Genomic DNA, 57,671 nt, shown 5'->3' on the forward strand with positions numbered 1-57,671 from the left:
GGTCGACATAGCTGAACAGCGATCCGCTCGCCTCGTCCGTTCCACGCATCTTCACCACCCCGCCTAACTGCTCGGGGTGAATCATGTTCCGCGCCGCAGGTCGAGCACTGACTATTTCAGCGACCTGTTAGTTCCAGCACATGCTGCTCAACCCCCGGGCCAGGCGCCGCGGGCTGGGCGGTCAGGCGCGGAGCATTCAGCTGCGGCGCCAGCATCTCATTCAGCTCTGCCGGCGGCAGTGGCGTATGGCCCCCCCCGGTCGCCAGTGCCGTCGCTGGTGGCGCAAAGCCTGTCAGCCTGGGGCCCAGCAACATTAAAGTGCCGCCAATAAGGGTAAACAGGGCGAAAGAGACGAGGGTCAGGATCAGTTTTTTCATCGGGGCCACGTTGGGGATCGACACAGCAGATGCCGCGCGATTAAGCCTTTCAAAAGGCAAGAGAATGATCGTTTCCGCGCTATATGCCCAAAGTATGAACAATCCCCCTAAATCATGCGTATCGTCTCTTTGCCGACCGCCAGCATATAGCCGCGCCTTGCCACTGTTTTCACCAGCAGCTCACTGACCAGCTGATTGCCAAGCGTGTCGCGCAGCCGCTTTATCCGGGTTGCGCCGGCGGCCTCTTCGCAATCGGCCTCGGGACGCCCGGATATCACCGCCTCGATCTGCGCCCCGGTCAGCATTTCATCATCCATCCGGGCCTCGGCCAGCACGGAAAGCGTTTCAAGCGCCGCATCGGTCAGGGTAAATTCGAGGTCATTGATGTAAACGGCCCGCGCCTCGCGCGAGATCATCAGCGACGACACCTGGATCCCCGAGCGCTGGATCGCCCCGATCCGGCGGTTCAGCACGATGATCATCACCAGAAACACCAAAGCCGCCACCAGCAGGGCCGAGGAAAACACCAGTAAGACGAATATCACCATCCGATAGCTGCTCAGCACCTCGGAAAATGTCGTGCCAGAGCCTGCCAGGATCTCCAGCAGTTTGATCTCAGCACCCGAGCGCAGATCGTCATTCTCGACGAAGATCCGCTCGACCCGCGCGTTAAAGGCATTGGCATCGGGCAGGTTCAGGAACAAAAGCAGCGCCGCCGCGAACAGGATCAGCACGATCGCCGCGATGCCATAGGCCACAACCCGGTTGCCCTGCCTCAGACTGTCAGTAACGAAGGAACCAGGCCCCGGCATTTGCTTTCCTTTCATTCAGGCCTTCCGGTCCGAAAGTTGTCAGAACATTAAGAAGCGTCCAGCCATCGGCGGCCAGGCGCGGCCTCAGCTCGGCCCCGGCCGCGCCGGGGGAGCAATTTGCCTCTGAGACCCGTGCCACACCGTAATGCAGCTGCAAAGGATCATCCTTTTTTGCCTTGTAATCGGCATAGCACTCGGCGGCGGCGGGCCCTGCCAGGGCCAGCGCCACTAAGGCGGCAAGCGTGGTCTTGATCATCTCCGACTCCATCGACGGATAACTGCCCGTCCTATTTTCCCGTCCCGTTTTCGGGGTTCTGTTTATACCAGCAATCTGCGGAAAACCGCCTGGATATACAATAACCGGAAAGGTTTCAGCACTTTGTTATCTGCTATCAACGCAAATCCAGGCCAATGTTATGCCATGGCCTGGCCCTGCTATTGTGTGACTCTGTGACCATCGTTCTGATCCGGACTGCGCGGCAGCAGGCCCGACGCCAGGCGGCTGATCCAGGCATTATCCAATCGGCACCTGCCGCGCGCGCTTTGCAAACAAAAAGACCCGCCCAGGAGGCATTCATGCAGTCAGACCGGACCACAGGCTCAAAGACCACAGGCGCGCCCCACCGCGATGCGGCTGGCGCGGATTTCGACTTTGGCAGCCAGCGTCCGGCTCGCCGCACAGGCAAACCTGGTATCATCGCGGCGCTGGTCGCTTTTGCCTTTGCGATTTCAATGTTCATGCCGCTGCCCTCAAAGGCCGAGTCGCCGCGCCGCAACGGTCATGGCGAGGTGATTGAGCTGCCGCCCGAGCCGAAATCCGGCGGATTTATCAAAAGAGATGATCGGGGCGGCGGAGCCTGGGGAAACAAAGGATGGGATCAGCCAAACTGGAGCCGTGACAAGGTCCGGGTTCCCTCGGTCTGCGCCGTGCAAATCGAAGGGCGCGATGGTGGGTTTCGCTGGTATTCCGCCAGCTGCATGCGCAATTACGGCATTCGCGGCAATCTGCCCCATAATTGCGCCCTTCAGGCCAGCATCTTTGGCCAGCGCGATCAGCTTTTCCCGGCCGACTGTCTGCGCCGGGCAGGATATGACCTGCGTAATTACTAGGTCGGGTTGGCGAAGAAGACCCTCTGCGCGTTCGGCTGTGGTTCGGGATTGGCCCTTTATGAAAGGCGATCCTGGCGCACGGCCTGATGACCAACGACGAATGGGCATCCTGTGAGGGGTTCATTCTGGCTGTCCGGCATCTGAACGGGCGTAAGCCTGCGGACCATCGACTGGTTCCGGATGGTATTTTCCGGGGTGCACGGGTCGGTGCGCCCTGGGTGGACCTGCCAGAAGTGAGCTTTTCCCCGATCCGCAGGCCGTGACGGAAGCCACGATCTGACGTTCGCAGGTATTCAGGGACGAAGAGATCAGAACATGAGGACACGCCGGGCCCATGGCAGGTTTCAAGCCCCCCCCGCGTGACGCTGAAGGCTTTGAAAGGCGGGCGCAGGGTTTCAGAGCTTGCCGTGCAATTCGTCAGGCCGCGCGTTAATCCGCGTAGCCTGGCCTTGCAAACAGCATCTGTAATCTCGTTCCGGGCGCTCTGCCGGCTGATCCAGCCTCAGTGACGGATCACCGTTTGTCGACCGCCAGGCTTCCATCTTTGATCACGACTTCAACGCGGGTAAGCGCGGCAAGATCCGTCAGCGGATCGCCATCTACCAGAATCAAATCGGCAATTTGACCAGGCTCGATCGTGCCAAGGTCGTCGCGCCCAAGCAAATTACGCGCAACATTACGGGTTGCAGACAAAAGGATGGTCTTATTGTCCAGGCCCAGGCCGCTCATCACCCCGGTGACCGTGGGAACAACCTCAGGTGCAGGCAGGCCTGGCATGTCCGAGGCGAAAAGAGGGGTGGCCCCGGCAGCATACATCAGTTCGATATTGTGCTTTTGGGTCTCATATTCTTCAATGTCAGCGCTGTTCGCATGTCCTTCTGCGATGTAACGCTGATAAAAACCAAGGGTCGCGGGCAGTGGCAGGCCGCGTTTTCCCGCTTCTGTCAAAAGCGTTCCGTCGGTGTCACGGAACAGGCTGGGGGCGTGAATAAAGCCGTCGATCCCTGCCTCAAGCATGAATGGCACGTCCCGCGCATCCAGGTTGTGTGAGACAATGCGCTTGCCCAGCCGGTGCGCCTCGTCGATCATCGCTGAAAACGCGTCTTTTTGCAGCGTTTCCTGATTGCTTACTGCGTCAAACACCAGAACATCCGCACCGTCACTGACCAGCTTTTGTACCGACGCACGTGCCTGATCCGGGGTGTCGATGGGAAGAGAGATCCGCTCATTGCACCACGCTTTGGCAGCATCGGTATCCCCGCTGCAGGCGTAATGATTTCCCGAATGCATCAGAATTGGGCCTGAGATGAAAAGACGTGGCCCGGAAATCTCTCCGGATGCGACCTGGTCGCGCAAATTAAAAATATGCGGTGCGTAATCGATGGGCGAAAAGAGTGAGGTAATACCCTGTTCCAGATGGCTTTGCAGCCGGCCGGGCATTACGTCCCGGATATAGGCCTCTGCGGTTTCGTCGCTGGTGGCCGGATTTACGGGTGGAGAAGAATAGAAATCAAAGAAAAGATGGAAATGGGCATTGATCAGACCGGGCATCACCGTTTTGCCGCCCGCGTCAATAACAAGCGTCGCCGTTTCAGAGGTGTCGCCGATCTCAACGCCCTTAATGCGGCCATCCTCGATGATGATATTGGCGTTCTTAACGGGATCACTGCCCGTGCCATCGAAAAGAGTAGCATTGGTGACAATAATATCTGCCGCCTGCACGGGGGCGCTTAGCATTACAGCCAGCGCGGAAACCGCCATTGCGAGGCCGGGACGGATTTTCATAATCATCTACCTTTTCAGCACCATATCAACACCGCGCCAGGCTGACATATCTGCCGCAGGCAGGCAAGCTGTCAGGGCCGATCCCACAGCAATGTGACCCTGAATTGCGCGGATAAGTTGATGATAATTAAGGATGTTCTCCTGTCAGTGCTGAACCCCTGCCAATGCAGTCTGAAGCGGGAAATATGCCCAGCTGTTTTGGTATAGGGCATCTGTCGGGCAGGGCCTCAGATTTGCATCTATCCCCCCGGCTCAGCCCAGATATTTGCGCAGGCTGGCTTCGGTCCCTTCGGCCCACAAAAGGCGCAGCCAGCGATCAAAGGCATTTGCAAAGGGGGCCGCGCGGGCGAGATCGCCATAGATTTCCGGCTGCGCGAGCCACTTCTCCGGCGCTGTGCGGGCCTCTTTGGCCAAAACGGTCAGACGGTCCCAATTGGGATCGTTCGGCGCAATCAGGGCACCGCTGTCGGTGGTTCCGGCGCAGTAACGGCACCACAGCGCGGAAACCAGCGCCAGGCCTTCGGTCGGGCCACCCGCCGCCAGTGCATCCCGGACCGATGGCACGATGAACTTCGGCTGCCGGTTCGAGCCGTCAAAGCACAGCCGTCTTTCGGTATCGGCCACTTCAGGATTGGAAAAGCGCTGCCGGATCAGCTGATAATAGGCGCCGATATCGGTATCTGGCACCGGGGGCACATAGGGGATGATCTCTTCGGCCTCGACCCGGTCCAGGAAGGCCGAGATCAGCGGGTTTGCCATCGCCTCATGCGCATATTCGATATCCATCAGCCCGCCCGGATAGGCGATAACCGCGTGCCCCCCGTTCAGGATGCGGATCTTCATCATCTCATAGGCATGGACCTGGTCGCTGAAGGTGACGCCGACCTTCTCAAGCGGCGGGCGAGCGGCTGGGAAATTGTCCTCGATCACCCATTGGCGGAAGGGCTCGCAGGTGACGGGAACCGGGTCATCGGCCAGCCCGAAGGCTGCGGCCATGCTGCGCTCGCGCGGGCCGGTGGCCGGGGTGATGCGGTCGACCATCGCGTTGGGGAAGGCCACATTCGCATCGATCCAGGCGGCAAGATCCGGGTCTGAAAGCCGGGCCAGCCCGGTCACCGTTGCGCGGGTGACGGCCCCATTGCCGGGCAGGTTGTCACAGCTCATGACGGTGAAAGGGGGCGTGCCTGCGGCGCGGCGCAGCTTCAGCGCGGCGATAATGGCACCGAAGGCGGTTTCGGGCCGGGCCGGATTGGCGGCATCGGCCCTGATCGCGGCGGCATTCGCGTCAAAGCGCCCGGTGGCGGCGTCGATGAAATAGCCGCCCTCGGTCACCGTCAAAGAGACGATGCGGATCTCAGGGCGGGCCATCGCGGCGATCAGCGCCGCATTGCCGGGCTCGACCGGAAGGAAGTCGATCATTGCGCCGATGCGACGGGCGGTTTTGCCTGCCGGGTCCAGCTCTATCACGGTTGAAAGGCAGTCCTGCGCCAGCAGCGCGTCGCGCATCAGCGCATCGGGGGCGCGCACTCCGGCCCCAAGGATCGCCCAGTCATGCCCAAGGCCCATGTTGAACAGGTCGTCCAGATAGACCGCCATATGGGCGCGGTGGAAATTGCCAAGGCCGATATGGACGATGCCCGGCGTCAGCCGGTTGCGGTCGTAAAGGGGAAGCGAAAAGGTCATGTCAGGCCATCCGGTTGCCGCCGTCCGCGCGAAAGCGCCGGGCGGTGATGTCATCTGCTGCGTTTGAGGTCAGGCCGCCGCTGTTGCGGCAAAGCCCGGTCTGATACTGGCGGGATCGCCTGCATCCGTTGCGGATGCAGGCGGGCGGATCACAGGGCCAGCCCGTTCTGGTCAAAGCGATAAAGCTTGTCAGCGGGCGCCCCCATGCGGATCGTCTGCCCGTGATGCAGGCCACGCTCGCCGGGCACGCGGACGGTCAGCTCGCCCAGGTCTGAGCTGACCTTGAGGAAGGTGTCCGACCCCAGATGCTCGGCCAGGCCGATCGTGCCGCTCCAGGGGCCCTCGGCTGAGACCTCGATATGTTCGGGGCGGATGCCGAGCGTATGGCAGCCGTGCTTTTGCGCCTCGGGGCCGGTGATGAAATTCATCTTCGGGCTGCCGATAAAGCCCGCCACGAAAAGGTTGCGCGGCTTTGTATAGAGCTCCAGCGGTGCGCCGACCTGCTCGATCCGCCCGGCATTCAGGACCACGATCTTATCGGCCATGGTCATCGCCTCGACCTGGTCATGGGTGACATAGATCATCGTGGTTTTCAGCGACTGGTGCAGCTCGCTGATCTCCTGGCGCATGGTGACGCGCAGCGCCGCATCCAGGTTTGACAGCGGCTCGTCGAACAGGAACGCCGCAGGCTCGCGCACGATGGCGCGGCCGATGGCCACCCGCTGGCGCTGGCCGCCCGACAACTGGCCGGGGCGGCGGTCAAGATAGCTGCCAAGGTTCAGGATGCGGGCGGCATTCTCGACCTTGCGATCCTGCTCTGCCTGCGGGACTTTCGCCATTTTCAGCGGGAAAGCGATGTTTTTGCGCACCGTCATATGCGGGTAAAGCGCGTAGCTCTGAAAGACCATCGCCAGCCCGCGCTGCGCGGGTGGCGCATGGGTTGCATCGGTGCCGTCGATGATGATCTGGCCCGAAGAGATGTCTTCCAGCCCGGCGATCAGCCGCAGCAGGGTGGATTTCCCGCAGCCCGAGGGGCCGACAAAGACCACGAACTCACCATCATTGATCTGCAGATCAAGCGGCGGGATGACATTGACCTCGCCAAAGCTTTTGGTCACGGACGAAAGTGTAATCTGTCCCATCATTTACCTCACTTCACCGCGCCAAAGGTCAGGCCGCGGACGAGTTGCTTCTGGCTGAACCAGCCAAGGATCAGGATCGGCGCAATCGCCATGGTCGAGGCGGCCGAGAGTTTTGCGTAGAAAAGCCCCTGGGGCGCCGAGAAACTGGCGATAAAGGCCGAAAGCGGCGCGGCTTTGGTGGTGGTCAGGGTGATGGTCCAGAAGGCCTCATTCCAGGCCAGGATCACGTTCAGCAGCAGCGTCGAGGCGATGCCGGGCACGGCCATCGGCGTCAGCACATAGATGATCTCATTCCACAGGCTGGCGCCGTCCATCCGCGCGGCCTCAAGGATCTCGCCGGGGATTTCGCGGAAATAGGTGTAAAGCATCCAGATGATGATCGGCAGATTCATCAGCATCAGCGCCAGCACAAGGCCGATGCGGGTGTCAAACAGCCCCAGTTTCTGGAACACCAGATAAAGCGGCACCATCACCGCCACGGCGGGCATCATCTTGGTCGACAGCATCCACATCAGCAGGTCTTTGGTGCGCTTTCCGGGCACAAAGGCCATCGACCAGGCCGCCGGGATCGCAATCGCCAGCCCCAGCAGCGTCGAGCCAAGCGCGATCACCACCGAGTTCCAGAAAAACCGCGGATAGTCAGAGCGCGCCCAGACATCCTGGTAATTGGCCAGCGTCCATTCGGCCGAGAAAAGCTGCGGCGGCGTGGCGACGGCAGAGGCCTCGGTCTTGAAGCTGGTCAGGACCATCCAGAATACGGGAAAGAAGATCACCAGCGCGACCGACCAGGCGGCAAGCGTGGTCCAGAATTTGCGGCTGGGTGAGACGGCACGGGCCATGACTGTTCCTCCGGCTCAGTTGTCGAGATGGCGGCCCATGCCGCGCATCAGGAAAAAGGCGATGATATTGGCCAGAACCACGGCGATGATGCCGCCAGCCGCTGCGCGACCGATGTCTTTGGCAACGATGGCCTGTTTGAAGATCATATAGGGCAGCGTGGTCGAGGCTGATCCCGGCCCGCCCTGGGTGGTGGTGTAGATCTCGCCAAAGATGCCCAGCAGGAAGATGGTCTGGATCAGGATCACGACGGTAATCGCCCGCGTCAGATGCGGCAGCACGATATAGCGAAAGCGGGCGAAGGCGGGGGCTCCGTCCATCTCGGCGGCCTCAAGCTGTTCGGAGGACAGCGATTGCATGGCGGTCAGCAGGATCAGGGTGGCAAAGGGCAGCCACTCCCATGAGACGATGCCAATCACGGAAAGCAGCGGGTAATGTTCCAAAAACAGGATCGGATCATAGCCAAGCGCCTTTGAGGCGGCGGCGAAAAGCCCGTTTTGCGGATGCATGAACAGGTTTTCCCAGATCGAGGCCGCAACCGGGGGCATCACGAAGAAGGGCGCGATCACCAGGATGCGCAGCACGCCCTGGCCCTTGACCGGCTGGTCGATCAAGAGCGCGATCAGGGTGCCCAGCACGACGGTGATGATCAGAACCCCGCCCACCAGCGCCAGGGTGTTGAACATCGCCAGCCAGAAATCGGGGGCGCGGAAGAACCAGGTGTAATTGTTGATCCCAACCCAGCCAGTGCGATCCGGTGACAGCAATCGGTAAAAGCGGAACGAGAAGTAAAGCGTCATCGCCAGCGGCACGATCATCCAGACCAGCAGCAAGAGGACCGAGGGCGCAACCATCAGCCGGGAGGCCAATCGGGTCGATTGCGTGGACATGGGCAAATCTCCGGGATCGGGGCGCGTCAGGCCGGGGAACATAAAAGACGGCTATCGTTAAGGCGGTGACGGCGGGTGCGGATCTGGCAGCATCAGGCCCGGATGGGCGTGCGGTTGGGGGGCGTCGGGCGGGCGGATAAGGCGCCCGCCCGGTGCTTTCTGGCCTGCACGATCTTTGCGCGTCCCGGCTGTGCGGGGCGAGAGAGAGATGGCCAGAGAGAGGAGGCCAGCCATCCCCGGTGCAGGGTCAGAAAAGGCGGCCCGGGTCTGGCCCGAAAGCAAGGGCCCGGGCTGCCGGCTTTGTTACTGAATGTAGCCCGAGGCTTCCATTTCATCGGTAACCAGCGACTGGGCCGCGCTGAGGGCCTGATCAGCGGTCCTGGTGCCTGCCAGCGCGGCCGAGAACAGCTCTCCGACCGAGGTGCCAAGGCCCTGGAACTCGGGGATCGCCACGAATTGCACGCCGACATAGGGCACGGGCTTTACGCTGGGATTGGTGGGGTCCGCGGCATTGATCGAATCGAGCGTCATCTTCGCAAAGGGCAGCTTTGCGTATTCGGCATTCTCATAAAGCGAGGTGCGGGTGCCGGGCGGCACATTGGCCCACCCCTCACGCGAGGCCACCAGCGCCAGATAGTCCTTGTTCGTCGCCCAGTTGATGAAGGTCTTGGCCGCGTCCTGCTTCTGGCTGGACGACGGGATTGCCAGCGTCCAGGCCCAAAGCCAGTTGCCACGCTTGCCAAGGCCATTGTCGGGTGCCAGCGCAAAGCCCACATCCGCCGCCACCGTGGAATCCGCCCCGGTTACAAAGCTGGCGGCGACGGTGGCATCAATCCACATGCCGCATTTGCCTTGCTGGAACAGGGTCAGGTTTTCGTTGAACCCATTGTTCGAGGCCCCGGGCGGGCCGTAGTTGTTCATCAGATGCAGGTAGGAATCCAGCGTCGCCTTCCATTCCGGCTGATCGAATTGCGGCACCCAGGCCTCATCAAACCAGCGTGCGCCGTAGGAATTGGCCATCGCGCTGAGGAAGGCGATATTCTCGCCCCAGCCCGCCTTGCCGCGCAGACAGATGCCATAGATCCCGGCGCTTTTGTCGGTCATGGCGGCAGCGGCGGTCTCGATCTCGGCCCAGGTGGGGGCGTCGGGCATGGTCAGCCCGGCCTTCTCCATCAGATCCTTGCGATACATCACCATCGAGCTTTCGCCGTAGAAGGGCGAGGCCATCAGATTGCCATCAACCGTCAGGCCGCCGCGAATGGCGGGCAAGAGGTCATCGGCGTCATATTCGGCCGGCAGATCGTTCAGGCTGACCAGCCAGCCCTGCTTGCCCCAGATCGGAACCTCATAGGTGCCGATGGTCATCACGTCGAACTGGCCGCCATTGGTGGCGATGTCGGTGGTGACATTCTGGCGCAGGACGTTCTCTTCCAGCGTCACCCACTCGACTTTGATATCGGGGTGTTTGGCATAAAAATCATCCATCAGACCCTGCATGCGGATCATGTCGCCATTGTTGACGGTGGCGACCGTGATGGTGGTGTCGGCCATGGCCGCGCCAGTCAGCGCAAGCGCAGCCGTTGCGCCAAACAGCGCACGAAGCGTGATTTTCATGGATCTCCTCCCAGAGAAACATCAGAGAAATGAGTGAGCATTTAATCGCACTATGGTCAAATACTCACGCAATCATATGATCCGTCAAGCCCTATCCTTTGCCGCAGGTGCAAAGACCCTGGGGGCCTCAGCTTTGCGAAAGGACGGCGGTGGCGGTGGTCTCGTCGGTGATCAGGATGTTGATAATGCGGGATTTAAGCGCAGCGCGGATCGCGTTCACCTTGGTTGCACCTGCGGCAACTCCCACCGCGGGCCGCGCCAGCCCCGGGGCCACAGGCACGCCGCCGGTGCGCCGGTTGGTGCCGACATCGAGGTAGGATCCGCTCGAATCATAGACCCAGCCGGCCACCTCGCCCGCCGCGCCTGCCGCCCACATCTCTTCCAGCTCACTGCGGGTGAAAAAGCCATCGGTCAGCAGGGGCGCATCCTCGGACATCTGCCCGACGCCGACAAAGACCACATCGGCATTGCGCGCCAGATCAACCACCCGGCGCACCGGGGGCAGAGCGTGGAAGGCGGCGTTCTCTTCGGGCGTCGGGCTGATCACCGGCACCGGCATCGGGTAATGCGGCGCGCGCACCTTATCGGCGATGCGCATGACCACGTCGAAAAAGCTGGCCGATCCGTCAGGGGAGATATTGCCGATCAGCGAGACGATGCGATGCTGCATCGCGGCCATCGGGGTCAGGGCATCAACCATGCCGCGCATCGCCCGCCCGGTGCCCAGAGCGATGACCAGCGGCTCGCTCTGGCGCAGGAAACGCTCCAGCTCGGCGGCGGCGGCGCTGGCGACGGTTGCAACCGGATCGCCGCCCTGGCCCAGCGAGGGCATCACCCGGCAGCGGATCAGGCCAAAGCGGTTGCGCAATTCGCTTTCAAGGTCCAGGCAGCTTTGCAGCCGGTGGTTAAGGCGCACATGGATCAGCCCCTCGGCCATGGCGCGGGTCACCAGGCGCTGCGCCCGCTGACGCGAAATGCCCAGCTCGGTTGCGATCTGGTCCTGGGTCATGCCGCCGACATAATACAGCCAGCCCGCGCGGGCGGCATCATCCTGTGGGGTGGTTTCAGGCTCGGCTCGGCTCATCTGGGCGTCCTCAGGGCGGGGGCCAGCGTATAAAAGCTGTTGAAATCGGCAAAACGAAGGTGGGGCCTGGCGTCATCCGGCTCGGGCGGGGTGTCTGTTCCCATATGACTGCCGCCGGTAAAGCGCCAGACCGTCATGCCTGCCGCCAGCCCGGCGCGAATGCCAGGCAGGCTGTCCTCGATCACAAGACAGGCGGCAGGGTTGGCCCCCATTCGGGCCGCCGCATGCAGGAACAGATCGGGCGCGGGTTTGCCATGGGCCACCTCATGGGCGGTAAAGGTGACGGGGCCAAGTCGCTTCCACAGGTCCACCAGACGCAGCGACATCTCGACCCGGCGCGGGCTGGACGAGGTTGCGACGCAGACCGGCACATCCAGCGCGTCCAGCATATCCCGGACGCCAGGCATGATCTGCAGCCCGCGTTTAAAGGCGTCCAGCAGGCGGTTGCGGTAGTCCTCTTCGAAACCATCGGGCAGGGTAACCCCGAAATCGCGGCGGATCTCGGCGATTACGGTCGGATAGCTGCGCCCCAGGAAATGCCGCGCCACGTAGGCAAGGTCAATCTGAACCCCATGCTCTGCCAGCTCCTGGACCAGCATCCGGGCGCTGATGATCTCGCTGTCGATCAGAACGCCGTCACAGTCGAGAATAACCAGCTCTGGCACCCGCCCGGGTATCAGGCCTGACGAGGCGGCGTCCTGCGCCTGCGGTTCCATTCGCGCCTCCCGGGCTGTGATCAGAGGGGTCGCGCCAGGGCGGGGGTCTCCTGGCGTGATGCTTTGCGCAAAGCATAGCCTGCGCCGATCAGAGCCGCCAATGCAAACCCCGCCGGAGCTTTCGCGCCAGGGAAGTCCCGCCTGCAATGGTTTTGTGGCAGGCATTCGCTGCGAAAACCGCGCTGGGCCCAGGAGCCTGGGCTGGTTCCTCAGCCCTGCAGATGCGCGAAAAACGCGGGGTTCGCGCAGAGTGCTGCGATACCCCCGCGTGCGGGCCGATTTAGAACAACCAGCTTCTGCCTGCCCGCCGTCTGCCTGCCCGTCATCTGGCTGTCTGTCCGTCATCTGGCTGAACAAGGCCCGCTGCGTGACAAGGGCAGCCATCAGGCTGCCGCAAGAAAAGCACCGCCGATATTTCGCCTATGATGCAGGTGAATACGATCAGGACCGAAATCATCCGCCGCCAGGATGTTGTTCGGAGGGCTGCCTGATTGAGCCCGATGCAGGGATTGCCCGCAACCCTGATCATGCCGAAGGTATTTCAAGCCCGCTTCAGGGCCCGTTTGCGGCAGGATCTGCAGCAGAGGATATTGGAAACCAAGGGTTCCGTGCTTTTCAACATGCTATACAGGGAAAAGGTGAGAGGCTGGACAACGACCCAAACGGATCTCGTTACGGCTGCTTCCTTCCGGACCTGACCGGGTTGGCGAGGCGCTCGCCCGCGCCAACCTCTCGGCTGTCGATATAGCCGCGCTTGCGCTTTGGTGCAAGAGGGGCTCTGCCCAAGGGACGGGGACGGGGGCGGGGCCGTCAGGGCGGGGGGATCAGATCACACAGGCAAGCCGGCCATGCGGGCGCCGCTCAGCAGGTCATCGGCGGTATGATGCGCCCAGCGGCCGCTGGGGGGCAGCACATCCCTGACCTGAACCACGGTGCATCCGGCGCGATAGCCCGCCTCGGCCCCGGGCTCGCTGTCCTCGAACACAAGGCAGCGTTGCGGGGGCAGGCCCAGGCTTTCGGCCGCCATCAGATAGGGCTGCGGATCGGGCTTTGGCTTTGTGACTTCATCGACGGTGATCAGGCTGGCAAAGGCCGGCAGGATCCCGGTCAGTTCCAGCTTGCGCAGCGCCCCTTTGCGCCCGGACGAGGTCACCAGCACCGCAGGCACCTGCAGGCTGTCCAGCAGCTGCCGGGCCCCGGGTTTCAGATCCAGCCCGGCCTCCAGATCCTCGTAAAAGACCCGGTGCAGATCGCTTTGCAGCCTGGCAGCATCCAGATGCGGCAGGGTCTCTTGCAGCCAGCGGGTGACGGATGGCTCATCCTTGCCGATCATGCTGTGCAGGAAATCGGCATCCACCGGATGGCCGTGGTCTGCAAACACCCGCAGGTTAGAGCGCAGCGCCAGCGCCTCTGTATCCACCAGCGTGCCATCCAGGTCGAAAAATACCGCGTCAAACATTGACTGCCCTTTCTGATGGCCGTTTCGATCGCCCTTATGGGGGCATTTGCCGGGCCATTGGTCCGCCCCGACCCTGCACCATCAAAGATGCAGGCGAAAGCGCGAAAAGCCCGACTGGATCAGCCCCAGGGCCTCGGGCCGCAGGGCGCTGGCCGAAGCGGTGCGCAGTTCTGCGCCGCTGCCGCTGTCGAAAAGGACAGAGGTTCCGGGCATCGGCTCAAAGCGCCAGCCAGGGCTGAGGTCGGGGGTGATCTCTCTGGTTTTGCGGATGTAATCGGCGATGATATCGGTGCAAAGCCTGCCCTCATCCAGCACCACTCGGCCCGCCGGGCGTCTGGGGTCATCGGTGACATGGTTGTTGGTGACCAGCACCACCGGATCGTCTGATGCGATGCGACGCCCATCGATGCGCAGATCGCGGATCCGCCCGCCCATAACCGAGGCGCCGCGCATGCCGCGCACTGTGGGCTCGCAGGACAGGTCGATGCGGTAAGAGGCCCCGACGGCGGTTTCAAAGCTGAAGGCCGGGATGCTGGGGTTGATCAGCATCTGGTCCTGCAGGCCGGGCGTGATGCGGTTGAAAAGCGCGCTGGCCATGTCGAGACGCGCCGCCAGCCCCGCCCCGGTTGTCAAAAGCGCGGTCAGCGTATTGGGGAACGGATAGAGGCCAAAGACATGACGCAGGGAAATCGGGCCTGCTGCTATATCGCTGTAATTCAGCGGCCCGCCCCGCCCGCCAGAGCGATAGGCAGAGACCAGCGACACGATGGGCACGCCAAAAAGCGGCCCCTTGCTGATGCGGTTTCTGGTGTGCCAGGTGGTGGCGCGCCCGATCAGGCGCAGCGCCTGGCTGTCGGCGATATTGGCAAACCAGGTCGAAAGCGGCTCTGTCGCGGTGCCAAGGTGCTGGCGCATCCGAAACAGGGCGGCGGCATGATCCTGGGCCAGGGCGGTGGTCAAAGGCGCGGCTGCCTCGCGGATTGCACGGGCGGGCATTCCGGCGACAGCCTCGGGGCCGTTGATCAGATGCACCTTGCTTCTGGCGACCTGCCAGCCCTGATCGGCGGGGCGCAGCCACAGGTCGATCACCCCCAGATGCGAGCCCTCATTCCCCGGCTGCACAACCGGGATCCCGGCGATATGGCCCGATTTTTCATCCACGCGCGGATCTGCGTGGATTTGTTGGTCGGGAAAGGCAAGGTGGCTATGCCCGGCGATCACCGCATCGACGCCCGGCAAGGCGGCAATCGCGGCGGCCCGCGCGTCATTTATGTCAGCGTCATCCAGCCAGTGGGGTCTTTGCTGCGCGATCCCGGTATGGGCCAGACAGACCACCAGATCGGCGCCGCGCCGCCGCAGCTCTGGCACCCAGATGCGGGCGGTTTCCTCCATCCCGCGGATGTTGAGCCGGTCGTCGATATGGCGGGCATTCCATTGCATCGTCTCGGGCGGGGTCAGGCCCAAAAGGCCGATTGTCACCTGACGCTGGCTGCCATCGGGCAAGGCGATCATGCGCGGGATCAGCGCCACAGGGCTGACCAGGTGCTGGTCATGCAAAGGAGACAGCCCCTGCACCGTCACCACATTGGTGGCCAGCACCGGGAAGTTCGCGGCCCCCGTCGCCTCGGCCAGCCGGGAAAGGCCATAGTCAAACTCATGATTGCCAAGCGCCACCGCATCATAGCCCAGGGTGTTGAAGGCCTGGATCGCCGGATGGATCCGCCTGCCGCGCCGCGAGGCCGCGGGCTCTGTCAGCGCACCGCCCTGCAGAAAATCCCCATTGTCGAGCAAAAGCGAGGCGGGCGCCCCCTCTTGCGCCAGCCGGATCAGGCAGGCGATCCGGGCAAGACCGCTGCCGGGCAGTTTGCGGTTCGCGTAATAATCATAGGACAAAAGCTGCCCATGCAGATCGCTGGTTGCTATAAGCCGCAAAAGGCCAGACCCCTCTGGCCGTCCGTCGTCCTGAAAGAGCGTATCGCTCTGACGCCGGATGTCGGTTCCTGCCGTCACCCTGGCGCCAACCGGATCAAAAGAGGCGGTGCTGTCATTCTTCTTCTGCAGAGTAATAAAATATCATTATCAACCTAAGGTTGTCATGGGTGCAGGGTTCCTGCAAGCATTTACGTGCAGGAACCGTGCTTTATCGGGTGACCGGGGCTTTTCGCAGCCAGGGCGACATGCGAAACCTGTCTGAACAAAGCCGTCCGGCGGGCCCCGCCAAGGCGGTTGCGGCAGCACAGGGCGAAACAGGTCAGGTCCAGGGACCGGCAGCAGCGGAGCAGATCATGCAACAGGCCGATATGGTGACATTTGGCGGCACCGGGCGCGACCGGGGCCATGCCCTTCGCGCAGACCCTGCGGCGCTGGCCGCGCTTTGGGCCGAGGGGCTGATCCTGCCGCTCTGGCGTGGGCTTGTGCTGGCCGATGATCAGTCGCTGGGCTTTGTCAGCGCAGACGCGCGTATTCTGGCGGGGGCAGATGCGGGCGGGGCGGGTCGCGTGTTTCTGGGCCTCTGGCAGGGCAGGGGGGTCTTTGCGACCGACATTTCGGCCTGGCAACCCGAAGAGGGCGTCCCCGGCGAGACGGTATTCGACGCCGGGCGGCAGCCGCATCCGCATGCCCCGGCCGGACGCCAGTTCATCGAGCTACGCCAGATCATGGCAGCGCTTGACCCCGATGAGGCCGAGATGGCGGCCACCGCCCGCGCCTTGCTGGAATGGCATCGCGGCCACCGCTTTTGCGCCAGCTGCGGCCAGCTGTCAGAGCCAGGTGGCGGCGGCTGGCATCGCAAATGCACCTCATGCCAGCGCATGCATTTCCCGCGCACCGATCCGGTGGTGATCATGCTGGTCACCCGTGGCAATGATCTTTTGCTGGGCCGCAGCCCCGGCTGGCCCGAGGGCATGTATTCCACCCTTGCGGGTTTTATCGAGCCGGGCGAGACCGTCGAGGCCGCCGTCCGCCGCGAGGTGCATGAAGAAACCGGGGTCATCTGCGGCCCGGTGCGCTATCTGGCCAGCCAGCCCTGGCCCTTCCCGGCCTCGCTGATGCTGGGCTGCCATACCGAGGCCGAAAGCGAGACGATCACCCTGGATCCGGTCGAGCTGGAAGATGCGCTCTGGGTAAGCCGTGAAGACATGGTCCGGGTGGTCAATGGTACGCATGAGAAGGTGCGCCCGCCCCGGGCAGGCTCGATCGCGCGCTACCTGATCGAGAACTGGCTTGCGGATCGCGGGTATTGATTAGAATGCAGGGGGAATTGCCCTGCGGCTGCCGCCTCTCTGCCCCAAAACCGCACCAAAGCCCTGGCAGTATAACCGGGGCAAGGGGCCAGTAGCGCCAGGCGGGCGCAGGGCGGGTATTGTTGGCCGGGGCTTGGTCGGGGCATTGTCTGTCCGTGCTTTTTGGCATTACCTGTCAAAGGGATCTGTCTTTCGGGGCAGTTTCGGGCGCAGGCATTTGCCAGCAGGCTGCAACTGGGCCGCAGCAGGGGGGCCGCCGCTGAGACGACCGATGGACAGAGTATTGACGGGCAGGGTGTATATATGAATTTTCGCGCGAAGAAGGATATCGAGGCACCGCTTGATTTCGTCTGGCAGCAGCTGACCGATTTCCCGCAATATGAGCGGATGGCCGTGCGGCGCGGTGCCGAGGTTGAGCGCGTCGATCACCTGCGCACGCCTGGTGCAGGCATGGGCTGGCGCATCCGCTTTGCCTATAAGAACAAGCCCCGCAAGGTTTTGCTGCGTGTCGTTGAAATGAGTGTCAATCAGGCGCTGGATTTCGATCTCGACAGCCCCTCGGTTGCAGGCGGGATCCGGGTGGAACTGCTGGAACTGTCGCCCCGGCTGACACGGATTTCGCTTGCTGCTGAGATACGGCCAAAGACCCTGGCGGCCAGGCTGCTGATCCAGTCGCTGCGGCTGGTTAAAGGGCGCACGCAGCGGCGGCTGGATGGGCAGATGAACAAACTGGCCCAGCTGATCGAACAGCGCCTGCGCAACGGCGCGGGCTGAGCCTGCTATGGGCCTGCGAGGGGCGCGGGGCTGTCACGCCTTTTCATGGCGGTTTTTCATGGCCGCCCGGCTATCGGCCTGCCCGGCTGGGGCCGCCCGGCTATGGGTCTGCGAGGGGCGCGGGCGTTCAGGCCGGAATGCCGCCGTCTGAATCGTCGCCCGCCTCTTCCAGTAGGCGGCGGTAATCCGGGATTTCGATCAGGCGCTTGCCGTGCAGGCGGATCACCCCGTCACGCTTCAGCGCTGAGATCTGGCGGCTGACGGTTTCCAGCGTCAGCCCCAGGTAATCGGCCATCTCTTCGCGGGTCAGCGGCAGCTCGACCGAGGCTTTTCCGGCCGTCTCGCGCAGGTTGAGCGAGGCATCGCGCCGCGCGACAATCGCCAGCAGCGAGGCGATCTTTTCCCGCGCCGTTTTACGCCCCAAAAGCAGCATCCATTCACGGGCTGCGTCCAGCTCGTCCAGGGTCATTTCCAGCAGACGCTGCGCGACATGCGGCGTTTTGATCAGCATCTCTTCAAAGGGTTTGCGGCGGAAACAGCACATCACCAGATCGGTGGTCGCGGTCACGTCATAGGTGGCAATCGCCCGCCCCGGTCGGCCCACGAAATCCGAGGGCAGCAATAGCCCGACCATCTGGCGGCGCCCGTCTTCCAGCGTCTGGGTCAGGGTGGCGATCCCCGAGATCACCGAAGCCACGAAATCCATCCGGTCGCCCGACCAGATCACCGTCTGGCCGGCCTCAAAGCGGCGATAATATTTCAGCTTTTCCAGCGTCTCCAGCTCTTCGCTGTCGCAACGCGCACAAACCGCCCGGTGGCGGATCGGACAACCGCCGCATTCCATATGCGGCACCAGTCTGTCCTGCAGCATCGCGTCCACAGCGGTCTCCTCTTTGCTGGCTTCTGCCCCAGGGACGGGCCGTTGGATCTGGCGTGCAGCCCATTGATCTGCGTCAAGGCAGGCCCGGTGCTGTCTGGCTAAGGGTAGTTGTATGAATACAAATGCGCAACTCGAACGGCTGGGGCTATTTGACGCCAAAGTGCCCCGCTATACCTCTTACCCGACGGCCCCCCATTTCAATGAGGGCGTCGGGGCGGGCCAGTTCACCTCCTGGCTGGGGCAGATCCCCGAGGGGGCGCAGATATCCCTTTACCTGCACGTGCCTTTCTGCCGCAGGTTGTGCTGGTTCTGTGCCTGCCGCACGCAGGGCACCCAATCGGAAGATCCGGTGATCGCCTACGCACAGACCCTGCGCGATGAGATCGCTCTGCTTAAGCGGTATCTGCCGAAAAACATTACACTTTCCAGGCTGCATTGGGGCGGCGGCACGCCCACGCTTTTGCCCCCGGATGAGATCCTGCGCCTGACGGATGCGATCTTCCAGGTAACACCCATGGCCGAGGGGGCCGAGTTCTCGGTCGAGATCGACCCCAATGAGGCCGATGACGCCCGCCTTGATGCCCTGGCGCGGGCGGGGATGAACCGGGCCTCGATCGGGGTCCAGGACTTCGATCCTGAGATCCAGAAAGCCATCGGCCGCGACCAGAGTTATGAGCTGACGCGCCGCATATCCGAGGGTCTGCGCGAGCGCGGTATCACCAGTCTGAACGCCGATATCCTTTATGGGCTGCCCTTTCAGGACCAAAGCCGAATCGCTGATTCGGTGCAAAAGCTGCTTTCGCTCTCGCCGGATCGGGTGGCGCTTTACGGCTACGCGCATGTGCCCTGGATGAGCCGTCGCCAGCAGCTGATCCCATCCGACAGCCTGCCGACGCCGCAAGAGCGGCTGGCGCTTTATGAGACGGCGCGGGCGCTTTTCGCCGCCGATGGCTATGATCAGATCGGCATCGACCATTTCGCCCTGCCCTCAGATGGGCTGTCAAAAGCCTGGAGGGCGGGGCAGCTGCGGCGCAATTTCCAGGGCTATACCGATGACCGCGCGGTGGCGCTGGTTGGGCTGGGGGCTTCGTCGATCTCGCGCTTTCCCCAGGGCTATGCGCAAAACGCGCCCGCCACCGCCGCCTATACAAAGGCGATTCGTGAGGGGCGGTTCTCAGTCGCCAAAGGCCATGCTTTCGCGGGCGAAGACCTGTTGCGCGCCCGGATCATCGAGGCGCTGATGTGCGATTTCCGCGTCTCTGCCGCAGAGTTGCAGCAAAGTTTTGGCAACACGCCCGCGCAAATCGCCAGCCTGTTCCAGGCGGCCCGCGCCCGCTTTGGCGAAATGGCAGAGCTGCGCAATGGCGACCTGGTCATCCCGCCGATGGGCCGCCCGCTGACCCGGATGATTGCGCGGTTCTTTGATGAATATGACAGCGCCAAAGCGCAGCATTCGGCGGCGGTCTAAGGCACCATACCTTCCACCAGCGCGACCTGGGCGGGCAGACAGACCCGCTTCAGGTCGTATTTTTCCAACACCTGGGCACGGGCGCGGGCGCGGATCGCGTCAAAGCGCTCTGGCTCGGCCAGGCATTCGGCCAGCTGTCGCGCCCAGGCGTTTTGGTCAAAGAAATCAACCAGCAGCCCGGTCTCGCCATGGCGGATCATCTCTTCGACGGGCGCTGTGCGCGAGCCGATCACCAGCGCCCCCGCCGCCATCGCCTCGACCATCGACCAGGACAGCACGAAAGGATAGGTCAGATAGGCATGCGCCCGGCTGACCTGCATCAGGCTGAGATAGTCGTGATAGGGCAGCTTGCCGGTGAAATGCACCCGGCTGAGGTCAAGCTGGTCGCGCACCTCGTTGAGGATGCGGTCTTTCCAGCCCTTTTCGCCCTTTGGGGCCGCGCCATAGCTGACCTCATTGCCGCCAACCAGCACCACCTGGGCCTCTGGCCGCTCGCGCATCAGCTGCGGCAGCATCCGCATGAAAACATGATAGCCGCGATAGGGCTCCAGGTTGCGGTTCACGAATGTCAGAACCTCATCCCCCGCCTTTAGCACCTGGCCCGAGGGCAGCGTGAACTGCGCCGTCGGGTCGGGGCGGACGGCATCGGTATCAACGCCGTCAAAGATCACATCGACCATGCCGCGCAGCACGGGCGGCAGCGTCGAGGCCTGCCACTGCGTCGGCGCAAGCCCGCGATCTGCGTGCAGCAGCGCCTGCCCCAGATGGGCGGCGCGGCCCTGCGCGATCATCACCTGGTCGATGCTGGGGGGCGAGAATTCGGGGTCGAACCCCACATCCTGGCCGAGGCCGCGATAGTAGAATTCGGAATAGACCAGCAGCTTTGCCTCGGGCCAGACCTCTTTCAGAAAGAGTGTCTCGCCCCAGCCGGAATGGCCGATGATCAGATCGGGGCTGAAGCCCTCGCGGTCGCGGATGGTCAGGGCCGCGCGGGCGGCAACCACGCCGCGATCTGAATTGACGGTGTAATTGCGGCCCAGCCGGGTCACCGCCGGGTCGACGATGGCGGGCTGGAACTTATAGCGCCAGGTTTTCAGCGCGGTCTGGCGTTGGTTCACCTGATCGGTCAGCACCCGGCAGTCATGGCCGCGCCGCATCAGCTCGGGTGCGAGATGGGGGAACTGGCCGGGGAAATTCTGATGAACAAACAGGATTTTCAAACCGTCATGCCCCTTTCACGCCAAAGGCCGCCTGCATCAGGGCGCGGGTGTAGTCGGTTTCGGGCGCTTCAAAGATCTGACGGGTCTCACCCGCCTCGATTACATCGCCCGCCCGCATCACCAGCACCTTATGCGACATGGCGCGGATGACGCGCAGGTCATGGCTGATGAAGATATAGGCCAGCCCCCATTTGCGCTGCAGATTGCGCAAAAGTTCAACGATCTGCACCTGGACCGTCATGTCCAGCGCCGAGGTCGGCTCGTCCAGCACCACCAGTTTCGGGCGCAGGATCATCGCGCGGGCAATGGCGATGCGCTGCCGCTGGCCGCCGGAAAACTCATGCGGGTAGCGGGTCATCATCGCCGGATCCAGCCCGACCTCTTGCATGATATCGGCCACCATCTCATCGCGGTTGCGACCAGGCTCCAGCCCGTGGACGCCCAGGCCCTCGGCGATGATCTGCGCGGCGGTCATCCGGGGCGACAGGCTGCCGAACGGGTCCTGGAAGACGATCTGCATATCGCGGCGCAGATCGCGCAGGGCCGCGCCTTTCAGCCCCGAGATATCGCGCCCCATGAAGCTGACCGCCCCTTCAGAGCCGATCAGCCGCATCAGCGCCAGCGCCAGCGTCGTCTTGCCAGAGCCGCTTTCGCCGACAATGCCCAGGGTCTCGCCGGCGCGCACGCTGATCGTTGCGCTGTTGACCGCCTTCACATGGCCGACCACGCGTTTGAAAAACCCTTTGGTGATCGGAAACCAGACCTTCAGCTGGTCGGCCGCTACTACCTGGGGCGCGGCCTGTGGCACCGGATCGGGGCTGCCCACCGCCTCGGCGGCCAGCAGCTTTTTCGTATAGGGGTGCTGGGGGTTGGCGAAAACCTCTCGTGCGGGGCCCTGTTCAACGATCACCCCGTTTTGCATGACGCAGACCCGGTCGGCGATACGGCGCACGATGTTCAGATCATGGGTGATGAACAGCAGGCTGAGGCCCTCGGATCGTTTCAGATCGGCCAGCAGCTCAAGGATCTGGGCCTGGATCGTCACATCCAGCGCGGTTGTCGGCTCATCCGCGATCAGCAGTTCCGGCCCATTGGCCAGCGCCATGGCGATCATCACCCGTTGGCGCTGCCCGCCCGACAGCTGATGCGGCCAGGCGTCCAGCCGGCTTTCGGGGTCGCGGATGCCGACCTTTGTCAGCAGTTCAACCACCCGCGCCCGCGCTTTGGCGCCGCGCAGGCCCTGATGCAACTCAAGGCTTTCGGTGATCTGCCGCCCGATGGTGTGCAGCGGGTTCAGAGAGGTCATCGGCTCCTGGAAGATGAAGCTGATATCATCGCCGCGCATCCGGCGCAGATCGGCCTCGGGCAGTTTGGCGATGTCGCGGCCCTGCCAGGAGATGGTGCCAGAGACGGTGGCGTTATCGGCCAAAAGCCGCACCGTCGACAGCGCCGTGACCGATTTCCCCGATCCGCTTTCGCCGACCAGCGCCACCGTCTCGCCGCGGGCGACAGAGAAAGAGACACCCTTCACCGCCTCGATCAGCCGCCCGTCCTGGGCAAAGCTGACGCGCAGATCCTTTACCTCAAGCTGGTTCATCTGAAGGTCTTTCTGGGGTCGAATGCGTCGCGGATGCCCTCAAAGATGAAGATCAAAAGCGTAAGCATGATGGCAAAGGTGAAAAAGGCGACAAAGGCCAGGTGGGGGGCATGCAGATTGCCCTGGGCCTGGCGCGACAGTTGCCCCAGCGAGGGCGCGGACAGCGGCAGGCCAAAGCCCAGATAGTCCAGCATCGCCAGCGAGCCGATCGCGCCCGTCACCATGAAGGGCAGCATGGTCAGCGTGGCGACCATCGCATTCGGGAGCATATGGCGGAACATGATCTGGATATCGGGCACGCCGAGGGCTTTGGCCGCGCGGATATATTCGAAATTCCGCGCCCGCAGAAACTCGGCCCGGACCACGCCGACCAGCGCCGTCCAGCCAAACAGTACCAAAAGCGCCACCATCAGCCAGAAACTCTTGGCCCAGATCGCGGTCAGGATGATGATCACATAGATCGAGGGGATCGAGCCCCACAGCTCGATCACCCTTTGGAACACCAGATCCGTCTTGCCGCCGAAATAGCCCTGGATCGCGCCTGCCGCGATGCCGAAAACCGCGTTCAGCGCGGTGACGATCAGCGCGAAAGTGACCGAAAGGCGAAAGCCGTAGATCACCCGCGCCAGCACATCGCGTGAGGCCTCATCCGTGCCCAGCCAGTTCTGGGCTGAGGGGGCACCGGGCGCGCGCCCGCCGGTATTGACGATGGTGTTATAGCTGTAGGGGATCGGCGGCCAGAGGATCCAGCCCGGCTCGATCTCTTCGCCAAGGGCGGTGCCATCGGCCTTGATCTCGGCGATCAGGGTCTCGGCCTCATAGAAGCATTCCTCATTGCCGCCCGACAGGATCAGACATTCCACATCGGGCAGGGTGTAATTGGCCTCGGTCCGCAGATCGCCGCCGAAGGCCCGCTCGGGGTAGAATTTCAGGAAGGGCGTGTAATAGCTGCCCTGATAGCGCACCAGGATCGGGCGGTCATTGGCGATCAGCTCTGCCCCCAGCGACAGGATATACAGCACCGAAAAGAGGATCAGCGACCACCAGGCCCGCTTATTCGCCTTGAAATTGCGCCAGCGGCGCTGGTTCAGCGCGGAAAGTGCCATCAGCCCGCCCTCTTTTCAAAATCAATGCGCGGATCGACCAGCACATACATGATATCCGACAGGATCCCGACCACGAGGCCGATCAGCCCGAACGCAAACAGCGTGCCGAACATCACCGCATAATCGCGCTCAAGCGCGGCGCGATAGCCCAGAAGCCCCAGTCCATCGAGGGTGAAGATCATCTCGATGATCAGCGAAGAGCCGAAGAATACCCCCAGAAACAGCGCCGGAAAGCCCGCGATCACGATCAGCATCGCATTGCGGAACACATGGCCGTAAAGCACCCGGCTTTCCGACAGACCCTTGGCGCGGGCCGTCATCACATATTGCTTGCGGATCTCATCCAGGAAGCTGTTTTTCGTCAAAAGCGTCAGCGTGGCAAAGCTGGCGATCAGCTGCGCGGTGACGGGCAGGGTGATGTGCCAGAGGTAGTCTTTCACCTTGCCGAACCAGGACAGGCTGTCGAAATTGTCAGAGGTCAGGCCGCGCAGCGGGAACCACTGCCAATAGCTGCCGCCCGCAAACAGCACCATCAATAGGATCGCAAAGAGAAAGCCTGGAATCGAATAAGCCGCGATGATGATGCCAGAGGTCCAGGTGTCAAACGCCGTGCCATCCTTCATCGCCTTGCGGATGCCCAGCGGGATCGAGATCAGATAGGCGATCAGCGTTGACCACAGGCCCAGGGTGATCGAGACCGGCATCTTCTCGATGATCAGATCCACGACCGAGATCTTGCGGAAATAGCTTTCGCCGAAATCGAGGCGGGCATAGTTCCACATCATGGTGCCGAAACGCTCCCAGAAGGGGATCATTTCCTTGTGGCATTCGGCGTTGCGGATGTCGGGCTTGCCGGTGAACCCGTCGGCGCAGATGATGCGGGCAAAGCCGAATTGCGCCTCCAGCTGGGCGCGGTATTCGGGCGAAAGGCCACGTGCGCCGGTATAATTGCCGTCGCCCTGGCCGCCTGCGGGGCCGCCCGTTCCGGCATCAGCGCCGCCGCCGGTGATCGCGGCGACGGAATCGCCCGATCCCTGCAGCCGCGCCTCGATCTGCTCCAGCGGGCCGCCTGGCACCACATTGGTCAGCGCGAAGTTGATCAGCATGATGCCGAACAGCGTCGGGATCACCAGAAAAAGCCGTCGAAGAATATAGGCGCCCAAAGTGGTCTGCCTCTGTCGTGAAGAGTGTTTCGGTCGTCAGGTTTGTGCGGTCGTGAAGGGCGGGGTTACTGGCGCAGCGCGCCGCTGGCTTTCAGCGCCGCCTCTTTTTCCGGGTTGACCCACCACCAGCTCAGCTCGCCGGTGGCATAGGGCGGCAGCTCGGCGGGGTGCTCATACATGTCGTAATAGGCGGCCCAGGTTCCGGGCTTGTGCCACATCGGGATGCGGAATTTCTTTGCCCGCAGCACCCGGTCCATCGCGTGAACCGAGGTGGTGATCTCGTCATGGGAATCTGCCGCCATGATCACCTCGATCAGCCGATCCACCGCCGGATCCTTCAGCCCGGCCAGATTGCGCACCGAGACATCCGCCTCGGTCGAGCCAAGCCATTGTTTCAGTTCGGATCCCGGGAAGTAGCCGAACATGAAGAAGGTGCTGGTCACGTCGAAATCATATTCCGGGTTGCGGGTGCGCACCTCATATTGCGCGGAATCGATGATATTGAGGCTGGCATCAATCCCGGCTGCCCGCAGGTTCTCGACCAAAGGCGCGATCACCTTGTCGAGGCCGGGGCCATCATCGAGGATTTCCAGCTTCAGCACCTCGCCTTTGGCATTGCGGCGAATGCCATCTGCGCCAGGCTCCCATCCGGCGGCGTCCAGCAGGTCTGAGGCCCGGCGCAGCGCGGCGCGGTCCATCTGCCGTTCGGCACGCGAGACGGGCTGGCTATAGGGGGCGTCGGTCAGGATCGCGGCGTCCAGCAGGCCCTCATCGACCAGGGGCTGCAGGATCGCCAGCTCTTCCGCCGAGGGCGCACCCTCGGCCGCCAGCCAGGAGTTTTCCCAGAAGGAGTTGATCCGGCTGTAGCTGTCATAAAACAGCGTGCTGTTGCTCCATTCGTAATTGAACAGGATCGAGACCGCCTCGCGCACGCGGGGATCCTGCCATTTCTCACGCCGCAGGTTGAAGACCCATGACTGGCCGTTCGAGACGCCCTCTTTCGGCAATTCTTCCAGTTTGACCGCGCCGCTGGTCACGGCGGCGAAATTGTAGCCTTCGGCCCATTGGCGGGCGATATTCTCCTGGCGGAAGGTATAGGCGCCGCCCTTGAACCCCTCAAATGCGGCGTTGGATTCGCCGAAATATTCGTAGCGGATCACATCGTAATTGTTCATGCCCTTGCCGAAAGGCAGATCCTGGGCCCAGTAATCGGGGTTGCGCCGATAGGCGACCCAGGTCGGGCTGGTCAGCGGCTGCGGCACATAGGCCCCGGTGCCCAGGAAAGGCGTCAGCGAGCTTTCCTCAAGATCCATGCCCTTCGCCTCGTAATCGGCTTTTGACAGCACGGGCAGGCCGCCCACCATCGCGGGCAGATCGCGGGTCGGCACGCCCTCGCGGAAGGTGAACTTCACCCGCAGCGGATCCAGCACCTCGACCTTCTCGACCTGAGCCTCAAGCTGGGGGCGGAATTCGGCCAGACCCTTGGTCAGGAAGATATTGTAGGAGAAAGCCACATCCTCGGCCGTCATCGGCGAGCCGTCGGAAAAGCGCACATCATCACGAAGATTGAAAATCACCCAGGCGCGGTCTTCGGGATATTCCAGCGTGGTGCACATAAAGCAGTAAGAGGTACCGATCTCATCGGCAGTGCCGGTCAGGATGGTTTCCAGCATGATCGAGGCCCCCTGGGCCGCGCGTCCCTTGACCGAGAAGGGGTTCATCGAATCGTAGCCATCCAGCACCGCCTGCAGGCTGATCTGGCCCCCCTTGGGCGCATCGGGGTTCACATAGGGCAGATGGGTCATGTCTGCGGCATGTTTCAGCGGGTCGGCGTTGAATGTGGCGATCCCATGCGAGACGATGACGGCTTCTGAGACGGCTTCTGCGCCACCTTCCGCGGCCCCGGTGGTTTCAGCCCGCAGCGGGGCGGCGGCCAGCAGGCACAGTGCAAAGCCGCCCGTCAAAAGCGCGCCCGCCGTCAGCGCATTGCGCATGGGCCGGGTGGCGCACTCTGGCTGCAGGGCGATCTGCCGCACCTCTGACCGGGGCATCTCTGCAACCCTGATCCGGTTCATTGCACCATCGCGCTTTGCCGCAGCCACCATTCGATCCCCCGGTTTTTGTCCCTAGTGGGTTTTGATGCTAAAGCCATGCGCGCCGGGGGGAAAGGCGCGAATGCGTGACCTTTGCGCGATGAACGCAAAAAGGCCGCGCAAAACGGGCGCGGCCTGATCAATATTTTCGCTTTTGCCTGGGGTCTCAGCCCCTTGCGCCGCCATCGCGCGCGATCAGCAATCCAGGGATGTGAGGGAGTGCCCTCTTCCCGTGCTGCCTGCATCCGCTGGCGGCGCGATCGCCGGATCCGCGATTACTGGATCGTTGCGAGATAGGCGATCAGGTTGATACGCTCATCTTGCTTGGGCAGGCCAGCGAAGGACATTTTGGTATTCGCGGCAAAGCTTTTCGGAGCCCGCAGGAAGTGGTCCAGGTTTTCCACCGTCCAGGGCGTCCCCGCATGTTCAGCCATGGTGGTGGAATAGCCAAATCCGCCAACGCTGGCGATCGGGCGCTCAACCACGCCGTTCAGGTGGGGGCCCGTGCCGTCAACGCCGTCCAGCTTGTGGCAGGCTTTGCACTTGTTGAATACTTTCTCACCCTTGGCCGGATCTGCCGCAGCCATCAGGGCAACGTAATCGACGGCCTCTTCAGGCTCGTCGCTGGCAGCTGCCGCGCCGGTGTCGATTGTATAGGCCTGCGCCACCTCTTCGCCATGGCCGCCGCCATGCGGAGTGGTGTCATAAAGCGCAGACGCAGCCCAGCCGCCCAGCATCAGCACCAGAAGTGCCCCGCATACAGCCCCGGTCGCCTTGGTCATCGTCATTGTGTCGAACATGTCGAACGCATCCCTTGGTCGTCTCATCGGCTATTACCCGCTTCCCTGCCTGTCTTGCAAGGTGTAGGAGCGCGACCAATCGCCTCTGAGGCGCGAAACCCGCGATTTTTCAGGAGTTCATGCCATGTCCGCCACGCCCAAAGGCCCGGTTTCCGGTCTGATCGCCTTCCAGGGAGAGCCTGGCGCCTATTCGCATCAGGCCTGCGCCCAATCGCGCCCCGGCATGGATGTGCTGCCCTGCGGCACTTTCGAAGAGGTGGTCGAATCTGTCCGTGACGGGCGGGCAGAGCTGGGAATGCTGGCGGTTGAGAACTCTACCTATGGGCGTGTGGCCGATGTGCACAGCCTGCTGCCCAATTCCGGCCTGCATATCATCGACGAGACTTTCGTGCGGGTGCATGTGAACCTTCTGGGGGCCAGGGGCGCGAAGGTGGAAGACGTGCGCGAGGCGCATGGCCATGTGGTAATCCTGCCGCAATGCGCGGGATTTCTGAAAAAGCACAATATCCGGGGCGTGATCAGCTCGGACAACGCCAAAGCCGCCCGTGAGGCCGCCGAGGCCAATGACCCCGCCCACGCCGCCCTTGCCAGTGAGCTGGCGGCGGGGATCTACGGGCTGGACGTGCTGGCCCGCCACATTGAGGATCACGCGAACAACACCACCCGCTTTCTGGTGATGAGCCGCGAGCCTGACCATTCGCGCCGTTCTGAGAAAATGGTCACGACCTTCACCTTCCAGGTCAGGAACATCCCGGCGGCGCTTTACAAAGCGCTTGGCGGTTTTGCCACCAATGGCGTGAACATGACCAAGCTGGAAAGCTATATGGTCGGCGGCCATTTCACCGCGACCGCCTTCTACGCCGATGTCGAGGGCCATCCCGAAGACCCGGCCCTGGCCCGCGCCCTGGAAGAGCTGGGCTATTTCACCACCGAGCTGAATATCCTGGGCGTCTATCCGGCCGCAGGCGAGCGGCGGTAAATGCGCTAAATACAACGCGGGCGGCCCTGCGCCGCCCGCCTGATTTGTTCTTGCCCGCGCTTAATGCGCCATGAAAACAGGCACTTCGGCCCCTTCCAGCATATTGCGGGTCGCGCCGCCCAGAAGCGCCTCACGAAAGCGCGAATGGCCGTAGGCCCCCATCACCATCATATCGGCACCGATGTCCTGGCATTGCCGCGCCAGCACCTCAGAGACGCGGGGCAGGGTTTTCGCCAGCACCGAGACCTCGGCCCGCACGCCGTGGCGCACCAGCAGCTGGCACAGATTGCCACCGGGGTCAGAGCGTTCGGTGCCATAGGCCGAAGGATCGACCACGGTGATCACCACCTGCTCGGCGCGTTTCAGGAAGGGCAGGGCGCGGCGGGCGGCGACCATCGCCTCGCGGCTTTGGTTCCAGGCCAGCACGATCCGTTTCGGGGCCGGGTTGACCGCGCCTTTTTCCGGCAGCACCAGCACCGGGGCCATGCCCTCAAAGAGGGCGGCCTCAAGCACGGCCTCGGCCTCGGTGCCGCGCCCCTCACCATAGGGCTGGGGCAGGACCACCAGGTCGCTGTAGCGGGCGCGGCCACCGACCAGCTCGCTTAGCGCACCCAGCTGGCAGACTGCCGAATCAAGCGACCAGCGCAGATCCTGGCCCTGTTTTGCCAGGGCGGCCCGCAGCGCCTTTTCATGGCCTGCGGCCTCTTCGCCGGCGCGCTCCATGGCGATTTGCATGATCACCGCGCCGGTGCCGACATAGGCATAGCCCAGCTGCGAGCGGTCAATCCCAAGCGCCAGCGTCTCAAGATGGGCGTCCATTTCCTGGGCGATGGCGGCGCTGGCATCGACGGCGCGGGCAAGCCCGGCCTCGGAACTGGCAATGGTAAGCAATGATTTATAGGCCATTTTCCGTCTCCTGCATGATGTCCGGGATGGGCGTCTTATGGGTCTTGCTGCAACCCAGGGTAACGGTGCCTGTCGCGGCTGGCTTTGACAAAGGTCAAATCAGCGGGGCGTGGCTGCGACAGATCAGCCGGGGGACTTGTTGACGCAGATCAAGGCGCTGTGATCGTGACTATAGGACAAGGCGTTGAAACCGGGAGTCCGTCCAGAGGCACGAATCGCCTCTGGCGCGGTCCCGGACTATAAGACGAGGGAACGCCTTATGTGGGATTACGTCAAACTGATCGCGCTTGGCGCGATTGCGGTCCTGGCCGCAATCGCCGCCAATTTTGCGCGTGATCTGGCCTATCAGGTCAATGCGATCACTGTCATGCTGGCCGCTGCCATCACCTTTATCGTGGTGCTGCGCGGTGCGGGTGAGCCGAAAATCATCAATAAAAACGAGTATCTGGATGGCGTGGTCCGCGCCGGCGTGATCGCCACCGCCTTTTGGGGCGTGGTGGGCTTTCTGGTCGGCGTGGTTATCGCCAGCCAGCTGGCCTGGCCCTGGCTGAATTTTGAATTTCTTCAGGGGATCGGCAATTTCGGGCGTCTGCGCCCGCTGCATACCTCTGCCGTGATCTTTGCCTTTGGCGGCAATGCGCTGATCTGCACCGCGTTCTACGTCGTGCAGCGCACCTGCGCCACGCGGCTGTGGGGCGGCAATCTGGCCTGGTTCGTCTTCTGGGGCTGGAACCTGATGATCATCCTGGCGGCAACCTCTTATGTTCTCGGTGGCAGCCAGGGCAAAGAATACGCGGAACCCGCCTGGCATATCGACATCTGGATCACCATCGTCTGGGTCGCCTTCCTGGCGGTTTACGCAGGCACGGTGATGAACCGCAAAGAACCGCATATCTATGTGGCGAACTGGTTTTACCTGTCGTTCATCATCACCATCGCCATGCTGCATCTGATCAACAATATGGCGGTGCCGATCTCGATCTTCGGCTCGCATTCGGTGCAGGTCACCGGCGGCGTGCAGGATGCGATGATCCAGTGGTGGTATGGCCATAACGCGGTGGGCTTCTTCCTGACCGCAGGCTTCCTGGGTATGATGTATTACTTCGTGCCGAAACAGGCCGAGCGTCCGGTCTATAGCTACAAGCTCTCGATCATCCACTTCTGGGCGCTGATCTTCCTTTATATCTGGGCCGGTCCGCACCACCTGCATTACACCGCGCTGCCGGAATGGGCCTCGACCCTTGGCATGGTCTTCTCGATCATCCTGTGGATGCCCAGCTGGGGCGGCATGATCAACGGGTTGATGACGCTGTCGGGTGCCTGGGACAAGCTGCGCACCGACCCGGTGCTGCGGATGATGGTTGTCGCCATCGGCTTTTACGGCATGGCCACCTTTGAAGGCCCGATGATGTCGATCAAGGCCGTCAACTCGCTGTCGCATTACACCGACTGGACCATCGGTCACGTTCATTCCGGCGCGCTTGGCTGGAACGGCATGATCACTTTCGGCGCGCTTTACTATCTGACGCCGAAGCTGTGGAACCGTGCGGGCCTTTACAGCCTGAGCCTTGTCTCCTGGCACTTCTGGCTGGCGACGATCGGGATCGTCCTTTACGCCTCGGCGCTTTGGGTCTCGGGGATCATGGAGGGCCTGATGTGGCGCGAAGTCGACGCCAATGGCTTCCTCGTCAACGCATTCGCCGACACCGTGGGCGCGAAATATCCGATGAACGTTGTGCGCACGATTGGCGGCCTTCTCTACATGAGCGGCGCGATCATCATGTGCTATAACCTCTGGATGACCGTGCGCGGCCAGGAAGCGAAAGCACCTGTCAATGCCAACAACGCCATTCCGGCCGAGTGAGCGAGGGTCAAATGTCCATTCTCGACAAACATAAGAAAATCGAAACCCATGCTACGCTGTTGATGGTGCTGGCCTTTCTGGTCGTTACCATCGGGGGCCTCGTGCAGATCGTGCCGCTCTTCTATCTGGAGAACACGATTGAAAAGGTGGAAGGGGTGCGCCCCTACACGCCTTTGGAACTGGCAGGTGCGCAGGTCTATAAGAACGAGGGCTGCTATGGCTGTCACAGCCAGATGATCCGCCCGATGCGCGATGAGGTCACCCGCTACGGGCACTATTCGCTGGCGGCAGAGTCGGTCTATGACAAGCCGTTCCAATGGGGCTCGAAACGCACCGGGCCGGATCTGGCGCGGGTCGGCGGGCGCTATTCGGACGAATGGCATGTGGATCACTTCACCGACGCCAAACAGGTGGTGCCCGAAAGCCTGATGCCGCCCTATGGCTTCCTGAAAAACAAGGTGATCGACGGGAAGTTCATCGCAGATTCGCTGAAGGCCAGCCGTATCGTCGGCATCCCCTATACCGACGAGATGATCGAGAACGCTCAGGCCGATTTCCTGGCCCAGGCGAACCCGGATGCCGATAGCTCGGGCCTCGAAGAGCGTTACGGCGAGGCCGCTTTTGGTCGCGCGGTGAATGTCAGGAACTTCGACGGCTCGCCGAAGATCACCGAGATGGATGCGCTGATCGCCTATATGCAGGTTCTGGGCACGATGGTCGATTTCTCGACCTTCACCCCTGATCCGCTGCGCTGAGGAGGAAAGACGATGGAACTTTATACTTTCCTGCGCAGTGCGGCTGACAGCTGGGGACTTCTGTTCATGTTCCTGATGTTTGTCGGCGTGGCGCTCTGGGCGTTTCGCCCGGGCTCTCGCAAGACCCATGACGAGATTGCCAGCTCGATCTTCCGCAATGAGGACCGCCCCGCGGGCGATCCGGCGGATCCCCGAAACAGCCAGCGGACGGAGGCGTGAATCATGTGCGCCAAGAAGATTACAAAGGTCGAACATGAGGTTCCGACCACCGGCCATGATTGGGACGGCATCCAGGAATATGACAACCCGATGCCGCGCTGGTGGGTCTGGGTGTTCTATGCGACCATCGTCTGGGGCATTGGCTATACGATCGCCTATCCGGCCTGGCCGCTGATCACCGGGGTAACCCAGGGGGTGATCGGCAATAACGAGCGCACCAATGTCGCCGCCGAGATCGCCGCATGGGAGGCCAGCAATGCCGGCATCCGCCAGCAGCTGGTCGATACCGATCTGAACGAAATCGGCAATGATCCGCAGCTTGCGGCTTTCGCGGAAAATGCCGGGGCGGCTGTATTCCGCACCAATTGCGTGCAATGCCACGGCGCGGGTGCGGCAGGGGTGCAAAGCCTTGGCTATCCGAACCTGCTGGATGACGACTGGCTCTGGGGCGGCACGATGGAGGCGATCCATCAGACCGTCAGCCATGGTATTCGCAACACGACCGACCCGGATGCCCGCTATAGCCAGATGCCTGCCTTCGGCAAAGATCAGCTGCTTGAGCGGCCGCAGATCGGCGAGGTGGTGGAATATGTGCTGGCCATTTCCGGCCAGGAGCATGACGCGACCCTGGCTGCGGCAGGGGCGGGCGTCTTCGCGGATAACTGCGCCTCTTGCCATATGGAAAACGGCAAGGGCGACCGCGAGCAGGGCGCGCCCGATCTGACCGATGCGGTCTGGCTTTATGGCGGTTCGCGCCAGGCAATTACCTATAGCGTCAACAATGCGCGTTTCGGGGTGATGCCCGACTGGGCGGGCAGGCTGTCTGAGGCCGATATCCGCGCGGTCAGCTGGTATGTCCACAGCCTCGGCGGTGGCGAGTAAGATCGAAACGGGCCCTTCGGGGCCCGTTTTCATTTGTGCCCAGGGCATGGCTGTGGTGCGGGCCCGTCTTTCGGGCACCTGCCGGGGCAGGACAGGACAGGACAGGTCAGGGCAGGGCGGAGCAGAGCGGGGAATCACCGCCGATCAGCGCCGAGGCTGTTTCCGAATTTCGCACAGTGCGGGTTGAGTGAATTCCACCCCTGCAACCCCTAGTATATTTTCCCGTCAATCATGGCATATGGAAGGCAGAGAGGTGCTGCCCTGATGGCCGTGCTTCTTTTCCTAACGCATTATATTTTCTGGAAAATCCCCGCATTCTTCCCGGTTTTGAAAAGCGGGCAGGTCCCAAAACGACCGCGAACCTGCCCGATTTGAGACAAAAACAATAGACATCCTTGTCTGGTGTAGAGTGATGAGTAGGGCATTTGGGTGTCAGGCCGTTTTCCATATTTCGGAGATGATGCAGGCCGTGATTTCGGCGTTGATGCGCAGTCAGAGGCAGCGGGGATTGCCCTCGCTGTGCCATTTCGTTCGCGCCGGGTTGCTGCAATCAGCCAGGATTTGGCCAGTCAGGATTTGGCCAGTCAGGATTTGGCCAGTCAGGATTTCGCGGGGCGGGATTTGGCTGGGCAGGATTTGGTCGGGCGGGATTTGGTCGGGCGGGATTTGGCTGGGCAGGCATCAGGTAACCGGGCGGGGCGCGACACCATTGCCAGAGTGCCCGGCTGCCAGAATGGCAGCATGACAAAACCCTTGCCGGACCCGGAATAGACGCCGGATCCGGAAATTTGCATGGGTCGGCTTTGGTCGGCCCGGCGACAGAATGTGACGAATGACGCAGGCAGTCTTTAATGCCGCACAAAGTTGAGAGGGCCCTCATGTCCAGGGGAAACATCAGGCTGAAGCACCGGGCGGGGTTTGAAGAACTGAACCGCTATTGGACGCGCCTGGCGGATCTGGAGAATGCTGTCGAGAACTTCCGCGAGTCCTCGCTGGCCTTCCTGGAAGAGCCGATCGAGCGCGTGCTTGACGCGATCCGTTCGTTTGAACCCTCGATCAGCGTGATCGGGCAGATCAAGGCCGGGAAAAGCACCCTGGTCAACGCGCTGATCGGTGAGACCGATCTGCTGCCCTCGGATGTGAACCCCTGGACCTCGGTGATTACCGCGCTGCATCTGAACAGCCGTCACCGCCCCTATAAGACGCGGGCGCTTTTCCGCTTTTTCGACCAGCATGAATGGGACCGTCTGGTCGCCACCGGCGGCCGTCTTGGCGAGATGGCCACCCGCGCCGGCTTTGAGGCCGAGGCCGATGAGGTGCGCAATCAGGTCGTGGCGATGCGCCGCACCACCGAGGCGCGGCTTGGCAAGGAATTCTCTGAGATCATCGGGGCGAACCACACCTATGCCGAGATCGATAAGAGCATCATCAACCGCTATATCTGCTATGGCGACCCGTCCGAGCTGACCGATGGGTCCGGCGACGGCGTCTATGCCGATATCACCAAGACCGCCGATCTTTACATCGATGCCGAGGGTCTGCCCTCGGGGCTGTGCATCCGCGACACGCCCGGCGTCAATGACACTTTCATGATGCGCGAGCAGATCACCCTGAACGCGATCCAGGACAGCCGGGTCTGCGTGGTGGTTCTGTCGGCGCATCAGGCGCTGTCGACGATGGATGTGGCGATCCTGCGCATCATCTGTGCCGTCGAGGCGCGTGAGGTGGTGATCTTCGTCAACCGCATCGACGAGCTGGTCAACCCAGAGGCAGAGAAGGAAAAGATCCGCCTCTCGATCCGCAACACCCTGGCGCGGCTGGGGCTGGACCAGGATATCTCGATTCTGTTCGGCTCTGGCTATTGGGCGAATTTCGCCCTGTCAGAGACGGGAACGCTGGGCGGGCGCAGCCTGGAATCGCTGTGCAATATGGTGCCGGGCCTGAATACCGCCGACCCCGTGGCGCTGCGCGATGCCGCGTTTGAGGCCTCTGGCGTGCCTGCGCTGCACCGCCTGCTGGTGCAGCGCGTGGTTGAGGGGCCGGGCGCCGCCTTCCTGAAAGACATCGAATCCGAGATCCGGCTGATCGTCGAGATGAGCGAGGCGGTGGATTCCGCTGCCCGTCTGCGCGACGCGGGCATGGCTGTGCTGACCGTCAGCAATGAAGAGCTGCTGATGAAGGTGGCGGATTCGCTGGAAAGGGTGATGGCCGCCTTTGACACCGCCGCGGCCGAGCTGCGCGGCCATCTGGGCGAGCGGCTGACCCGCGCCCAGGAGACCTTTGTCGGCTCTGCCGTCGAGGCGCTGCAATCGCATGTCGCCGCCTTTGGCGAGACCGGATCCTGGGAACACGACCCGACCGGGCTGCGGATGATGATGCGCACCGCCTATCTTTCGGCCTGTTCCAAACTGCGCCGCGAGGGCGAAGTGGCCTTTGAGGGGGTGCTGGACGGCGTCCAGGACGTCTTGCAAAACGAGCTGGGGGTGTTCCGGAACGCCGCCAGCATCGACTTCCCCGAGCAAAAGCAGCACGCGGCCCCGACCATTCTGGCCCGCACCCTGTCGCTGGATCTGAACGGCATCTGGTGGCAGCGCATCTGGGATACCGGGCTGACCGGGCGTTTCCTGCGCTTTGGCAATGCCAAAAAGATCGAAAAGAAATACCGGGCGCTGATCATTGATGAGACTCAGCCGCTGATCGACCATCTGCTGGCGGATTTCTTCGATCCGGCCATCGCCGCAACGCGTGACATCGTCACCGCCTTTACCCTGGATCAGACCCGCTTTTGCGAGGCGCTTCTGGAACGCCTGCGCGAGCAGGGCCCCGATCCGGCGATGGAAGAGGATGACGATGATCGCCTGGCCCGCCTGACCGGTACCACCGTCCGGAGAATGTCGGCATGAGACTGCCCTGGAGCCGCTCTTCCTCATCCACCCCGTCATCTGCCCCGGGCGCCGCGCCTGATCGCAGCCCCAATCCGGTGCAGCGCAAACCGCGCATCCTGATCGCGGGCGAGTTCAGCGCCGGTAAAACCCAGCTGATCACCGGGCTGATCGGTGCAAAGGTGCTGCCGTCCAATGTCACCGCCACGGCCCTGCCGCCGGTCTGGCTGGTGCAGGGCGAGCCCGCGCTGATCCGCGTCGGCTTTTCGGGCCGGGCAGAGCCGATTGCCGATCTCATCTCGGTCGATCTGGAAAAGACGCAATATTGCGTGCTGGCGAACCCGGCGGCCTCGCTGCTGGGGATGGATATCATCGACACGCCCGGGAATTCCGACCCGAATATGTCCGCCGAGGCCTGGCAGCGCATGCTGACCTATGCCGATGCGGTGGTCTGGTGCACCAATGCAACCCAGGCCTGGCGGCAAAGCGAAAAGGCCGTCTGGCAGGCGATGCCCGCAAGGCTGCGTCAGAATGCGACGATCGTTGTCACCCATGCCGATCTGCTGAATGGTGCGGGCACGGCGGATCGCGTTATGCAGCGGGTTCAGCGTGAGGCAGGGGCGTTTTTCGACAGCTTCATCATGGCGTCCCTGCTGGATCGCACCGATATTGACCGCATCAGCGCGCATCTGCGCAATCTGTGCGGCAGCCTGCGGTTGGAAGGGGCGGCCAATCCGCTGACCGGCCAGTTCGCCGCGGCGAATCCGGTTCGCATGCGGGCCCCTGCACAAACGCCCGCCCAAATGCCCGCGCAGCCCCCCACCCGGATGCCGGCCCAAAATTCGACCCAGACACTGGCCCAGAATCCGGCCCCGACACCCGTTCAGACACCCGTTCAGACCCGCGCCGAGGTTGCCCTTCGGGCGGCCGTTCAGCCTGCGGCTTCGCATGCAGCTGTCTGGCCCGAAGAGAGCGCCGACACGCCCTCTTCGCGGATCCGCGACGCAGAGGATGAGCCGCAGGCGACGGGCGCGAAGGTGCTTCACATCATCCGGCCCCATCGTCAGGCGACGCCGACCGCAACCGGGATCGCCGCAGGCAGCCGCATCGAAGCGCAACCTGCGGCAGCTGGCGCGGCTGCAGCGGGTCAGGGAGCGGCGGGTCAGGGAACGGCAGACCAGGGTGTGGCCCGTCAGCTTTGGAATGAGTTGAGTAAAACAGTGGATCGGTCTGATCCGGTCGCGCTTTTGTCGGCGGTTGACCGGCTGATCGCCCGGTTGGATGCCCATCCGGATACACGGCCCGGCAATGCCGGTGGTATTGGTAATACGTTTGCCAGAGGTGCCGCCCCCAACGGCCTCTCAGCTGAGATTTACGAGTAAGGACCTGTTATGCAAATTGCACCGAACCAGCGCCAGGAACTGAATTTCCTTCGTGACTCGCTCGACGGCATCGACAAGGTCGTTGGGCGTGAGATGCGCCAGCCCTTTCGTGATCTGCGCAACCGTCTGGATGCATGGGCGGCGAAGGTTGCGGTCATCGGCCAGGTAAAGGCCGGGAAATCGACATTTCTGAACGCCTTCCTTTACAGCCATGACTTTCTGCCCTCGGATGTGAACCCCTGGACCTCGGTGGTGACCAATATCCGGGTCAATATGCCCGGCGACCCGATCATGGGCGCGAAGTTTGAGTTTTTCGGCCAGAAAGACTGGGATGAGGTTATCAATGGCGACAGCCGTATCCGCAAACTGACCGAACAGCTGCTGCCGGGCTTTGACACCCAGCTTTTGCGCAAGCAAAGCGATGAGATGCGCCAGCGGGCTGAAAACCGTCTGGGCAAGCGCTATGCCGATCTCCTGGGCACGGTGCATGACTATGATTATGTCTCGTCGGATCTCTTGAAAAGCTATGTCTGCGCCGGGCCCGATGATGAGGCCGATACCGATGCGGCCGGGCGTTACGCGATGCTGACCCGGGTGGCCAATGTCTATATGCGCCTGCCCGAATTCCAAGTGCCGACCATCATCACTGACACGCCCGGGGTCAATGATCCCTTCCTGGTGCGCGACGAATTCACCTGCCGCAGCCTTGATAAATCGGATGTATTCGTGATCGTTCTCTCGGCGCATCAACCGCTGACCGAGGTCGATATCGCGCTGATCCGCATCCTGGCGAAACAGGACAACAAGGACGTTCTGGTCTTTGTGAACCGCATCGACGAGCTGGATGACTACGACAGTGATGTGCCCCGGGTGATCGACGATGTCACCCGCCGTCTGTGCGGCGCGATCCCGGACATTGATTTCACCATCGTCGCGGGATCGGCCTGGATGGCGGATCTGACGCTGCAGGACGGGCCCGAGGCCGAGGCAGATCGGGCCGCGCTGGATGACACCCGTCTCGCCCGTTATATCCACTCGCGCTATGGCTATCTGCCCGATGACCGCTGCGAGCGGCTGATGCTGGCCTCTGGCATGCGCGATGTGAAAATGGCGCTGTCGCAGGTGATCGACCAGGGGGTGGGTCGCCACCAGATGGCTCAGATCAAGGCCGATATCCGGGCCGAGCTGAATGGCGCCCTGTTCGTGGCACGCCGCGAGCGGGCCTCGCTGCAGACCCAGGCCGGTTCGGTGAACAGCGATGTCGCTAATATGGCGATCGAGGATCTGCAGGCCGAAATCGACGCCATCCGCAAAGTGCAGACCGAGCTGGAGGGCCATGTCGAGAACGCCGAGGCGCAGATCGAGAAAGTGCTGACCAAATCCTGGTCGCGGCTGGAAACCCGGATGATCGGCGCGATTGAAAGCTTTATCGAGGATCAAAAGCCCGAATTCGAGGCCCGGATCATGTCCGGAAAGCTGCGGGGCGAGCCTGCGAAAGCGGTGGATATCGAGCTGTCGCCGCTGCAGCGTATCATGGAAAAAGAGCTGTCGGCTGCCTGGAAAAACTCGCGGGCGGGGACTGATGTGGTGCTGTCCAATGGGCTGTCTTCTTGCCAGCAGACCATCAAAGACCGCTTTCAGGACCGGACAGAGGGCATCAGCCTTTCCGATCTGCCCTATGATGAGTTCGCCTCGACGCTGACGCTGGCCAAGCGCTCTATGCGGGTCAATCTGATCGCCAATCGCAACTGGGCCTTCTGGCGCAAATCCTCGATCAACCTCGAGAAAAGCCTGGCCGCGCTGCGGCTGATCGCTGCCGAAGAGCTGCGCCCGCCGATGGAGAAGATCCTCGCGGCCTTCAACGAGGCCCAGGTCGAACGCGCCAGCGCCGGGATCGACCGGATCCGCGTGATGCTGCGCATGTTCGAGGTCTCGCTGAACGAGCGGGTTCATCGCCTGAAGAAAGACATGGTCGAATTCGAGATGGTGGTGAATGACGCCGACTTCCGTCGCCGGATCGTGCATCGCCTGCAAAGCCAGATGGAGGTGCTGGAGCGCCGCCTGATCAATCTGTCGGCGGTCGAAAGTGCCCTGGCGCAATCCGAAGTTGCCAGTGCCGTTGCAGCCTGAGGCAGGGGGACCCATGGAGTGTGATCCTCCCCTGTTCAAACAGATGGCCGATGCTGATTTTGATGCGGATCATCCCGCAGACGCCGATCCCGTCCCGGCGGCGCCGCCGGGCCTTGGGCAGCCTTTGGCGGAACGCGCCCCGCGCAAGCCGGGCATTGATCTGCAGGTCGTCGTCTGCGGCGAGGTCAGCTCTGGCAAGTCGACGTTGCTGAACACGCTTTTGCTTGGTCGGATGCTGCCCGACAATCTGGGCGCGGCAACCCGCCCCGGCGTGGTGGTGACGGGCGGCGGCGGTGAGATCGGCTGCTGGCGTCAGGATGAAGAGACCCTGACCCCGATCACCGATCCTGAGGCATTGCGTGATGCCGCCCTGATCCATGTTGCAACCGATCTGCCGCATCTCGACGGGATCGAGCTGATCGAGATGCCGCTGACCACCGCCGAGGCAATAACCGCGCAGGATCTTGAAACGGTTCGCAACGCTGACGCGCTGATCTGGGTCACCATCGGCTCGCAGGCCTGGCGGCTGACCGAGCGCAGGATCCTGGACGAGCTGCATGCAGTCCGCCCGGCCCGTGGCCTGATTGTGATTTCCCGCGCCGACAAGCTGCGCAATGAGGTCGATCGCGACAAGATCATCGAGCGGGTTCGCTGTGAAGCCGCCAGCTATTATCCCGACGTGATGTTTCTGGGCGCGTCGCGGCAGGCGCTGGAGGCGGCCGCCAGTTCGGATTTGGCATGGGCGGGCATTGGCGGGTCGGATCTGGCTTTGCGCCTGATGGCCTGGCGCGAAGAGGTTTCGCCAATGGATGTCGTGCCGGATGTCGTTTCGAACCCGGCCTCTGGGCTGACGCAGCCGGCAGAGCGGGCCTCTGGCCTGGGGCCGCCGCAGGAAGCGGGGCTTCCGGCCTCATCCCTGGCCGCGCCGTCCCGGGTGGCGGTGGCAAAGGGCGCTTTGTCGGGGGTTGGCGTGACGGGGGTTGGCGTGACGGGGGCGCTGACAGAGGTTTTGGCCGAGGTTTCGGCGGGTGGCGGCGGGGCAACCGGCCCGGTTGAGTTCACTTTGCCTGCGGGCCTGTCGCGGCTGCCCACCCGGCAGGCTGCAAATGGCACAAATGCCGAAAGCGGAAAATCTGAGGCCGGTCACCGAAAATCCACCTTCGATCCACAAATTTTCCACAAACTGAGAACAATTTGAGTCGCATCGGAAGGAATGATTCCGTGACGACCCTGTCGGGTCTCGTGTCAGTTACGATTTTTCGGCGCAGTTAAGCGCCAGACAATTCGGCAACCGCGAGTATCGCACAGCCCTGTCACCAATCCTCTTTTCGTGACGAACCGGCGGACGCGCCCGACGAGGGCGTGCTCGCATGTGAGCCGCGTTTTGTGTGCTCCTGCAAAAGGGAGAAATGGTTTATGACGGGTGGGATGACGAGCAGGGGCGGCGCGACCGAAGGGGCTGTTGAAGAGGCACCGGAAACGGATCGGGCGCAGAACCGCTATTTGCTGCGCCACGGGTCAGAGCTGATCGGGCCGTTTTTCCACACGCTGGACACTTTGCGCGACACGGTTGCGGAACAGGCCGAAACGGCCGATCCGGCAATGGGCAAGAAGCTGTCGGCGCTGGCAAAGAAGATCGACAACTTCGAGGCCTCGGTCACGCTGGTGGGCCAGGTGAAGGCGGGTAAGACCTCGCTGGTCAATGTGCTGTCGGGCAATGTCGGCCTGCTGCCATCGGATGTGAACCCCTGGACCTCGGTGGTCACCTCGCTGCATATCAATTCGCGCAGCAATACCGTTAAAACCCGCGCGCAGTTTCGGTTTTTCGACGACGGTGAATGGAATAAAATCGTGCGCGGCGGTGGCCGTATCGGCGAGCTGGCCGGGCGGGCCGGGGCCGATGAGGACCTCGACAAGCTGCGCGCCCAGATCGAGACGATGCGCGACACCGCGCGTCGCCGCCTGTCCTCGAGCTTTGAGGCGCTTTTAGGCAAGACCCATAAATACGGCTATGTCGACCGTGAACTGATCGAGCGCTATGTCTGCCTTGGTGACCCCGACGAGCTGGAGCTGAACCCCAAAAGCCAGCAGGGCCGCTTCTCCGATATCACCAAATCGGCCGATATCTGGCTGGATCGCCCTGAGCTTCCCGGCACCTATCTGTTCCGCGACACGCCCGGGGTGAACGACACTTTCCTTGTGCGCGAACAGATCACCATTCAGGCGCTGCGCGGATCCAAGGTCTGCGTGGTGGTGCTTTCGGCTCATGAGGCGCTGAACACCACCGATCTGGCGCTTGTGCGGCTGATCTCGAATTATGAATCGCGCCAGGTGATCCTGTTTGTGAACCGCATCGACGAGCTGGCCCAGCCATCGGCGCAGGTGGCAGAGATCCGTGACAGCATTACCCAGACCCTGAAATCCTACAGCCGCCTGAAGGGGGCCAGCGTGGTTTTCGGCTCGGCGCGTTGGGCGGAAATGGCGCTATCGGGGGACCTGGAGGGCCTGGATGAGGATGCCCGCGCCGCGCTGGATGACTGGACGGCCAATAGCGGTATCGCCGCCGATGCCGATCAGATGGCCCATCTGTGGCACCTGTCGGGCGTGCCCGCGCTGATGCATACGATCAATGAGCGGATCATCGAACGCTCTGGTGCCCGCCACCTTGAGGCGGTGCGCGCTGCGCTGTCGAATATCACCAGCGCCATGGCGGCGCGTCAGGCGCTGGCGGCGGGGCGTGATACGGCCGGGCGGCTGGCAAAGCTGGATCCGGCGGTGCTGCGCCAGGAGCTGGCGGATCTTGGCACCCGCGCAAAGCAAAAGCTGGATGAGACGCTGGCACGGCTTGAGAATGAGCTGGCCCCGGCGCTGGCCCAGGTGCAGGATGACTATGTGAACCGCGCCACAGAGGCTCTGGGCGAGCATCTGCGTCAGGGCAATGGCGGCGACAGCTGGACCTTCAATTCCTCGGGTCTGCGCCTGGTGTTGCGCACCACCTATGACCGCTTTTCGGCCCGCGCCCGCGCACAGGTGGAATCGGTCTTCTTTGGCGCATCCTCGGATCTGGGCGGGGTCTATATCGGCACGCTTGGCCTGGAGATCGACGGTTTCCATATCGAGCCGCCGCAGGTGCCAAAGGCCCCGCCGCCAATCGTGCTGGGCAAGACCATCGCTGTCGATCTGGGGGGCAACTGGTGGAAACGCTGGTGGCAGCGCCGCAAGGATCCGGCCAATCTGGCGGGCGAATATCGTGACCTGATCGACGCCGAAATCGGCTCGGTCATCCAGGATCTGAAAGAAAACCAGCTTTCCGAAGTGTTCGGCGAGATGCGGCGCGTGTTCGACGAATTCCTCGCCGAGCAAAGCGAGACGGTGCTGGATCTGCTGCGCCAGGCGGTCGAGCATGATGCGGCCGCTGGCGCGGGGGATGACGCCGATCAGGCCGCAGGCGCAGGCGATCCGACCGATACGCGCGATTTTACAACGATTATCAACGGGGTGCTGGGCAATTTCCGCCTGACCGAAGCCCCGGAAGAGCCGCAGTCCGAAGACGAGGGCAGCGACACATTTGAACTGCGTAAAGTGGTGGGAGGGTATTGATGGAAAACGGGCAGGACAGAGAACGTTTCGTCTCGGCCGCACAGCTGAACCGACTGGCCGACTGGAGCATGCGCAAGCCGGTTATCGCGCTGATGGGCGAATTCAGTGCCGGTAAATCGACGCTGATGAATCTGCTGATCGGCCAGAATATTCTGCCGACCCAGGTCACCGCCACCCGCATGCCGCCGGTCTGGCTGCGCTATGGCGAGGGCGAGCCCTATCTGGTTGACCATGCGGGCAATCACCATCCGGTGGACCTGAGCGATCAGGCCTCGATCCCGTTGGCGAACACCAGCTATATCCGGCTGTTTTGCAAGGCCGAGATCCTGCAGCATTGCGATCTGATCGACACGCCCGGCATCTCAGACCCGAATATCAAGGTCGAAAACTGGATCCGCACCATCCGCTATGCGAATGCGGTGATGTGGTGCACCCATGCGGGCCAGGCCTGGCGCGAAAGCGAGCGCGGCGCCTGGGAGGCGCTGCCAAAACGGCTGCGCCAGACCTCTATTCTGCTGGTAACGCGCAAAGATAAGATCACCTCGGAACTGGATCGCCGCAAGATCGAGCGGCGGCTTGAGCGCGAGACCCAAAGCCTGTTCAACGCCCGGATGTTCATCTCGCTGACCAATGCCATCAAGGCCCGCCAGTCGGGTGACACGGGGGGCTGGGCCGACAGCGGCGCGCAGGATTTCTCGGAAATGCTGTCGAAGATTGTCGAGGGCGTTTCGGTGCAGCGCAGCTTCCTGATGGCACGCTATACGCTGGGTACTGCTCTGGCCGATGCGGCAGCACCTGTCGCGGATAGGGCGCCGATCATTGCTGAAGCCGTGCCTGCCGCCGCAAGCGGGACCATTCATGAGATCCGCCCGACGGTGGTTGAACTGCCGGTCGGCCTGATCCCGACGGTTCCGTCTGAAAGCGATCTTTCGGGGGCCGATCTGGCCGGGGTTCTCAGCCAGAAAGAGGCCGCGCCACAGCCGGATGAGGCAGCCGTGGCAAGGCCTGCGCCGGAAACCACTGGCGATGATCTGTCGCTTGGATGGGCGCCAAAGCCGAAGGTTGATCTGAACAGCTATCGTCTCAAAACGCCGGTGACTGAAAAGCCTGATTCAGAAGCAATGCGCCGCGTTGATCTGAATAGCTATCGCCTGATTGATCCGGCGCTGCGCCCTTCATTAGCGGCTGATAATGCAGTCATTGCAATCAATGGTGATATTAAGTCGGATTCAGATCAACCAAAAGTTGTTGATGATGCGGGTGATATTGGTGTCACTGTGGGTATTTCCCAAAATAATCGCCAAAACGAAGTAGACAGAATACGAGAAATCTGGGAACAACTGAAACAGCAGTACGATATCTGGCAAACGCCCAGCCTTGTTGCCGCCTTCGGGCAGCTTCTTGGTGAGAATGGTCTGAATGACCGCAAAGAGGCGCAAAGACGGGTATCAATCAGATAATAATAACGGCAGGCATTGAATTGAACCTCGTGAAAAGATTCACTCAGGCTTGCTGAGGGGTTTGCGCAATTGCGCAGATCATCGCAACGAATTTTTTGCCCGCACACCCGCAGGGGTGATGCGGGCTTAGCCCAAAGTTAGCCAGTAGCCAACAGAGCCAGTGTTAAGTGATTGATTTGTTCGGTATAGGACGGGTGCCGCAGCTGCCCCAGGAAAGGCCAGAGGCGCCTTCGGACTATTTCGGGCCGGCCAATTTCACCTGGCTGTTGCGTGGCTTGCTGGGCGGAATGCCACAGCCAGGCTATTTGCGCGCATTTGATGATGATGCAGACGCGATCTCCCGGATGGGGGTGACGACAGTTGTCACCCTGACCGATGAGTGGCGCATGCCCGAAGAGCATTTTCTCTGCCACGGCCTGCGAAATGTCTATGTTCCAATTCCCGATATGGCGCCGCCTGAAATGGATCAGGCTGTTGCAGTTTGCGACGAGGTCGCCGGGATTATTGAAAATGGGGGCAGTGTTGCGTTCCATTGTCGTGCCGGACGGGGACGTACCGGCACAATGCTTGCCGCAATGCTGATTTGGTATCGCCTGGAATTTGACACAGCGATCCGATTGATAAAGGCAGCAAACAAAAACTGGATCGAGTCTGACGCTCAGATGTCATTTCTCGAGCAGTTCTCACAGATGCTTCTGAATGGTTCAGTTGTATCGAAATCCGAAGGCGGCTCCTGGGCATGATAAAGGCCATTAACCGCCACTTCGGGCCGGAAACTACCTGGGGTGGGTTTTATACACCCCTTATGTCTTTAAGAGGGTAAAGGAAGTAAAATGTCACTCGACAAAGCTCTGCAAAACGCCATGTCAACGATCCCCGAGTGCCTCGCCTCCGGCTATGTCGATATGGAAACCGGGATGCTTCTGGGCATCTTCACCGTCGACTCCCATCCGCAAGAGGTGCTTGATACCCTCGCCGCTGCGACCGCTGATCTTTTCCAGGGCTCGTCGGTTGTGCAAATTGAGAATATCTTCAAAAAAGCACGCGGCACCAAATCGGATAACCATTACTTCAATGAGTTTCTGATCTTCTCGGAAAACCTTATCCACGTTTTCATGCGCACCAAGCGCTATCCCGGCCACGTGACCTGCTTCGTCTGCCGCAAAAGCGCAAACCCCGGCATGGTGCTTACCAAGGCCCGCATGTCGCTGGACGCAGTCACCAGCGCTGTCTGATGCAACTGGCCAGGCCTGCCCCGCAGATCGGGGCGGGCCTGACCGTCGGCGGCGGATGACCGCTGGCCGACACAGGCGGGATCTGTGTAATGGGTAATTGTGTAGCCGAATATGTGCCTCAGCGGTGCGGCCTGCCCGCGACCGAGTGGCCGATACTGCTTTGCGCAGGCCTGTTTCGCCCGTTGATCGGGGGCTGAGATGGCGGATCCGATCCTTGTGGTCGAGGGCCTCTGTGTCCGCGCAAAGGGCCGGATCATCTTTGACGGGCTGGATTTTGCCTTGCCTGCAACCGGGATGACCGCCCTGATGGGGCCGGTTGGAACCGGAAAATCCTCTTTAATAAAATGGCTTTGTGCGCGGGCAGAGCCTGCAATCTATAAGATCGAATATCGCCGGGCGGATTACTTTTTTGCCCCACTGACGCGGCGCAACCGCCCGCTTCTTTATGCGCAGCGCCAGGCAAAGACCGTTGAACAGATGTTCACTTTGCTAAGCCTGCATCTGAAATCGAACCCCGCGCTGATCTGCATTGACGAAATCACCGCCGACCTTGCCCCCGCCGACAGCGAAAGGGTGATGGAGCGGCTTTCGATCATGGCCCGCTCGCGGGCCTTGCTGGTGGTCAGCCATAATCAGCAGGAGGTGCGTGATTATGCCGATCACGTCATGCTGGTTGCCGGGGGGCGGATGCAGGAATTCACGCCTGCCCGCCAGTTTTTTGAGACGCCGCAGACCGATGCCGGGCGGCAATTTGTCGGCTCGGGCTGGGTGGTCACCCGCGAGCCCGGCACGCCAGACCACCATCTCAGCGCGGAAATGCGCGAGCTGCCCTTTGATCTGACGATCGAGCCTGTCGGCGGCAATGACCGGCTGCTCTCGCTTTGCGGCGGCAAGCTGTTCTTGCTGGATCTGGAGGCTGACGGCGCGCTGCCCCCGGGCGTTGTCCCCGGGGCGGCAGAGATCAGCGCGTTGATCTGCCTGCCAGGAGTGCCTGCCACAGGAGTGCCTGCCACAGGGGCGCTGACCTCGACCGGCCTGACCTCGACCAGCCTGCCCGCGGTGCGGTTGCCTGATGCGGGCCCGACAGGTGATTTCGCGGCTGACAGGGCCCGGATCGCTTTGCTGCGGGCGCGGATGGCGGCGGGCGGCAGCCCGGCGATCCTGCGCTGCGGCAACCATCATGAGGTCGCGCGCCTGGTCGCGCTTTTGCTGATTTCAATGCAGGTTTCGGCCGATAAGGCCTCTGACATGGCGGCACGGCTTTTGGGGCTGCCTGCGCTGGATGTCGAAACCGAGCAAGAGCTTTGGGATTTCGAACTGGCGCAGGATCTGGCGCAGGATCAGATGCCCGCGCCGCCGGATCCGCCTGCATCGCATGGCGCGCTGGCCGCTGCCCGCCAAAGCGCGGCAAAGTCCTCTGCCATTCCGGCGCTGCCCCCGGGCGCCGTCACACCCGTCGTGCCCATCCCCCGGCGGAATTTGTTCATTCGCAAGGTCTGAGCCCGAAGCATAGGCCAGACCCATCCCAGCACGTTTGTCAGGAGCAGGAAATGAAAGACCAGGTTGAAAGCAAATGTCCGTTCGGTTTCGGTGGCGGTTCCGCTGCGACAGAGACCTCTGGCCAGCCCGCTGCAGCACCCGGTGAGGCCTATCGCCATATGGGAATGACCCCTGGCATGAACCGCGACAAACTGCCGGAACTGCTGCGCGAACCGATTGAGGAAGGGGCCGAGGGCCTGGCCACCGGGCGCTGCCTCTGCGGCAAGGTGACGTTTAAGATCAAACAGCCCGTCTCGATGGTCTTCGCCAATCATGACGCCACCTCGCGCCGCCGCTCTGGCGGGGTTTCGCTGACCATCATGCTGCGCGCGACCAGCACCGCCTTTTCAGGCTGGGGCAGCCTGGTGAATTACCAGGTCTCTGACCGCGAGGTCTCGTGCTTTTGCCGGATCTGCGGCACCCCGGTGCTGACCCGCTATCTGGCCCCCGAGGCGATGACGGGGATGATTTCGCTGCAGGTCGGCGTGTTGGACAGCACCGAGGGGCTGCGCCTTGCCGCCGATATCAGCCATGATGAAAAGCCGGATTTCTACGCCTTTGCCGGCGAGCGCCGCGTGATCAACTCGACCGAGCTGGAAGGCATGTTCAGCGGGCCGCGCGGCTGAGAATAAGCCTCTGGCAGACCCATGCCTGTGCCCGGTTCGGATGCGCGGACCGGGCATTTTCATATCCGCCCGCTGCCTGACAAATATGGCGCCGGATAGCTGCCGGGGCTTTGCAATCTAGACAAAGCATTAAGAACTCTGTGGTCTTATCAGCCCAGGCAGTAAGGTGAGGCTGGGCTTTGTCGCCCCCTGGGGGATGGGCGGATTTGCGGCACAGGACAGTGATTTAGCGTTATCCGGCTTTTCAGCCGATGGCGGCTTTTCAAACGGATGTGGCCCGATGGTTCAGAATGCAGGCGCAGATGCGGAAATCCCCAGGGAGCCAGAGATCCCCAAGGAAATCCTGTCCTCTATGCTTTTGAAAATGTTCGAGTTTGCGCCGATTGCCATGTCGATCAGCACCAGTGACGGCAATGCGTCGCGCTATTTGCTGGTCAATAAGGCCTATCTGGATCTGACCGGCAACAAATGGGAGGATATTTCCGGCGTGCAGCTGACCGATGCGGCCGCCATTCAGACCCCGGATTTCATCCGCCGCCATCAGACGCTGGAAGAGGTGGGGGCCTATGTCGGCGAAGAGGTCAATATCCGCCATGTTGACGGAACAATCCTGCCGACGCTGATCACCTGTCAGCGAACAATCGTGGATGGGATCAACTATGATCTTGAAATCATTGTTGATATTTCCAGCCGTGTGAAAGAGCAATATCGCCAGATCTCGCAACTTCTGGATCTGGCCTCGACCGATCCGATGTCCGGCCTGCCCAATCGCCGCGCTTTTGAGGGGCAGCTGGCGCAATATATGGCGCAGCCGGGCGGCAGCCTGATCCTGGCCTATGTCGATTTCAACGGCTTCAAACAGCTCAATGACACGCGCGGCCATGCCGCCGGGGATGAGGCGATCCGGATCATCAGCGGGCGGATGAAATCCTATCGGCGGCAGTCGGATTTTGTGGCGCGGATCGGCGGCGATGAATTTGCCCTTATCCTGCGCCCTGAAAATGCCATGTCCGACGCCACTCTGATCACCCGGTTTGAGCGGATTTTCCAGCCCTTCATGCTGGGCGAGGCAGAGATCACGCTGGGGGCCTCGGTCGGGCTGACCAGTCTGCAGCCTGGCGACACGGCCGAAACCCTGCTGCATCGCGCCGATCAGCTGATGTATGCAGCAAAGCGCGCGCGCACCCGCGATGGGGTGTTTGTCTGCAGCGATCGCAGCTCCGCCCGCGCATCTGGCTGACAGGTCGCAAGCCGTCGCCGCCCGGATGCGGCATTTGCGCACTGTGACGATGGGCGAAGTCAAACCTGTATCCGGGATGGGATAATTGACCCAGGTCAAAGCCGGGCAAGGGCCTGTCTGCGATACCATGACAGCAACCCGATTTTCGGAGCCATCGCCGTGTCCACATCCGACGCCAACCCGCCGAGCCTTTACGCGGCGCGTGAGCCAATCTTCCCCCGCCGGATCAAAGGCCATTTCCGCACCGCGAAATGGTGGATCATGGCGGTGACCCTGGGCATTTACTATATTCTGCCGTGGATCCGCTGGGATCGCGGCCCCAATCTGCCCGATCAGGCGGTCTTGCTGGATCTGGGCAATCGTCGCTTTTTCTTCTTCATGATCGAAATCTGGCCGCATGAATTTTACTTCGTGGCGGGCCTTCTGATCATGGCGGGGTTGGGCCTTTTCCTGTTTACCAGCGCCGCAGGCCGGGTCTGGTGCGGCTATGCCTGCCCGCAGACCGTCTGGACCGACCTTTTCATCCTGGTCGAGCGATGGATCGAAGGCGACCGCAACGCCCGCATCCGTCTGCACCGCAGCAAATGGACCGGCGAAAAAATCCGCAAACGGGCCGTGAAGTGGACGGTCTGGTTCCTGATCGGCCTCGCCACCGGCGGGGCCTGGATCTTCTATTTCACCGATGCTCCGACGCTTTTGCGCGATCTTCTGACTTTTCAGGCGCATCCGGTTGCCTGGATCACCATGCTGATCCTGACCATGACCACCTTCCTTTTCGGTGGCTTCATGCGCGAGCAGGTCTGCATCTATATGTGCCCCTGGCCGCGCATCCAGGCCGCGATGATGGATGAGGAAACCATCACCATCGCCTACCGCGACTGGCGCGGAGAGCCGCGCGGCAAGCAATCGGTCGCGGGCAACGGCGACTGCATCGACTGCATGGCCTGCGTCAACGTCTGCCCGATGGGGATCGACATCCGCGACGGTCAGCAGCTGGCCTGCATCACCTGTGGCCTTTGCATCGATGCCTGCGATGAGGTGATGACCAGGATCGGCAAGCCGCAGGGGCTGATCGGCTATCTGGCCCTTACGGACGAAACGCGTGAACGTAAGGGCGAGCCTCCGATCCCCACCTGGCGCCATGTGCTGCGCCCGCGCACCGTGCTTTACACCACGCTTTGGGCGGGCGTGGGGATTGCGCTGGTCGTGGCCCTGTTCCTGCGCAGCCCGCTGGATGTGAACGTGACTCCGGTTCGCAATCCGACCTTTGTGATGCTGTCGGACGGCACGATCCGCAACACCTATGAGATCCGCCTGCGCAATATGGAGGGCCAGGCCCGCTGGTTCAGCTTTGCCGTCGATGGCGTCTCGCCACTCGCCCTGTCGGTTGAGGGCGGGCAAAACGCCCGGATCGAGGTGGCGGCCAATGAAACCGCGCATGTGCGCCTTTACGTCACCGCCGCGCCCGGCACCGCAGCCGCCACCACGCCGCGCAGCGAGATCCGCCTCTGGATCGAGGGTGCTCCGGTGCCCGGTATCAAAGACACCACCGACCGCGTCGCCAAGGATACGGTCTTTAACGGCAAAGGTAGCTGATCTTTGCGGATCGGCCGCCATAAAGGAACGGAGACAAGGCGATGAATGGTTTCACTGCGGCGCTTGCCGGGCGGGAATTCCTCTTGTTTGTGCCGCTGGTTTTTCTGGTTGTCGGCCTGGGCCTGTGGCTTGGCCGCCGCAGGCTGACCGGGGGGCGGGTGCTTTTCGCGGTGCTCAGCTTTTTCGGCATCGTGACGGCGGTGAATGTATTCATGGCCTATAAGGCGGTCTCGACCTTCCCCGGCCTTGAAGTGCAAAGCTCTTACGTCGCGGGGCGCGGCTTTGATGGCCGCCGCGACGCGCAAGAGGCGCTTGGCTGGCAGCTGGAACAAACCTACAGCCCCGGCACAATGGCGCTGCGGATCACCGATGCCAGCGGCACCCCGGTCGAGGCAAAGGCGATTGAGGCTTTGATCGGCCGCGTCACCATCGCCCGCGACGATCAGACGCCCGAATTCATCTGGCAGGGTGATCGCTATGAGGCCGCAGTCGAGCTGGGCTCGGGCGAATGGATGATGAAGGTTCAGGCCATCGCGCAGGACGGCACCCCGTTCGAGCGCAGGCTGGATTTTGTGGTCGCGCCAAGGGGGTAACACAAGATGAGCATTGCAGCAGGCAATCTTAACACCCGCTCCGAAAGTCTTATCCCGGAAAGCCCCGGCGGCATTTCGGCCTGCCCGGCCTGCGTGGTTGCCCCTGCCGCCGCCGATCTGGCGCGGGTGGTCCGGGATGCGCGGATCGTGCTGTCTTTGCCTGCCGCCCATTGCGCGGAATGTATCTCGACGGTTGAAAAGGCGCTGCAGGCGGTGCCCGGTGTGCGCTCGGCCCGGCTGAATCTGACGCTGAAACGGGTCTCGGTTGACGCGGGCCCCGAGATCGCGCCCGCCGATCTGGTCGCGGTGCTGGACCGCGCCGGATATGAGGCGCATGAGCTGGATCCCGGCCTTCTGTCGGTGACGGAAACCGACCGCCAGGGGCGTGATCTGCTGATGCGGATGGGGGTGGCCTTCTTCTCGATGATGAATGTCATGCTTCTGTCGGTCGCGGTCTGGTCCGGGGCGGATGGTGCGACGCGCGATATGTTCCACTGGATTTCCGGCGCGATTGCGCTGCCGACGGTGGTGTTTTCCTCGCAGCCGTTTTTCAAAGGCGCCTGGCGCTCGCTGAAGGCGGGGCGGCTGGGGATGGATTTCCCGATCAGCCTGGCGATTGTGCTGGCCTGCTTCATCTCTATTTTCGAGACGATCAATTCTGGCCCGCATTCCTATTTCGATGCCGCCGTGATGCTGACCTTCTTCCTGCTGATCGGTCGCTACCTTGACCACCGCACCCGCGCGATTGCGCGATCCGCCGCGCAGGAACTGGCCGCGCTTGAGGTGCCCCGTGCCACCGTTTTGCAAGACGGCACCGAGGTTATCCGCCCGATTTCCGAGGTCATTCCCGGCGATCTGGTGCTGGTGCGACCGGGCGGGCGGATGCCGGTGGATGGCGAGATCGTCGCGGGCGCATCCGAGATCGATCGCAGCCTTCTGACCGGGGAAACCCTGCCCGTGGCCGCCCATCCCGGGGCGCTCGTCTCGGCGGGTGAGGTCAATCTGACCGGGCCGCTGACGGTGCGGGTGACGGCGGCGGGCAAGGACAGCTCGCTGCATCAGATGGCCGATCTGGTCGCCGTGGCCGAGGCGGCAAAGACCCGCTACACCTCGCTGGCCGAGCGGGCGGCGCATGCCTACTCGTCGATCGTGCATGTTCTGGCGGGCGTCGCTTTCACGGGCTGGCTGATCTATACCGGCGGCGATTTTCGTATGTCTGTCAATATCATGGCGGCGGTGCTGATCATCACCTGCCCCTGTGCCCTGGGCCTTGCGGTGCCTGCGGTGCTGACCTCGGCCTCGGGGCGACTGTTTCGCAAGGGGCTGCTGATCAAGGATGGCACGGCGCTGGAACGGCTTTCGCAGGTCGATACGGTGGTCTTTGACAAGACGGGCACGCTGACCCTGGGCCGCCCGGTTGCGACCAATTTCGACACCCATCCCCCGGCCGTGGCCGAGGTGGCGCTGGCGCTGGCCGGGGCCTCGTCGCACCCGCTTGCCATGGCGCTGGCCGAGGCGGCACGGGTCGCAGGTCTGCGCCCCGCCCGGGTCGAGGACATTCGTGAGATGCCCGGCTACGGCGTCGAGGGGCTTTGGAAGGGCAGGGTGGTGCGCCTTGGCCGCGCAGAATGGTGCGGGGCAGAACCCGGTGCCGGGACGGCAACATGGCTTTCCACTGGCGACAGCCCGGCCCGCGCCTTCACTTTCCACGACCGTCTGCGCCCCGGTGCCGCCGGGCTGGTTGATGCGCTGAAGGCGGATGGCAAGCGAGTCGTTTTGCTGTCGGGCGACACCCCGCCCGCCGTTTCCGCGCTGGCCGCAGAGCTAGGCATTGACGACTGGGCGGCTGGCGTTCTGCCTGCTGAAAAGGCCGCGCGGGTGCGTGATCTGAAGGCGGCGGGCGGCCATGTGCTGATGGTGGGCGACGGGTTGAATGACACGGCGGCACTGGCCGAGGCCTATGTCTCGATCTCGCCCGCATCGGCGCTGGATGCGGCGCGGGCGGCCTCGGATATCGTGCTTTTGGGCCAGGATATCGCGCCGATTGCCGATGCGCTGCGGATTTCGCGTCAGGCCTCCAGGCGAATTGTCGAGAATTTTAAGATTTCTGCAGGCTATAATGTGATCGCAGTGCCGCTGGCGCTGTTTGGTATGGCGACGCCACTGGCGGCGGCGCTGGCGATGTCTTTGTCATCGGTGACGGTCTCGCTGAACGCGCTGCGGCTGAAATAGGGGAAACGCGATGGAGATCCTGGGGATTTTGATTCCGGTTTCGTTGCTGATGGGCGGCGTTGGTCTGGTCGCTTTCATCTGGGCGATGCGGGCGCGACAGTTCGACGACCCAGAGGGCGATGCGAACCGTATCCTGACCAAAGACTGGGATGATCGCCCGCGCCCCGACTGATGCGCGGCCTGAACGGTCTGAACTGAAAAGCCCCGACAGAGTGATCTGTCGGGGCTTTTCGTATTCTTCCTGAAATCAGTCTGTCGGGCTGGGTTACACCGGGCCCATGGTTTCGCAGGCCATGCCACGCGCGCGCAGGCGGCGGCAGGCCAGATCGGCCTGATCCTCGGTCAGCCCCAGGAAAGAGGCGCGGTATTTGCCGCCTCTTTGGGTGACCTTGCGCATACCCTGGTCCAGCGTGGCGCTTTCGGCCAGAGCGGTGCGCAAAAGTGCGCGCTGCGCCTCATCCTGCGAGGTATAGGCCCCAACGGCCACACCAAAGCTGCGCCCGCCTGAGGTTGATTTCGAGACGACGACCAGTTCCTCGGGGACAGTTTCTGCGACGGGTTCGACGGCCGCAACCTTTGCGACGGGCTCAAAAATCGGCGCGCGGCGCACCGGAGCGGCTGGCTCGGCCACCACGGCGCGGGCATCGGCTGCGACAGTCTCGACTGCGGTCAGCCCGCCCCCGAACCCGCTGGGAACCGGCAGCTCCGACATCACTTCGGGCGCGATATTGTCGGCCTCGGCAAGCAGGATCTCTTCGGCAGGGGCGACGGTTTCGTAGACCGGGGCGGCCTCGGCAACCATCGGCACGGTTTCGGTTACGGGCGCGGCATCGGGTGCGACGGCCGGGCGCGTCAGATGTTCGGGGCGCGGCATCGGGCGCAGCGAGGCCAGCGCCATATCGACGGCAGGTGCTGCCTCCGGGGCGGTTTCGGCAACGGTCGGCGCAGGCGTTTCGGCAGGCGGGGCACCGGCGGCCAGCGCCATGGCCTGGGCCTCAAAGCTGCCAGAGGCGGCTGCAACTGCAGTTGCCGTCTGATCTGCGACAGGGGCGGGCGCATCCGTGGCCAGAGCGGCGATCACCTCATCGACGGCTGCCGGATCAACCAGCGATTTTCCGGCACCCGGATGGGCACCCGCATCGGCTGGCGCATCAGCTGATGCCAGCTCCAGCGCCTGGGCCTCGAACGTGCCGGGCGGAGGCGGCGGGGCGGATGCCTCGGCCAAAGCCGATTCGACACCTTCTGCGATTGCCGCAGCCAGCGCATCGGGAACCTGGGGCGCGGCCTCTGCCAGCAATACCTCAGGTGCTGCATTGCGATCGGGGCGCGGTTTCGGCCGTGGCGAGGTCAGCACAGCGCCAGAGACGCGCACAGTTTTGGCCGCGCTGCCGGGCGCATTCGGCGTGTCGACAGCGGCGGGCGGGGCCTCGGCCAGCAGATCGGCGCCCTGAATCGCAGCGGCATTCGGGCGGCTTTCGCGGGTGCCACTCTTGGCGAGGCCAAAGCCCTTGTTCATCAGCTCGACCATTTTGGCGTTGCGCTGCGCCGTCGATGTGCCACCGAACACGGTCGCAATGATGCGCTTGTCGCCGCGCTTGGCCGAGGCGGTCAGGTTAAAGCCCGCAGGCACCGTGTAGCCGGTCTTGATCCCGTCAGCGCCCTCATATCCATCCAGAAAACGGCTGTTGGTGTTCACGACCTTGGCGATGCCGGCATCAGCGGTGCGGCGCGAGAAGATGTTGTAAAACTGCGGGAAATCATAAAACAGATGCCGCCCCAGCAGCGTCATGTCACGCGCGGTCGACAGATGGCCCGGCGCAGTCAGACCATGGGCGTTCTTGAAGGTGGTGTTGCGCATGCCAAGTGCCCGCGCGGTGCGGGTCATGCGGCTGGCAAAGGCGGCCTCGGATCCTGCAATGTGGTCGCCAAGCGCGGCAGCGGCGTCATTGGCGGATTTGATCGCGGCGGCACGGATCAGATAGCGGACCTTGATTTTCTGCCCCGGCTTCAGCCCCAGACGTGAGGGCGGCTGCGCGGCAGCATGTTTCGACACCGTTACCACCGTATCCAGCGACATGCGGCCCGCCTGGATTTCCTGGAAGGTGATGTAAAGCGTCATCATCTTGGTCAGGGACGCCGGGTGCAGCTTTGTATCTGCGTTTTGCGACCACAGCTCTTCGCCGGTGCGCGCATCCATGATGATCGCCGCAAAAGGTGCTGCATGCGCCGGAGATGGCGTCACCACTGGAGCGATCAGCGCAAAAAGCGCCAGAAATAGCGTTACGTTGCGGAAAAACCGCCCGATTAGCGATGCCACGTCGCCGATCCTTTGCCTGTTTCGGACCCCGATTTTTTTGGGATCTCAATTCTGCCTCAGCAATCAGGCTAACACAGAGGGCTGTGCCGGAAAACCCGTAAATTTCAAGGGTTTTACACCAAAAGTTTATCTTGTTGCGCCCGGGTTTCACCAGGCCATATCCAGGGTGATTCTGCCCTTGCCACCGCTATTGCCTGGGGGTGCCGGTCAGCTGCATCACCAGGGCGGGCAGGTGCGAAAGGTCTGGCAGGTGGCGATAACGCGGATTTTCCACCGGCTCATCGGCGGAATCCAGCTCCCATGCGGGGCCATTTGGCACATGCACGCCCCAGGCCCCGGCATCCAGCGCCGCCACCACATCCGAGCGCATCGAGTTGCCGGTCATCAGCGCCGCGCCTGCGCCCTGGCCATGCTGATCGAAGATGCGGCGATAGACCTCAGGGGTCTTTTCTGAGACGATCTCGACCGCGTCAAAGCTGTCGCCAAGGCCGGATTGCGCCAACTTCCGCTCCTGGTGAAGCAGATCACCCTTGGTGATCAGGATCAGGCGGAACTGGCCGGAAAGCGCCTCGACCGTCTCACGCGCATGGGGAATCAGCTCGACCGGATGGTCCAGCATCGCCCGGCCTGCGCCCAAAAGCTCGGATATCACCGATGCGGGAACGCGGCCCTCGGTCACCTCGATTGCGGTCTCGATCATCGACAGGGTGAAGCCTTTCACCCCATAGCCATAGACGCCGATATTGCGCCGCTCAGCGGCCAGAAGGCGCTCGTGCAGTTGGTGGGGATCGCTGTAATCGCGCAGAAGATCGGTGAAATGCTCCTGGGTCAGGCGAAAGAAGGCCTCGTTTTGCCAAAGCGTATCATCGGCGTCGAAACCGATTGTGGTGATCATTGCTGCGGTTCCCGGATCGTGCCCTGTAACTGGCCTGTTTGCATCAAAGCAATCTTAACGGTTATGTGGCTCTTTTCGTATTCAGAAAAGCGACTATATTCCTGTCACTTTTGATCCTGTGCGAATCCCTGCAGAAAGCGGAGGCATGATTTGACCCATACCCCCCTGACCCTGTCAGACCAGCAAGATGGTCCGGGTGCCGGCGGTCCGGGTGAGGACACCTCGCTGCTGGCCAAGCCGAAACCAAAGACCCAGCGGCCGCCGCTTTACAAGGTGCTGCTGCTGAATGACGACTACACCCCGATGGAGTTCGTGGTTCACATCCTGGAACGTTTTTTCGGCATGAATCACGCCCAGGCCTTTGACATCATGCTGGTGGTCCATAAGAAGGGCCTCGCGGTGGTTGGCGTCTTTTCCTTTGAGGTCGCAGAGACCAAGGTCGCCCAGGTGATGGATTTTGCGCGCCGTCATCAGCATCCGCTGCAAT

Annotated in this window: 49 protein-coding genes, 1 other RNA gene and 1 pseudogene (1 of these 51 running past the window's edge); 27 read left to right on the top strand and 24 right to left on the bottom strand. The window is 62.3% G+C overall.

Annotation, left to right across the window (positions count from 1 at the left end; translation table 11 throughout):
* Nucleotides 1–116 precede the first annotated feature (116 nt).
* The 3 genes from HOY34_RS03910 to HOY34_RS03920 form a co-directional block, all read right to left on the bottom strand.
* Nucleotides 117–377, bottom strand: coding sequence for a hypothetical protein (locus HOY34_RS03910; protein ID WP_172360047.1), 261 nt, complete (start codon nt 375–377; stop codon nt 117–119).
* Nucleotides 378–484: 107 nt separating this feature from the next.
* Nucleotides 485–1,189, bottom strand: a complete 705-nt coding sequence (locus tag HOY34_RS03915) for a winged helix-turn-helix domain-containing protein (RefSeq protein ID WP_172360653.1) — start codon at nt 1,187–1,189, stop codon at nt 485–487.
* Nucleotides 1,161–1,445: a hypothetical protein gene (locus tag HOY34_RS03920; protein WP_253944201.1), complete on the bottom strand. Its 285-nt coding sequence runs from the start codon at nt 1,443–1,445 to the stop codon at nt 1,161–1,163. The genes HOY34_RS03915 and HOY34_RS03920 overlap by 29 nt, the downstream gene beginning before the upstream one ends.
* 320 nt (nt 1,446–1,765) lie before the next feature.
* On the opposite strand from HOY34_RS03920, the gene HOY34_RS03925 reads away from it, so the two are divergent.
* Nucleotides 1,766–2,299 carry a hypothetical protein gene (locus tag HOY34_RS03925; protein ID WP_172360051.1) on the top strand — a complete coding sequence of 178 codons (534 nt, stop codon included), beginning with the start codon at nt 1,766–1,768 and terminating at the stop codon, nt 2,297–2,299.
* An 86-nt stretch (nt 2,300–2,385) separates the two neighbouring features.
* Nucleotides 2,386–2,562, top strand: coding sequence for a transposase (locus HOY34_RS03930; RefSeq protein WP_301538880.1), 177 nt, complete (start codon nt 2,386–2,388; stop codon nt 2,560–2,562).
* A gap of 250 nt (nt 2,563–2,812) precedes the next feature.
* Here HOY34_RS03930 and HOY34_RS03935 read toward each other — a convergent pair whose 3' ends face one another.
* The 11 genes from HOY34_RS03935 to HOY34_RS03985 form a co-directional block, all read right to left on the bottom strand.
* On the bottom strand, nt 2,813–4,090 hold the full coding sequence (locus HOY34_RS03935; RefSeq protein ID WP_172360053.1) for an amidohydrolase family protein: 1,278 nt from the start codon (nt 4,088–4,090) through the stop codon (nt 2,813–2,815).
* Nucleotides 4,091–4,336: 246 nt separating this feature from the next.
* Nucleotides 4,337–5,767 carry a mannitol dehydrogenase family protein gene (locus HOY34_RS03940; RefSeq protein ID WP_172360055.1) on the bottom strand — a complete coding sequence of 477 codons (1,431 nt, stop codon included), beginning with the start codon at nt 5,765–5,767 and terminating at the stop codon, nt 4,337–4,339.
* Nucleotides 5,768–5,916: 149 nt separating this feature from the next.
* A complete protein-coding gene (locus HOY34_RS03945; RefSeq protein ID WP_172360655.1) occupies nt 5,917–6,909 on the bottom strand; it encodes an ABC transporter ATP-binding protein in 993 nt (330 codons plus the stop codon).
* Between the two features lie 8 nt (nt 6,910–6,917).
* Nucleotides 6,918–7,748: a carbohydrate ABC transporter permease gene (locus tag HOY34_RS03950; RefSeq protein ID WP_172360057.1), complete on the bottom strand. Its 831-nt coding sequence runs from the start codon at nt 7,746–7,748 to the stop codon at nt 6,918–6,920.
* Nucleotides 7,749–7,763: 15 nt separating this feature from the next.
* Nucleotides 7,764–8,636 (bottom strand): carbohydrate ABC transporter permease, encoded by an 873-nt coding sequence (locus tag HOY34_RS03955; RefSeq protein WP_172360059.1) that lies wholly within the window; start codon nt 8,634–8,636, stop codon nt 7,764–7,766.
* Nucleotides 8,637–8,939: 303 nt separating this feature from the next.
* Nucleotides 8,940–10,250: an ABC transporter substrate-binding protein gene (locus tag HOY34_RS03960; protein ID WP_172360061.1), complete on the bottom strand. Its 1,311-nt coding sequence runs from the start codon at nt 10,248–10,250 to the stop codon at nt 8,940–8,942.
* 127 nt (nt 10,251–10,377) lie between these two features.
* A complete protein-coding gene (locus HOY34_RS03965; protein ID WP_172360063.1) occupies nt 10,378–11,334 on the bottom strand; it encodes a sugar-binding transcriptional regulator in 957 nt (318 codons plus the stop codon).
* Nucleotides 11,331–12,050: an HAD family hydrolase gene (locus tag HOY34_RS03970; protein ID WP_172360065.1), complete on the bottom strand. Its 720-nt coding sequence runs from the start codon at nt 12,048–12,050 to the stop codon at nt 11,331–11,333. The genes HOY34_RS03965 and HOY34_RS03970 overlap by 4 nt, the downstream gene beginning before the upstream one ends.
* 637 nt (nt 12,051–12,687) lie before the next feature.
* An RNA gene (gene ffs, locus HOY34_RS03975) (signal recognition particle sRNA small type) lies at nt 12,688–12,784 on the bottom strand.
* A gap of 95 nt (nt 12,785–12,879) precedes the next feature.
* Nucleotides 12,880–13,509 carry an HAD family hydrolase gene (locus tag HOY34_RS03980; RefSeq protein ID WP_172360067.1) on the bottom strand — a complete coding sequence of 210 codons (630 nt, stop codon included), beginning with the start codon at nt 13,507–13,509 and terminating at the stop codon, nt 12,880–12,882.
* Between the two features lie 81 nt (nt 13,510–13,590).
* Complete coding sequence (locus HOY34_RS03985) at nt 13,591–15,519, bottom strand: metallophosphoesterase (protein ID WP_172360069.1); 1,929 nt, start codon at nt 15,517–15,519, stop codon at nt 13,591–13,593.
* Nucleotides 15,520–15,794: 275 nt separating this feature from the next.
* Here HOY34_RS03985 and nudC point away from each other — a divergent pair, with 275 nt between their 5' ends.
* Both nudC and HOY34_RS03995 read left to right on the top strand, forming a co-directional pair.
* The gene (gene nudC, locus HOY34_RS03990; RefSeq protein ID WP_172360071.1) at nt 15,795–16,751 is read left to right on the top strand and encodes an NAD(+) diphosphatase; all 957 of its coding nucleotides are present in this window, start codon (nt 15,795–15,797) and stop codon (nt 16,749–16,751) included.
* Nucleotides 16,752–17,054: 303 nt separating this feature from the next.
* The gene (locus HOY34_RS03995) at nt 17,055–17,525 is read left to right on the top strand and encodes an SRPBCC family protein (protein ID WP_172360073.1); all 471 of its coding nucleotides are present in this window, start codon (nt 17,055–17,057) and stop codon (nt 17,523–17,525) included.
* Between the two features lie 127 nt (nt 17,526–17,652).
* Here HOY34_RS03995 and fnrL read toward each other — a convergent pair whose 3' ends face one another.
* The gene (gene fnrL, locus HOY34_RS04000) at nt 17,653–18,396 is read right to left on the bottom strand and encodes a transcriptional regulator FnrL (protein ID WP_172360657.1); all 744 of its coding nucleotides are present in this window, start codon (nt 18,394–18,396) and stop codon (nt 17,653–17,655) included.
* 121 nt (nt 18,397–18,517) lie between these two features.
* On the opposite strand from fnrL, the gene hemN reads away from it, so the two are divergent.
* Nucleotides 18,518–19,873, top strand: a complete 1,356-nt coding sequence (gene hemN, locus HOY34_RS04005; protein WP_172360075.1) for an oxygen-independent coproporphyrinogen III oxidase — start codon at nt 18,518–18,520, stop codon at nt 19,871–19,873.
* Here hemN and HOY34_RS04010 read toward each other — a convergent pair.
* The 6 genes from HOY34_RS04010 to HOY34_RS04035 form a co-directional block, all read right to left on the bottom strand.
* Complete coding sequence (locus HOY34_RS04010; protein ID WP_172360077.1) at nt 19,870–21,093, bottom strand: glycosyltransferase; 1,224 nt, start codon at nt 21,091–21,093, stop codon at nt 19,870–19,872. The genes hemN and HOY34_RS04010 overlap by 4 nt on opposite strands.
* Before the next feature lie 4 nt (nt 21,094–21,097).
* Entirely contained in the window at nt 21,098–22,690 is a 1,593-nt protein-coding gene (locus HOY34_RS04015; protein ID WP_172360079.1) for an ABC transporter ATP-binding protein, read from the bottom strand.
* The gene (locus HOY34_RS04020) at nt 22,687–23,796 is read right to left on the bottom strand and encodes an ABC transporter permease (RefSeq protein WP_172360081.1); all 1,110 of its coding nucleotides are present in this window, start codon (nt 23,794–23,796) and stop codon (nt 22,687–22,689) included. The genes HOY34_RS04015 and HOY34_RS04020 overlap by 4 nt, the downstream gene beginning before the upstream one ends.
* Nucleotides 23,796–24,959 carry a microcin C ABC transporter permease YejB gene (locus tag HOY34_RS04025; RefSeq protein WP_172360083.1) on the bottom strand — a complete coding sequence of 388 codons (1,164 nt, stop codon included), beginning with the start codon at nt 24,957–24,959 and terminating at the stop codon, nt 23,796–23,798. Before HOY34_RS04025 ends, HOY34_RS04020 begins: the two co-directional genes overlap by 1 nt.
* A 65-nt stretch (nt 24,960–25,024) precedes the next feature.
* The gene (locus HOY34_RS04030) at nt 25,025–27,064 is read right to left on the bottom strand and encodes an extracellular solute-binding protein (protein WP_253944203.1); all 2,040 of its coding nucleotides are present in this window, start codon (nt 27,062–27,064) and stop codon (nt 25,025–25,027) included.
* 263 nt (nt 27,065–27,327) lie between these two features.
* A complete protein-coding gene (locus tag HOY34_RS04035) occupies nt 27,328–27,852 on the bottom strand; it encodes a c-type cytochrome (RefSeq protein ID WP_172360085.1) in 525 nt (174 codons plus the stop codon).
* Nucleotides 27,853–27,976: 124 nt separating this feature from the next.
* Here HOY34_RS04035 and HOY34_RS04040 point away from each other — a divergent pair, with 124 nt between their 5' ends.
* Entirely contained in the window at nt 27,977–28,831 is an 855-nt protein-coding gene (locus tag HOY34_RS04040; RefSeq protein ID WP_172360087.1) for a prephenate dehydratase, read from the top strand.
* A gap of 60 nt (nt 28,832–28,891) precedes the next feature.
* Here the strand turns inward: HOY34_RS04040 and HOY34_RS04045 are convergent, their stop codons facing one another.
* Nucleotides 28,892–29,737, bottom strand: a complete 846-nt coding sequence (locus HOY34_RS04045) for a universal stress protein (RefSeq protein ID WP_172360089.1) — start codon at nt 29,735–29,737, stop codon at nt 28,892–28,894.
* A gap of 259 nt (nt 29,738–29,996) precedes the next feature.
* Here HOY34_RS04045 and ccoN point away from each other — a divergent pair, with 259 nt between their 5' ends.
* The 20 genes from ccoN to ccoS all read left to right on the top strand — a co-directional run bounded on the left by ccoN (nt 29,997) and on the right by ccoS (nt 54,144).
* Nucleotides 29,997–31,601, top strand: coding sequence for a cytochrome-c oxidase, cbb3-type subunit I (ccoN, locus tag HOY34_RS04050; protein WP_172360091.1), 1,605 nt, complete (start codon nt 29,997–29,999; stop codon nt 31,599–31,601).
* An 11-nt stretch (nt 31,602–31,612) separates the two neighbouring features.
* Nucleotides 31,613–32,356, top strand: coding sequence for a cytochrome-c oxidase, cbb3-type subunit II (gene ccoO / locus HOY34_RS04055; RefSeq protein ID WP_172360093.1), 744 nt, complete (start codon nt 31,613–31,615; stop codon nt 32,354–32,356).
* 12 nt (nt 32,357–32,368) lie between these two features.
* Nucleotides 32,369–32,575, top strand: a complete 207-nt coding sequence (locus HOY34_RS04060; RefSeq protein ID WP_172360095.1) for a cbb3-type cytochrome c oxidase subunit 3 — start codon at nt 32,369–32,371, stop codon at nt 32,573–32,575.
* A 3-nt stretch (nt 32,576–32,578) separates the two neighbouring features.
* Nucleotides 32,579–33,457: a cytochrome-c oxidase, cbb3-type subunit III gene (gene ccoP / locus HOY34_RS04065; protein WP_172360097.1), complete on the top strand. Its 879-nt coding sequence runs from the start codon at nt 32,579–32,581 to the stop codon at nt 33,455–33,457.
* 429 nt (nt 33,458–33,886) lie between these two features.
* Complete coding sequence (locus HOY34_RS04070; protein WP_172360099.1) at nt 33,887–34,228, top strand: hypothetical protein; 342 nt, start codon at nt 33,887–33,889, stop codon at nt 34,226–34,228.
* 107 nt (nt 34,229–34,335) lie between these two features.
* Nucleotides 34,336–36,360: a dynamin family protein gene (locus tag HOY34_RS04075; RefSeq protein WP_172360101.1), complete on the top strand. Its 2,025-nt coding sequence runs from the start codon at nt 34,336–34,338 to the stop codon at nt 36,358–36,360.
* Entirely contained in the window at nt 36,357–37,721 is a 1,365-nt protein-coding gene (locus HOY34_RS04080) for a P-loop NTPase family protein (protein WP_172360103.1), read from the top strand. The genes HOY34_RS04075 and HOY34_RS04080 overlap by 4 nt, the downstream gene beginning before the upstream one ends.
* A gap of 9 nt (nt 37,722–37,730) precedes the next feature.
* Complete coding sequence (locus HOY34_RS04085) at nt 37,731–39,851, top strand: dynamin family protein (RefSeq protein ID WP_172360105.1); 2,121 nt, start codon at nt 37,731–37,733, stop codon at nt 39,849–39,851.
* Nucleotides 39,852–39,894: 43 nt separating this feature from the next.
* A complete protein-coding gene (locus HOY34_RS04090; RefSeq protein ID WP_172360107.1) occupies nt 39,895–41,049 on the top strand; it encodes a dynamin family protein in 1,155 nt (384 codons plus the stop codon).
* 230 nt (nt 41,050–41,279) lie between these two features.
* A complete protein-coding gene (locus HOY34_RS04095) occupies nt 41,280–43,451 on the top strand; it encodes a dynamin family protein (protein ID WP_172360109.1) in 2,172 nt (723 codons plus the stop codon).
* Nucleotides 43,451–44,911 carry a dynamin family protein gene (locus HOY34_RS04100; protein ID WP_172360111.1) on the top strand — a complete coding sequence of 487 codons (1,461 nt, stop codon included), beginning with the start codon at nt 43,451–43,453 and terminating at the stop codon, nt 44,909–44,911. The genes HOY34_RS04095 and HOY34_RS04100 overlap by 1 nt, the downstream gene beginning before the upstream one ends.
* Nucleotides 44,912–45,078: 167 nt before the next feature.
* Nucleotides 45,079–45,654 (top strand): protein-tyrosine phosphatase family protein, encoded by a 576-nt coding sequence (locus HOY34_RS04105; RefSeq protein ID WP_172360113.1) that lies wholly within the window; start codon nt 45,079–45,081, stop codon nt 45,652–45,654.
* 90 nt (nt 45,655–45,744) lie between these two features.
* Entirely contained in the window at nt 45,745–46,146 is a 402-nt protein-coding gene (locus tag HOY34_RS04110; protein WP_172360115.1) for a hypothetical protein, read from the top strand.
* A 198-nt stretch (nt 46,147–46,344) separates the two neighbouring features.
* Entirely contained in the window at nt 46,345–47,646 is a 1,302-nt protein-coding gene (locus HOY34_RS04115; protein WP_172360117.1) for an ATP-binding cassette domain-containing protein, read from the top strand.
* A gap of 50 nt (nt 47,647–47,696) precedes the next feature.
* Nucleotides 47,697–48,311, top strand: a complete 615-nt coding sequence (locus HOY34_RS04120) for a GFA family protein (protein ID WP_172360119.1) — start codon at nt 47,697–47,699, stop codon at nt 48,309–48,311.
* 280 nt (nt 48,312–48,591) lie between these two features.
* Complete coding sequence (locus tag HOY34_RS04125) at nt 48,592–49,551, top strand: GGDEF domain-containing protein (RefSeq protein ID WP_172360121.1); 960 nt, start codon at nt 48,592–48,594, stop codon at nt 49,549–49,551.
* Nucleotides 49,552–49,710: 159 nt separating this feature from the next.
* Entirely contained in the window at nt 49,711–51,147 is a 1,437-nt protein-coding gene (gene ccoG / locus HOY34_RS04130; protein ID WP_172360123.1) for a cytochrome c oxidase accessory protein CcoG, read from the top strand.
* Nucleotides 51,148–51,188: 41 nt separating this feature from the next.
* Nucleotides 51,189–51,740 carry a FixH family protein gene (locus tag HOY34_RS04135; protein WP_172360125.1) on the top strand — a complete coding sequence of 184 codons (552 nt, stop codon included), beginning with the start codon at nt 51,189–51,191 and terminating at the stop codon, nt 51,738–51,740.
* Nucleotides 51,741–51,746: 6 nt separating this feature from the next.
* Complete coding sequence (locus tag HOY34_RS04140; protein WP_172360127.1) at nt 51,747–53,972, top strand: heavy metal translocating P-type ATPase; 2,226 nt, start codon at nt 51,747–51,749, stop codon at nt 53,970–53,972.
* A 10-nt stretch (nt 53,973–53,982) separates the two neighbouring features.
* On the top strand, nt 53,983–54,144 hold the full coding sequence (ccoS, locus tag HOY34_RS04145; RefSeq protein WP_172360129.1) for a cbb3-type cytochrome oxidase assembly protein CcoS: 162 nt from the start codon (nt 53,983–53,985) through the stop codon (nt 54,142–54,144).
* A gap of 1,101 nt (nt 54,145–55,245) precedes the next feature.
* Here ccoS and HOY34_RS22550 read toward each other — a convergent pair.
* Nucleotides 55,246–56,244: pseudogene (locus tag HOY34_RS22550) on the bottom strand (D-alanyl-D-alanine carboxypeptidase family protein); the annotation flags it as partial.
* 232 nt (nt 56,245–56,476) lie between these two features.
* A complete protein-coding gene (locus tag HOY34_RS04155; RefSeq protein WP_172360133.1) occupies nt 56,477–57,184 on the bottom strand; it encodes an HAD family hydrolase in 708 nt (235 codons plus the stop codon).
* Between the two features lie 225 nt (nt 57,185–57,409).
* Between HOY34_RS04155 and clpS the strand changes: the two genes are divergently transcribed.
* Nucleotides 57,410–57,671, top strand: partial view of an ATP-dependent Clp protease adapter ClpS gene (gene clpS / locus HOY34_RS04160; RefSeq protein ID WP_436645013.1) — the 5' portion only. It continues 20 nt past the right edge of the window; only the first 262 of its 282 coding nucleotides appear in the window; its start codon is at nt 57,410–57,412; its stop codon lies beyond the right edge, outside the window.

Source organism: Pseudogemmobacter hezensis, from assembly GCF_013155295.1.
In the GTDB taxonomy this organism is placed as follows: Bacteria; Pseudomonadota; Alphaproteobacteria; order Rhodobacterales; family Rhodobacteraceae; genus Pseudogemmobacter; species Pseudogemmobacter hezensis.

What these genes read in the sequence shown, in the direction of transcription:
- HOY34_RS03960 (WP_172360061.1), bottom strand. Translation starts at nt 10,250, where the DNA reads ATGAAAATCACGCTTCGTGCGCTGTTTGGCGCAACGGCTGCGCTTGCG.
- HOY34_RS04155 (WP_172360133.1), bottom strand. Translation starts at nt 57,184, where the DNA reads ATGATCACCACAATCGGTTTCGACGCCGATGATACGCTTTGGCAAAAC.
- HOY34_RS04140 (WP_172360127.1), top strand. Translation starts at nt 51,747, where the DNA reads ATGAGCATTGCAGCAGGCAATCTTAACACCCGCTCCGAAAGTCTTATC.
- ccoP (WP_172360097.1), top strand. Translation starts at nt 32,579, where the DNA reads ATGTGCGCCAAGAAGATTACAAAGGTCGAACATGAGGTTCCGACCACC.
- HOY34_RS03910 (WP_172360047.1), bottom strand. Translation starts at nt 377, where the DNA reads ATGAAAAAACTGATCCTGACCCTCGTCTCTTTCGCCCTGTTTACCCTT.
- HOY34_RS03945 (WP_172360655.1), bottom strand. Translation starts at nt 6,909, where the DNA reads ATGGGACAGATTACACTTTCGTCCGTGACCAAAAGCTTTGGCGAGGTC.
- hemN (WP_172360075.1), top strand. Translation starts at nt 18,518, where the DNA reads ATGAATACAAATGCGCAACTCGAACGGCTGGGGCTATTTGACGCCAAA.
- HOY34_RS03950 (WP_172360057.1), bottom strand. Translation starts at nt 7,748, where the DNA reads ATGGCCCGTGCCGTCTCACCCAGCCGCAAATTCTGGACCACGCTTGCC.
- ccoS (WP_172360129.1), top strand. Translation starts at nt 53,983, where the DNA reads ATGGAGATCCTGGGGATTTTGATTCCGGTTTCGTTGCTGATGGGCGGC.
- HOY34_RS04095 (WP_172360109.1), top strand. Translation starts at nt 41,280, where the DNA reads ATGACGAGCAGGGGCGGCGCGACCGAAGGGGCTGTTGAAGAGGCACCG.
- ccoO (WP_172360093.1), top strand. Translation starts at nt 31,613, where the DNA reads ATGTCCATTCTCGACAAACATAAGAAAATCGAAACCCATGCTACGCTG.
- HOY34_RS03930 (WP_301538880.1), top strand. Translation starts at nt 2,386, where the DNA reads ATGACCAACGACGAATGGGCATCCTGTGAGGGGTTCATTCTGGCTGTC.
- HOY34_RS04110 (WP_172360115.1), top strand. Translation starts at nt 45,745, where the DNA reads ATGTCACTCGACAAAGCTCTGCAAAACGCCATGTCAACGATCCCCGAG.
- HOY34_RS04125 (WP_172360121.1), top strand. Translation starts at nt 48,592, where the DNA reads ATGGTTCAGAATGCAGGCGCAGATGCGGAAATCCCCAGGGAGCCAGAG.
- HOY34_RS03935 (WP_172360053.1), bottom strand. Translation starts at nt 4,090, where the DNA reads ATGATTATGAAAATCCGTCCCGGCCTCGCAATGGCGGTTTCCGCGCTG.
- HOY34_RS03965 (WP_172360063.1), bottom strand. Translation starts at nt 11,334, where the DNA reads ATGAGCCGAGCCGAGCCTGAAACCACCCCACAGGATGATGCCGCCCGC.
- HOY34_RS04030 (WP_253944203.1), bottom strand. Translation starts at nt 27,064, where the DNA reads ATGGTGGCTGCGGCAAAGCGCGATGGTGCAATGAACCGGATCAGGGTT.
- HOY34_RS04115 (WP_172360117.1), top strand. Translation starts at nt 46,345, where the DNA reads ATGGCGGATCCGATCCTTGTGGTCGAGGGCCTCTGTGTCCGCGCAAAG.
- HOY34_RS04045 (WP_172360089.1), bottom strand. Translation starts at nt 29,737, where the DNA reads ATGGCCTATAAATCATTGCTTACCATTGCCAGTTCCGAGGCCGGGCTT.
- fnrL (WP_172360657.1), bottom strand. Translation starts at nt 18,396, where the DNA reads ATGCTGCAGGACAGACTGGTGCCGCATATGGAATGCGGCGGTTGTCCG.
- HOY34_RS04020 (WP_172360081.1), bottom strand. Translation starts at nt 23,796, where the DNA reads ATGGCACTTTCCGCGCTGAACCAGCGCCGCTGGCGCAATTTCAAGGCG.
- HOY34_RS03920 (WP_253944201.1), bottom strand. Translation starts at nt 1,445, where the DNA reads ATGATCAAGACCACGCTTGCCGCCTTAGTGGCGCTGGCCCTGGCAGGG.
- HOY34_RS04040 (WP_172360087.1), top strand. Translation starts at nt 27,977, where the DNA reads ATGTCCGCCACGCCCAAAGGCCCGGTTTCCGGTCTGATCGCCTTCCAG.
- HOY34_RS03955 (WP_172360059.1), bottom strand. Translation starts at nt 8,636, where the DNA reads ATGTCCACGCAATCGACCCGATTGGCCTCCCGGCTGATGGTTGCGCCC.
- HOY34_RS04100 (WP_172360111.1), top strand. Translation starts at nt 43,451, where the DNA reads ATGGAAAACGGGCAGGACAGAGAACGTTTCGTCTCGGCCGCACAGCTG.
- HOY34_RS04120 (WP_172360119.1), top strand. Translation starts at nt 47,697, where the DNA reads ATGAAAGACCAGGTTGAAAGCAAATGTCCGTTCGGTTTCGGTGGCGGT.
- HOY34_RS04085 (WP_172360105.1), top strand. Translation starts at nt 37,731, where the DNA reads ATGCAAATTGCACCGAACCAGCGCCAGGAACTGAATTTCCTTCGTGAC.
- HOY34_RS04015 (WP_172360079.1), bottom strand. Translation starts at nt 22,690, where the DNA reads ATGAACCAGCTTGAGGTAAAGGATCTGCGCGTCAGCTTTGCCCAGGAC.
- HOY34_RS03925 (WP_172360051.1), top strand. Translation starts at nt 1,766, where the DNA reads ATGCAGTCAGACCGGACCACAGGCTCAAAGACCACAGGCGCGCCCCAC.
- HOY34_RS04075 (WP_172360101.1), top strand. Translation starts at nt 34,336, where the DNA reads ATGTCCAGGGGAAACATCAGGCTGAAGCACCGGGCGGGGTTTGAAGAA.
- HOY34_RS04080 (WP_172360103.1), top strand. Translation starts at nt 36,357, where the DNA reads ATGAGACTGCCCTGGAGCCGCTCTTCCTCATCCACCCCGTCATCTGCC.
- HOY34_RS04135 (WP_172360125.1), top strand. Translation starts at nt 51,189, where the DNA reads ATGAATGGTTTCACTGCGGCGCTTGCCGGGCGGGAATTCCTCTTGTTT.
- nudC (WP_172360071.1), top strand. Translation starts at nt 15,795, where the DNA reads ATGCAACAGGCCGATATGGTGACATTTGGCGGCACCGGGCGCGACCGG.
- HOY34_RS03940 (WP_172360055.1), bottom strand. Translation starts at nt 5,767, where the DNA reads ATGACCTTTTCGCTTCCCCTTTACGACCGCAACCGGCTGACGCCGGGC.
- HOY34_RS03915 (WP_172360653.1), bottom strand. Translation starts at nt 1,189, where the DNA reads ATGCCGGGGCCTGGTTCCTTCGTTACTGACAGTCTGAGGCAGGGCAAC.
- HOY34_RS04090 (WP_172360107.1), top strand. Translation starts at nt 39,895, where the DNA reads ATGGCCGATGCTGATTTTGATGCGGATCATCCCGCAGACGCCGATCCC.
- ccoN (WP_172360091.1), top strand. Translation starts at nt 29,997, where the DNA reads ATGTGGGATTACGTCAAACTGATCGCGCTTGGCGCGATTGCGGTCCTG.
- HOY34_RS04035 (WP_172360085.1), bottom strand. Translation starts at nt 27,852, where the DNA reads ATGTTCGACACAATGACGATGACCAAGGCGACCGGGGCTGTATGCGGG.
- HOY34_RS03995 (WP_172360073.1), top strand. Translation starts at nt 17,055, where the DNA reads ATGAATTTTCGCGCGAAGAAGGATATCGAGGCACCGCTTGATTTCGTC.
- HOY34_RS03970 (WP_172360065.1), bottom strand. Translation starts at nt 12,050, where the DNA reads ATGGAACCGCAGGCGCAGGACGCCGCCTCGTCAGGCCTGATACCCGGG.
- HOY34_RS04060 (WP_172360095.1), top strand. Translation starts at nt 32,369, where the DNA reads ATGGAACTTTATACTTTCCTGCGCAGTGCGGCTGACAGCTGGGGACTT.
- HOY34_RS03980 (WP_172360067.1), bottom strand. Translation starts at nt 13,509, where the DNA reads ATGTTTGACGCGGTATTTTTCGACCTGGATGGCACGCTGGTGGATACA.